At 70.2% G+C, this 56,763-nt stretch carries 49 protein-coding genes and 4 pseudogenes; 30 read left to right on the forward strand and 23 right to left on the reverse strand.

All coding sequences use genetic code 11. From position 1 onward, the window contains the following. The first annotated feature begins 788 nt into the window (after positions 1–788). Together ACFWYS_RS27275 and ACFWYS_RS27280 are read left to right on the forward strand one after the other, a co-directional pair. A complete protein-coding gene (locus tag ACFWYS_RS27275) occupies positions 789–1,388 on the forward strand; it encodes a DUF2637 domain-containing protein (RefSeq protein WP_384774175.1) in 600 nt (199 codons plus the stop codon). An 87-nt stretch (positions 1,389–1,475) separates the two neighbouring features. Continuing rightward, positions 1,476–1,638, forward strand: a pseudogene (locus tag ACFWYS_RS27280) (nitroreductase); the annotation flags it as partial. Positions 1,639–1,814: 176 nt separating this feature from the next. Here ACFWYS_RS27280 and ACFWYS_RS27285 read toward each other — a convergent pair. After that, a complete protein-coding gene (locus tag ACFWYS_RS27285) occupies positions 1,815–2,468 on the reverse strand; it encodes a TetR/AcrR family transcriptional regulator (protein ID WP_384774177.1) in 654 nt (217 codons plus the stop codon). Positions 2,469–2,656: 188 nt separating this feature from the next. On the opposite strand from ACFWYS_RS27285, the gene ACFWYS_RS27290 reads away from it, so the two are divergent. From ACFWYS_RS27290 to ACFWYS_RS27305, 4 genes are all read left to right on the forward strand, one after another. Further along, positions 2,657–3,013: an SDR family NAD(P)-dependent oxidoreductase gene (locus ACFWYS_RS27290; protein WP_384774180.1), complete on the forward strand. Its 357-nt coding sequence runs from the start codon at positions 2,657–2,659 to the stop codon at positions 3,011–3,013. A 63-nt stretch (positions 3,014–3,076) separates the two neighbouring features. Then, complete coding sequence (locus ACFWYS_RS27295; RefSeq protein ID WP_384774183.1) at positions 3,077–3,367, forward strand: SDR family oxidoreductase; 291 nt, start codon at positions 3,077–3,079, stop codon at positions 3,365–3,367. 314 nt (positions 3,368–3,681) lie between these two features. Then, positions 3,682–4,461: an oxidoreductase gene (locus ACFWYS_RS27300; RefSeq protein WP_384774186.1), complete on the forward strand. Its 780-nt coding sequence runs from the start codon at positions 3,682–3,684 to the stop codon at positions 4,459–4,461. Positions 4,462–4,632: 171 nt separating this feature from the next. Then, positions 4,633–4,917: a hypothetical protein gene (locus ACFWYS_RS27305; RefSeq protein WP_384774189.1), complete on the forward strand. Its 285-nt coding sequence runs from the start codon at positions 4,633–4,635 to the stop codon at positions 4,915–4,917. 354 nt (positions 4,918–5,271) lie between these two features. Here the strand turns inward: ACFWYS_RS27305 and ACFWYS_RS27310 are convergent, their stop codons facing one another. From ACFWYS_RS27310 to ACFWYS_RS27330, 5 genes are all read right to left on the reverse strand, one after another. Continuing rightward, positions 5,272–6,627: a cytochrome P450 gene (locus tag ACFWYS_RS27310; protein WP_384774192.1), complete on the reverse strand. Its 1,356-nt coding sequence runs from the start codon at positions 6,625–6,627 to the stop codon at positions 5,272–5,274. 342 nt (positions 6,628–6,969) lie between these two features. After that, positions 6,970–7,992 (reverse strand): LacI family DNA-binding transcriptional regulator, encoded by a 1,023-nt coding sequence (locus ACFWYS_RS27315; protein ID WP_384774194.1) that lies wholly within the window; start codon positions 7,990–7,992, stop codon positions 6,970–6,972. 63 nt (positions 7,993–8,055) lie between these two features. After that, entirely contained in the window at positions 8,056–8,886 is an 831-nt protein-coding gene (locus ACFWYS_RS27320) for an ATP-binding cassette domain-containing protein (protein ID WP_384774197.1), read from the reverse strand. Then, positions 8,883–9,896 carry an ABC transporter permease gene (locus ACFWYS_RS27325; protein ID WP_384774200.1) on the reverse strand — a complete coding sequence of 338 codons (1,014 nt, stop codon included), beginning with the start codon at positions 9,894–9,896 and terminating at the stop codon, positions 8,883–8,885. The genes ACFWYS_RS27320 and ACFWYS_RS27325 overlap by 4 nt, the downstream gene beginning before the upstream one ends. Before the next feature lie 165 nt (positions 9,897–10,061). Further along, on the reverse strand, positions 10,062–11,078 hold the full coding sequence (locus ACFWYS_RS27330; RefSeq protein WP_384774203.1) for a sugar ABC transporter substrate-binding protein: 1,017 nt from the start codon (positions 11,076–11,078) through the stop codon (positions 10,062–10,064). Positions 11,079–11,324: 246 nt separating this feature from the next. On the opposite strand from ACFWYS_RS27330, the gene ACFWYS_RS27335 reads away from it, so the two are divergent. Continuing rightward, a complete protein-coding gene (locus ACFWYS_RS27335; protein WP_384774206.1) occupies positions 11,325–12,287 on the forward strand; it encodes a carbohydrate kinase in 963 nt (320 codons plus the stop codon). A 54-nt stretch (positions 12,288–12,341) separates the two neighbouring features. Then, entirely contained in the window at positions 12,342–12,644 is a 303-nt protein-coding gene (locus tag ACFWYS_RS27340; protein WP_384774209.1) for a putative quinol monooxygenase, read from the forward strand. A gap of 93 nt (positions 12,645–12,737) precedes the next feature. On the opposite strand, the pseudogene ACFWYS_RS27345 reads toward ACFWYS_RS27340, so the two are convergent. The 3 genes and pseudogenes from ACFWYS_RS27345 to ACFWYS_RS27355 form a co-directional block, all read right to left on the reverse strand. Further along, positions 12,738–12,809: pseudogene (locus ACFWYS_RS27345) on the reverse strand (GH32 C-terminal domain-containing protein); the annotation flags it as partial. Positions 12,810–13,143: 334 nt separating this feature from the next. Then, positions 13,144–13,348: pseudogene (locus ACFWYS_RS27350) on the reverse strand (transposase family protein); the annotation flags it as partial. A 482-nt stretch (positions 13,349–13,830) separates the two neighbouring features. Next, positions 13,831–14,736 (reverse strand): oxidoreductase, encoded by a 906-nt coding sequence (locus ACFWYS_RS27355; RefSeq protein WP_384774212.1) that lies wholly within the window; start codon positions 14,734–14,736, stop codon positions 13,831–13,833. Between the two features lie 93 nt (positions 14,737–14,829). Between ACFWYS_RS27355 and ACFWYS_RS27360 the strand changes: the two genes are divergently transcribed. After that, complete coding sequence (locus tag ACFWYS_RS27360) at positions 14,830–15,408, forward strand: TetR/AcrR family transcriptional regulator (protein ID WP_384774215.1); 579 nt, start codon at positions 14,830–14,832, stop codon at positions 15,406–15,408. Here ACFWYS_RS27360 and ACFWYS_RS27365 read toward each other — a convergent pair. Further along, positions 15,401–15,632: pseudogene (locus ACFWYS_RS27365) on the reverse strand (ATP-binding protein); the annotation flags it as partial. The gene ACFWYS_RS27360 and the pseudogene ACFWYS_RS27365 sit on opposite strands and share 8 nt — an antisense overlap. Further along, positions 15,614–15,826, reverse strand: coding sequence for a hypothetical protein (locus tag ACFWYS_RS27370; protein ID WP_384774217.1), 213 nt, complete (start codon positions 15,824–15,826; stop codon positions 15,614–15,616). The pseudogene ACFWYS_RS27365 and the gene ACFWYS_RS27370, both read right to left, overlap by 19 nt. Before the next feature lie 280 nt (positions 15,827–16,106). On the opposite strand from ACFWYS_RS27370, the gene ACFWYS_RS27375 reads away from it, so the two are divergent. Continuing rightward, positions 16,107–17,654 carry a family 43 glycosylhydrolase gene (locus ACFWYS_RS27375; RefSeq protein WP_384774220.1) on the forward strand — a complete coding sequence of 516 codons (1,548 nt, stop codon included), beginning with the start codon at positions 16,107–16,109 and terminating at the stop codon, positions 17,652–17,654. Positions 17,655–17,709: 55 nt separating this feature from the next. Beyond that, complete coding sequence (locus ACFWYS_RS27380) at positions 17,710–19,143, forward strand: glycoside hydrolase family 43 protein (RefSeq protein ID WP_384774222.1); 1,434 nt, start codon at positions 17,710–17,712, stop codon at positions 19,141–19,143. 81 nt (positions 19,144–19,224) lie between these two features. Here ACFWYS_RS27380 and ACFWYS_RS27385 read toward each other — a convergent pair whose 3' ends face one another. Then, positions 19,225–20,169 carry an SDR family NAD(P)-dependent oxidoreductase gene (locus tag ACFWYS_RS27385; protein ID WP_384774225.1) on the reverse strand — a complete coding sequence of 315 codons (945 nt, stop codon included), beginning with the start codon at positions 20,167–20,169 and terminating at the stop codon, positions 19,225–19,227. A 178-nt stretch (positions 20,170–20,347) separates the two neighbouring features. Here ACFWYS_RS27385 and ACFWYS_RS27390 point away from each other — a divergent pair, with 178 nt between their 5' ends. From ACFWYS_RS27390 to ACFWYS_RS27420, 7 genes are all read left to right on the forward strand, one after another. Further along, positions 20,348–21,208: a helix-turn-helix transcriptional regulator gene (locus ACFWYS_RS27390; protein WP_384774227.1), complete on the forward strand. Its 861-nt coding sequence runs from the start codon at positions 20,348–20,350 to the stop codon at positions 21,206–21,208. 115 nt (positions 21,209–21,323) lie between these two features. Beyond that, positions 21,324–21,782, forward strand: a complete 459-nt coding sequence (locus ACFWYS_RS27395) for a hypothetical protein (RefSeq protein WP_384774229.1) — start codon at positions 21,324–21,326, stop codon at positions 21,780–21,782. Positions 21,783–21,932: 150 nt separating this feature from the next. Beyond that, positions 21,933–23,165 carry a cytochrome P450 gene (locus ACFWYS_RS27400; protein ID WP_384774232.1) on the forward strand — a complete coding sequence of 411 codons (1,233 nt, stop codon included), beginning with the start codon at positions 21,933–21,935 and terminating at the stop codon, positions 23,163–23,165. Positions 23,166–23,234: 69 nt separating this feature from the next. After that, on the forward strand, positions 23,235–23,429 hold the full coding sequence (locus ACFWYS_RS27405; protein ID WP_384774234.1) for a ferredoxin: 195 nt from the start codon (positions 23,235–23,237) through the stop codon (positions 23,427–23,429). After that, complete coding sequence (locus ACFWYS_RS27410; protein WP_384774237.1) at positions 23,426–24,610, forward strand: NAD(P)/FAD-dependent oxidoreductase; 1,185 nt, start codon at positions 23,426–23,428, stop codon at positions 24,608–24,610. Before ACFWYS_RS27405 ends, ACFWYS_RS27410 begins: the two co-directional genes overlap by 4 nt. Positions 24,611–24,723: 113 nt before the next feature. Then, positions 24,724–26,229, forward strand: a complete 1,506-nt coding sequence (locus tag ACFWYS_RS27415; RefSeq protein WP_384774240.1) for an aldehyde dehydrogenase family protein — start codon at positions 24,724–24,726, stop codon at positions 26,227–26,229. Between the two features lie 66 nt (positions 26,230–26,295). Further along, positions 26,296–27,156: an SDR family oxidoreductase gene (locus ACFWYS_RS27420; RefSeq protein WP_384774243.1), complete on the forward strand. Its 861-nt coding sequence runs from the start codon at positions 26,296–26,298 to the stop codon at positions 27,154–27,156. Between the two features lie 62 nt (positions 27,157–27,218). On the opposite strand, the gene ACFWYS_RS27425 is transcribed toward ACFWYS_RS27420, so the two are convergent. Then, positions 27,219–27,353 carry a helix-turn-helix domain-containing protein gene (locus ACFWYS_RS27425; protein WP_384774246.1) on the reverse strand — a complete coding sequence of 45 codons (135 nt, stop codon included), beginning with the start codon at positions 27,351–27,353 and terminating at the stop codon, positions 27,219–27,221. 20 nt (positions 27,354–27,373) lie between these two features. Here ACFWYS_RS27425 and ACFWYS_RS27430 point away from each other — a divergent pair, with 20 nt between their 5' ends. Together ACFWYS_RS27430 and ACFWYS_RS27435 are read left to right on the forward strand one after the other, a co-directional pair. Next, positions 27,374–28,954 (forward strand): MFS transporter, encoded by a 1,581-nt coding sequence (locus tag ACFWYS_RS27430; protein WP_384774249.1) that lies wholly within the window; start codon positions 27,374–27,376, stop codon positions 28,952–28,954. Further along, on the forward strand, positions 28,951–30,063 hold the full coding sequence (locus tag ACFWYS_RS27435; protein WP_384774252.1) for an epoxide hydrolase family protein: 1,113 nt from the start codon (positions 28,951–28,953) through the stop codon (positions 30,061–30,063). Before ACFWYS_RS27430 ends, ACFWYS_RS27435 begins: the two co-directional genes overlap by 4 nt. Here ACFWYS_RS27435 and uppS read toward each other — a convergent pair whose 3' ends face one another. Continuing rightward, positions 30,064–31,959 carry a polyprenyl diphosphate synthase gene (uppS, locus tag ACFWYS_RS27440; protein ID WP_384774255.1) on the reverse strand — a complete coding sequence of 632 codons (1,896 nt, stop codon included), beginning with the start codon at positions 31,957–31,959 and terminating at the stop codon, positions 30,064–30,066. It lies immediately after the preceding gene. 251 nt (positions 31,960–32,210) lie between these two features. Continuing rightward, positions 32,211–33,671, reverse strand: a complete 1,461-nt coding sequence (locus tag ACFWYS_RS27445; protein WP_384774258.1) for a cytochrome P450 — start codon at positions 33,669–33,671, stop codon at positions 32,211–32,213. Between the two features lie 103 nt (positions 33,672–33,774). On the opposite strand from ACFWYS_RS27445, the gene ACFWYS_RS27450 reads away from it, so the two are divergent. Together ACFWYS_RS27450 and ACFWYS_RS27455 are read left to right on the forward strand one after the other, a co-directional pair. Continuing rightward, the gene (locus tag ACFWYS_RS27450; protein WP_384774262.1) at positions 33,775–35,280 is read left to right on the forward strand and encodes a GMC family oxidoreductase N-terminal domain-containing protein; all 1,506 of its coding nucleotides are present in this window, start codon (positions 33,775–33,777) and stop codon (positions 35,278–35,280) included. A gap of 127 nt (positions 35,281–35,407) precedes the next feature. Then, positions 35,408–35,818, forward strand: a complete 411-nt coding sequence (locus ACFWYS_RS27455) for a VOC family protein (protein ID WP_384774264.1) — start codon at positions 35,408–35,410, stop codon at positions 35,816–35,818. A 174-nt stretch (positions 35,819–35,992) separates the two neighbouring features. On the opposite strand, the gene ACFWYS_RS27460 is transcribed toward ACFWYS_RS27455, so the two are convergent. From ACFWYS_RS27460 to ACFWYS_RS27485, 6 genes are all read right to left on the reverse strand, one after another. Next, positions 35,993–36,280 carry a hypothetical protein gene (locus tag ACFWYS_RS27460; protein ID WP_384774267.1) on the reverse strand — a complete coding sequence of 96 codons (288 nt, stop codon included), beginning with the start codon at positions 36,278–36,280 and terminating at the stop codon, positions 35,993–35,995. A 165-nt stretch (positions 36,281–36,445) separates the two neighbouring features. Then, the gene (locus tag ACFWYS_RS27465) at positions 36,446–38,479 is read right to left on the reverse strand and encodes an FAD-dependent oxidoreductase (protein WP_384774270.1); all 2,034 of its coding nucleotides are present in this window, start codon (positions 38,477–38,479) and stop codon (positions 36,446–36,448) included. Between the two features lie 41 nt (positions 38,480–38,520). Beyond that, positions 38,521–40,032, reverse strand: a complete 1,512-nt coding sequence (locus tag ACFWYS_RS27470; protein ID WP_384774273.1) for an aminobutyraldehyde dehydrogenase — start codon at positions 40,030–40,032, stop codon at positions 38,521–38,523. A gap of 230 nt (positions 40,033–40,262) precedes the next feature. Further along, a complete protein-coding gene (dapA, locus tag ACFWYS_RS27475; protein WP_384774276.1) occupies positions 40,263–41,147 on the reverse strand; it encodes a 4-hydroxy-tetrahydrodipicolinate synthase in 885 nt (294 codons plus the stop codon). A 49-nt stretch (positions 41,148–41,196) separates the two neighbouring features. Next, entirely contained in the window at positions 41,197–42,585 is a 1,389-nt protein-coding gene (locus ACFWYS_RS27480) for a flavin monoamine oxidase family protein (protein WP_384774279.1), read from the reverse strand. Between the two features lie 161 nt (positions 42,586–42,746). Next, positions 42,747–44,126, reverse strand: a complete 1,380-nt coding sequence (locus tag ACFWYS_RS27485) for an MFS transporter (RefSeq protein ID WP_384774282.1) — start codon at positions 44,124–44,126, stop codon at positions 42,747–42,749. Between the two features lie 275 nt (positions 44,127–44,401). On the opposite strand from ACFWYS_RS27485, the gene ACFWYS_RS27490 reads away from it, so the two are divergent. Next, complete coding sequence (locus ACFWYS_RS27490; RefSeq protein WP_384774285.1) at positions 44,402–46,255, forward strand: helix-turn-helix domain-containing protein; 1,854 nt, start codon at positions 44,402–44,404, stop codon at positions 46,253–46,255. A 1-nt stretch (position 46,256) separates the two neighbouring features. Here ACFWYS_RS27490 and ACFWYS_RS27495 read toward each other — a convergent pair whose 3' ends face one another. Beyond that, positions 46,257–46,967 (reverse strand): GntR family transcriptional regulator, encoded by a 711-nt coding sequence (locus tag ACFWYS_RS27495; protein ID WP_384774288.1) that lies wholly within the window; start codon positions 46,965–46,967, stop codon positions 46,257–46,259. Positions 46,968–47,063: 96 nt separating this feature from the next. Between ACFWYS_RS27495 and glyA the strand changes: the two genes are divergently transcribed. The 6 genes from glyA to purU are packed head-to-tail and all read left to right on the forward strand — an operon-like array spanning position 47,064 to position 54,191. After that, entirely contained in the window at positions 47,064–48,368 is a 1,305-nt protein-coding gene (gene glyA, locus ACFWYS_RS27500) for a serine hydroxymethyltransferase (protein WP_384774290.1), read from the forward strand. Then, positions 48,365–49,585, forward strand: a complete 1,221-nt coding sequence (locus tag ACFWYS_RS27505) for a sarcosine oxidase subunit beta family protein (RefSeq protein WP_384774292.1) — start codon at positions 48,365–48,367, stop codon at positions 49,583–49,585. The genes glyA and ACFWYS_RS27505 overlap by 4 nt, the downstream gene beginning before the upstream one ends. A gap of 35 nt (positions 49,586–49,620) precedes the next feature. Next, positions 49,621–49,902, forward strand: coding sequence for a sarcosine oxidase subunit delta (locus ACFWYS_RS27510; protein ID WP_384774295.1), 282 nt, complete (start codon positions 49,621–49,623; stop codon positions 49,900–49,902). Beyond that, positions 49,899–52,739, forward strand: coding sequence for a sarcosine oxidase subunit alpha family protein (locus ACFWYS_RS27515; RefSeq protein WP_384774298.1), 2,841 nt, complete (start codon positions 49,899–49,901; stop codon positions 52,737–52,739). The genes ACFWYS_RS27510 and ACFWYS_RS27515 overlap by 4 nt, the downstream gene beginning before the upstream one ends. Next, complete coding sequence (locus tag ACFWYS_RS27520; protein WP_384774301.1) at positions 52,732–53,340, forward strand: sarcosine oxidase subunit gamma; 609 nt, start codon at positions 52,732–52,734, stop codon at positions 53,338–53,340. Before ACFWYS_RS27515 ends, ACFWYS_RS27520 begins: the two co-directional genes overlap by 8 nt. Then, entirely contained in the window at positions 53,340–54,191 is an 852-nt protein-coding gene (gene purU / locus ACFWYS_RS27525) for a formyltetrahydrofolate deformylase (RefSeq protein WP_384774303.1), read from the forward strand. The genes ACFWYS_RS27520 and purU overlap by 1 nt, the downstream gene beginning before the upstream one ends. A gap of 395 nt (positions 54,192–54,586) precedes the next feature. On the opposite strand, the gene ACFWYS_RS27530 is transcribed toward purU, so the two are convergent. Then, positions 54,587–55,744 (reverse strand): nuclear transport factor 2 family protein, encoded by a 1,158-nt coding sequence (locus ACFWYS_RS27530; protein ID WP_384774306.1) that lies wholly within the window; start codon positions 55,742–55,744, stop codon positions 54,587–54,589. 93 nt (positions 55,745–55,837) lie between these two features. Here ACFWYS_RS27530 and ACFWYS_RS27535 point away from each other — a divergent pair, with 93 nt between their 5' ends. Further along, positions 55,838–56,731 (forward strand): LysR family transcriptional regulator, encoded by an 894-nt coding sequence (locus ACFWYS_RS27535; RefSeq protein WP_384774309.1) that lies wholly within the window; start codon positions 55,838–55,840, stop codon positions 56,729–56,731. The last annotated feature ends 32 nt before the right edge of the window (positions 56,732–56,763 follow it).

Consider the following 56,763-nt stretch of genomic DNA (forward strand, 5'->3'; position numbering starts at 1 on the left):
TCCCACGGCTTCCGCCGAGCCACCCCACACCTCCGGATCATCGGTCCGGAGTGATCCAACCACCTTGAAGATCATTTCGTTAGGAGTTCTAAGTCCGGGGGTGGCCCCACGCGAGTGCGGCAATGTGGAACGGGACTGGGGTGCTACGGAGGGCCGGTGTGTCCAGACCTCGGGAGCGCGGCGAGCCCACGCTGCTGAGCCGCCTACCGCCGCCGGGCAGAACCCTCGGCTGACCGGCATCGGCGCTGGCCGATGTCTCAAAGAAGCCTGCCAGACCCCCGGCGGGCATGTCACATGGGCAGCCGGGGGCAGCGGGAGGTGAGCCTGGAGCAGAGGCGGGTCCGGGCGGGCAGTTCGGCAGTCCAGAGGGCGCCCCATGTGCGACGCGGGCAGTCGCGGTGCGGCAGCCGCACACGCACTTCGCCAAGGGGAACCGGCCGGTCGCCATCTTCGCTGCCGCCTCCTTTCTCGGACAGAGAAGTGATGTCTCAAGACAACCCGGCAGCCACCAAGAGAACGCCACCTGTCTTTCGCTGTCGCTGGATCAAGTACGGCTCTGGGAGGGGGCTGTCGATTAAGCGATGTGTAGTAGGGGCGTAGTCGTTGTTTGGCTCGGTTGAGCGATGATCCAGGCACGCCTTAACTGCGTTGCAGTGCGGTTTAACAAAGACTTCATCCAGTCATGTCCAAGGCAGCTGGGTTTTCCGGCCTTTCCATACGGAGGGTGAGGCGTGGACGGAGGCGGACTGGCCCGCAAGCAGTGCTGACCGTGAAAGGGGTCGCACGCCGTGGCACTCGACGGGGACGCATGGATCCGGCGCGGGGCAGCGCTGGTCGTGGCCGGTGTAGCTGCTTACGCCTCCTACGTCCACCAGTACACCTTTGCCCGGCAGGGTGGCGCAGATCGGGCGAGCGCGACCCTCTGGCCCCTGTCCGTGGACGGACTGTTGCTCCTGGCGACCGTCAGTGTGCTGAAGGTGTCCAGACGGACTCGTCGCCGGGTGCGCAGCATCGCCTGGCTGGCGTTCTTTCTTGGGATCGCCGTATCGCTTGCTGCGAACATCGCCGCCGCGTCGGCACTCGCATGGGGGCCGGTGCTGGTGGCTGGCTGGCCGCCGGTCGCGTTGCTGCTCGCGGTAGAACTCCTGGTCCACACGGTTGCCGACCCTTCCGAAACTGCGATCGGAAATCGGCTGCCACTCGGTGGCGTCGGTGAGGTCGATCCCTTGCTGAGCCAGGCTTGTCGCGTGGACGCCCGGCATCGCGAGCTGCATGAGCGTCCGATCTCGGCGGCGACACTCCGCAGGGAGCTGCGCATCGGCTCCGAGCGATCGCGGCGACTCGTGCGGTTGATCCGCAGCGGCCGGGACCGCGGACCGACGGATTGATCGTCTAGAGGACCACCTTCATGCTTCTCGCGATGCCACTCGGCTGGGTCGTTCATCGATTCGCCTGGGCTTGCCATCCGGTGTTGTCGCGCGCTTGCGGGAGACCCGGGCGATGAGCGGGAGTATCCGATGTATCTGGCCGAGCTGCCTTCGCCGTTGTCTGGACCGCTTTTCCGCTGCGGCCGCCCACAGGTACGAAGCGCTGGGAGTCGAGCGCGACGACTCCGACAGGCCCATGAAGATGGCCGCTCGTCCGTGAGGCTGCCGGCCTGGTGGACCTCCACCAGGCGGGCGACCCACCGGGCCGCGGTGGCGAACGCGACCCGATGTCCGGCCTGGCGGGCCCGGATCCCGAGCCCGGTGGCCAGGAGGTCTTGCCGGTGCCGGGCGGCCCCGGGCGCCTGGGACGGAACGGGCGAAGGAAGGCTACGGCGTAGGTGGTGCGCCGGTGCCGGCTGTCAGGGCGAGTAGGAGTGGTTTGGTCAGGATGGTCATCTCCACGGGCGTTCGCGGGCATCCGCGCTGCAGCCAGTCGGTGGCCACGCCGATGAGTGCACCGGCGACGAACGCTGCAGGAACGTCGTGCGGGCTGCCAGACGGGTCCGCGGTGTCCGGCGACGCGGTGTCGTCCGTGGCGGGAAGCTGCCCGGAGGAGTGCGCGGCCGCCGCGGTGCGCAGCCGTACGTGCTCGATGACGCGGGCACTGCCCGTCGGCCCCAGCAGGCTGCGGTAGAGGCCCGCGTGCTCGGCGAAGTGCGCGAAGAAGGCCGTCAGCCCCGGGTCGGGGTCCTGCGGAGCATCGGACGGGTTCGCGCGGGCGGGGTCGAGGGCGAGGACGACCCCGATCAGGTCGTCGATCATCGAGGTGCAGGCGGCCTCGGCCAGTTCGTGTACGTCCTGGTAGTGGGCGTAGAACGTCGAGCGGTTCACCTCGGCCCGCTCCACGACGTCGGCGACGCTGATCTGTGAAAGATCCCGCTCCTCGACGAGGTCGATCAGCGCGCGCTGCAGAGCCGTCCGGGTGCGCCGCACGCGTCGATCGCCCGGCGGGGCGCCGCTGCTGCTGTTTGGCGTGGTCATCTCCCTGATCTTACCTTTGCCGCTCCAGATGGACAACAGATGTTGGAGTTCCAACTCATGTTGGAAAACCGACAGCTGTGGGTTATTGTGAACTCGTCGAAACGGTCACCGCTCCGCTCAACGGACCCATCCATGCCGTGTGCCGGACAGGAGGCGGTGCTCAGCACACTCAGGAGAGGAACGAGGACATGCGAGGACTGCAGGGCAAGCGGATCGTGATCGCCGGGGCTACCGCCGGGATCGGCGCGGCGACGGCCGAGCGGCTTTCGCAGGAGGGCGCCTCGGTCGTCATCGGTGGCAGAAACCTCGACGCCGGGCAGGTGTTGGCCAAGCGTCTGAACGAGGCCGGTGGCAAGGCGATCGCGGTGAAGTTCGACCTGGCCGACGAGGACTCGATCAAGGCGCTCATCGACACGGCCGCCACGGAGTTCGACGGGATCGACGGGCTGTTCACGTCGGCGCCGAACTCTCCGCCCAGCACCTGGCCCGGGACAAGAACCTGCTGGAGACGGATGTGGCCGTATGGCGGCGCACCTTCGAGGTGAACCTGTTCGGCTACGCCATCGCCATCCGTGAGGTCGTCCCCCACCTGCTGGCCCAGGGGGGCGGTGCCATCCTCAACAGCCGCCATCAACTCGCCGGCCCGGCACGTCGCCTCCGCCTGGGGCAAGCAGGGGATCCGCGCCAACACCCTCGGGGTCGGCGTGACCATGACCGAAATCGCGCAGGAGCAGATCGGCGACGAGTGGCAGGCCAGGATTCTGGCCACGATGCGCAGTTCGCGGCTGGGCAAGCCCGCGGATGTGGCCGCGGCCGCCGCCTTCCTGCTGTCCGACGACGCGGAGTGGGTCAACGGGCAGGCCTGGGCAGTCGACGGCGGCCTGACCATCCGCGACTGAACGGCCCACCGACCGGGTGGCCGTCGCAGTGGTCGGCAGGCTGGTCGCGACGCCGTCCCGATGATCCGCGTTCCGGTGACGGGCACGGCGGACGGTGCCGGGACCGGCCATCCCTCCGACGCCTCATCGCCACGCCGCCCTCGATCGCCGACCCACGCCAGCGCCGCCGCCCGAGCGCAAAGCACCCGGCGCGGCTTGCCGACCGCAACGCCCGCCGCCGCCGACCCCCGTCGACGCCTGAGCCCGGCCTGGGGCACTGCCCCAACCCACATACCCACCATCCGCATACCTACAGTTCAAGGAATGGGAGTGTCATGAACCTCAACCTCACCAACAAGACTGCCGTCGTCACCGGTGCCAGCCGGGGCATCGGACTGGCCACCGTCCGGACGTTGATCGGCGAGGGTGTCCGTGTCGTGGGCGCCGCCCGCACCGTCACGCCCGAGCTGAAGGAAACCGGCGCACATGCGGTGGCAGCCGACCTGAGCACCGCGGACGGGGTCTCCGCCCTCTTCGACAGGGCTCTCGCCGAACTGGGCGGCATCGACCTGCTGGTGAACAACGTGGGCGGCGGGGACGGGGCAACCGTCAACTTCCTCGATGTCTCCGACACCGAGTGGACCGGCGCCTTCGACATGAACGTGCTCAGCGCCGTCCGTGCCACCCGGGCGGCTCTGCCCAGCCTGATCGAGCGCCGGGGAGCGATCGTCAACATCTCGTCCATCCTCGCCCTGATGCCCGGAGGCTTCCCGCCCGCCATCAGCGCGGCCAAGGCGGCGCTCACCGCGATCGGCAAGGCGCTGTCCGAGGAGTTCGGCCCCCAGGGCGTCCGCCTGAACACTATTTCCCCCGGCCTGGTCAACACCTCCGTCTACTCGGACCCGGACGGCCAGGTCGCCCAGTGGGCCGCCGCCTCCGGCATGACCCTTGCCGAATTCCGCCAGCAGATGGTGAAGGGCCAGAACGTCGCGACCGGCCGGATGGCCGAGCCCGAGGAAGTCGCGGCCCTGATCGCCTTCCTCCTGTCCGACGTCGCCGGAAACATCACCGGTGCCAACTACGTCATCGACGGCGGCACGATCAAGACCGTCTGAATGTCTACGTGGAGATGATGGGAGTGGCGACCACCGGCGTTGAGAAGCACATCGCCGACATGCAGAAGATGATCAAGGAATACCCCGACATGCTGATCCAGCAGCACACCCCGCCGGTCGCGGAGGGGGAATGGACCGCGTCGGTTGTCCACCAGGTCGGCTTCGGCCCCGATGCCACGTCCACGGCGGCTGTCCACCGCCACCGCGGGGGGGCAGATGGTCGAGGAGTACTGGTTCGGTCGGGAACTGACCGAGGGGGAGCCGGACCCGTACGCCGACGAGGAGCCGTTCATCACGATCACCAGCCCCGACAGCCACATGCTCCAGGTGTCGGTCGACGTACGGCCCGGCTGGAGTGTCGTCGTCCGCGGCAGCGAGGTGGGCAGGCGTTCGGCTACCTTCACCCGGCGGGACGACGGCAAGGTCGTCGAACAGTTCCGGTTCCTCGCGACCTGAACGGCACGTGCTTGGAGCGGTTGTCCCTCGGCCGCGCCGGCCGAAGACAGTCGCGAAACCTGTCAGGCTGGGCCGACATCACCGTTTGTCGGCCCAGCAGCCCTGGCAGCGGCGCGGGCGAGGCTCGCCCGTCGGCGAATTGCTCACTCACCCGCTCAAGAACCCGCTCCGCGATGGCAAGTTCGTCCCCCCGCCGGTCCTTCGGTTCCGGGACGGTGTGCACCAGCGCCAAGGCCGTCTTGGACGCGCACCAGTGGCCGGCATCCCCTTCCTTCGCCGCGCTAAGGCTGATGGGCATCGCGCGCGAGGGAGATGGCAACGCCGGCACCGTCCCTGACAGTGGTGCCGGAAGAGCTAGAGGCCGGCCCCGGCTCGGGGGCGGACGGTCATCCGCAGGTTGCGCGGCCGTACGGTGAGCCGGGCGACCTGGCGGATGACCTGGCCCTCGGCGAGTTCCAGCCGTACCGAACGCAGCATCGTCGCGAGCGCCGTGACCATCTCGGTGAGGGAGAAACGGTCCCCCATGCACTTGTGCTTGCCGTCCCCGAAGGGCACGAACGCGCCCGGCGGAGGCTCCTGAGCGGCGTCGGTCCACCGGTCCGGGTCGAAGGTGTGCGGGTCGGGGAAGCGCTCGGGGTCGCGGTGCAGGGCGTGCTGGCAGTAGGCCAGTTCGGTGCCGGCGGGCAGCGTCCACTCGCCGAGCCGGGTCTCCTCGGTGGTACGGCGGGTGACCAGCCAGCCGGGGTGGTGCAGCCGCAGGGTCTCGGTGATCACCCGGTCCAGGTACGGCAGCCGCATCATGTCGTCGAAGGTGACCGGCCGTTCGCCGAGGACCTCGTCCAGCTCGGCCAGGATCCGGGCCTCGATGTCGGGGTTGCGGGCGAGCTCGTACAGGGTCCAGGCCAGCAAGGACGCGGTCGTCTCGGTGCCCGCCACGGCCAGGAGGAAGATCTCGGAGCAGATCTGATGCCCGGTCAGCGGCTCGCCGGTCTCCTCGTCGATGGCGCGCAGCAGCATGGAGAGCATGTCCCCGGAGTCGTGCCCGGAGGCGTGCAGTTCGTCGACCGCGGTGCTGATGGTGGCGCGGACCTCGGCCCGGGCCCGGTCGAAGCGGCGGTTGAAGGGCAGCGGCAGGCGCTCGGCCCAGTCGGGCAGCATGATGCGCAGACCGACGCCGCTCATCACCACCGACACGTTGCTGCGCAGCCGGCGGAAGACGGCGTCATCGAGGCTGCCGGCGAACACCGTCTTGGCCAGCATGTCGAGACTGAGCCCGACCATTGCCTCGTGTACGTCGAGGGGCCGTCCGCGCTCCCAGGCGGCGACGGTGGCCGTCACCTCGCCGCGCATGAGGTCGACGTACCGGCTGATCTCGGTGTGGGCGAACGCGGGTTGAAGCTGGCGGCGTCTGCGTACGTGGTCGCGGCCGGTGGCGGTGACGACGCTGTCGCCCAGCAGCTGGCCCAGCTTGTCGTAGAGCCGGCCCTTGTCGAGGCTGGGGCCCAGGCCCTTGAGCATCTGGTGGATCAGGGCCGGGTCCTGGACCACGATCGTGCGCGTCCCGGGTTGCAGGATGATCTCTACGAGTGGTTCCCGTGTCTCGCGGAGCGAGTCGATGAAACCGAGGTTGTCGCGCATCTTCAGAGCGTGACCGATGAACGGAAACGATCCCGGCGCTCGGGGTATGGGGGGAGGCGCAGTGGACGTCACGGGTGATCCCTTCAGGCAGTCATGGGCGCCCCTATGACTTCCCTGAACCTTCGCCAGTGCAATCCTGTCATGAACGTGTCCTGCGCCACGTGGGACAAGACCCTGCGCACCGGCCCCAGTGATCGGGTGACGACATCGGCGTCCGCAACGCATGAGGCTCGTAAATGGGCTGGTCGGCAAGGGCATTGGCATGGCGGAGCCCCACGTTGTCGGCGTGGTGATCTCACTCATCACGCCTACGGCAAGGCCGCGGTCTCCCGGACGCGACAGACCCCGCAGTCCGGCAAACTGATCGGCCGCTGCCCGTGAACAGGTTGGTCCGAATGCGAGGCTGCAAGCCGTCTACGGCTTGGGCGCGGCTTGTTCGCCGGATCCGCGGACGATCAGCCGGGTGGGAACGGTGATGGTGCGGGCCCGGGAGCGGTCTCCGTCGAGGCGGGCCAGGGCGGTGGCCGCGGCGCTTCGGCCGATCTCCTCGGGGTCCTGGGCGACGACCGTCAGGGCCGGTTCCAGTGCCTCGGCGAGTGACACGTCGTCGAAGGCGACGACGGCGACGTCCTTGCGCTTGCTGCGGGCGAGTTCGGCGACGATGCCGAGCGCCATGATGTTGTTGCCGGCGAACAGGGCGGTGGGGGGATCGGCCAGTTCGAGGAGCTGGGCGGTGGCGGCCTCGGCGCCCGGCTGGTCGTGGGCGTTGGCGACGAGCGAGCGGTCGTAGGGGATGTCGGCTTCCTGCAGGGCGGCGCGGTATCCGGCGAGGCGTTCGCGGCGGGTGTAGAGCTTGGTGGGCAGGTCGCCGATGAAGCCGATGCGGCGGTGGCCGTGGGCGATCAGGTGGGCGACGCCCTCGTGGGAGCCGTCCCGGTTGGAGCTGACGACGCTGTCCGTGGCCAGGCCCGCGCCGGGGCGGTCGATGAAGACCACGGGCAGTCCCGCGGTGCGGTGGGCCTTGAGGTGGGAGTGCTCGGCGCCGACGGACGGCACGACCATGAGGATGCTGACGCGGCGGGCGAGGAACTTGTCCGTCAGCGCGCGTTCGCGGTCGGGGTCGTCCGCGGAGGAGCCCATGAGCAAGGTCAGTCCGCGTTCGCGGACGGTGTCCTCTATGGCGCGGGCCACGGCTCCGAAGAAGGGGTTGGCGAGGTCGGGGATGACCAGCCCGATGGTGGTGTCCGGGCCGCCGACGCGGATGTTGCGGGCCATGAGGTTCGGCTGGAAGCCGAGTTTGGCCACGGCGGCGAGAACCTGTTTCCTGGTCTGTTCCGAGGCGTATCCGTCCTCGTTGAGGACCCGGGAGACGGTCTTGGCGCTGACGCCCACTTCTCGGGCGACGTCTGCCAGGGTCGGGCGGCGGTTCGCTGCCATGGAGGAAACGGTCTCCTGTCTCGTCGGTTCCGACCGCGGCCTCGGCCGGAACCTGTGAGTGCTTCAGTTGGCCTGGACTCCCGCGGCCTTCGCCGCCTCGGAATCCGCTACGACAGTACCTCCGGCCTCGTCGACGCTGAGCGCGCCGGTCATGATCGCGACGACCTCGGCCATGGAGTAGTCCGAGGGCTTGATCACGGCAGCACGCCGGCCGAGGCGGTGGACGTGGATCCGGTCGGCGATCTCGAAGACATGCGGCATGTTGTGGCTGATCAGAACGACCGGCATGCCCTTGTCGCGGACGCGGCGGATGAGGTCGAGGACCTGTCCGGACTCCTTGACGCCCAGGGCGGCGGTGGGTTCGTCCATGACGACGACACTGCGGGCCCAGGCGACGGCGCGGGCGACCGCGACGGCCTGCCGCTGTCCGCCGGAGAGGGTCTCGACCGACTGGGTCAGCGAGCGCAGGCCGATCTTCAGGTCGGCCATGTGCTCGGCGGCCTCCTGACGCATGCGCTTCTTGTCGAGCATGCGGAAGGCGCTGCCGAGGACGCCGGGGCGGCGCAGTTCGCGGCCGAGGAACATGTTCGACGCGATGTCCATCGAGGCCGCCACCGCGAGGTCCTGGTAGACCGTCTCGATGCCGTGGGCACGGGCACTTTGCGGGCCGGAGAAGGTGATGGGCTTCCCGTTGAGGCGGATTTCGCCCGCGTCGGGGACCACCGCGCCGGTGAGCGCCTTGATGAGGCTGGTCTTGCCGGCGCCGTTGTCGCCGATGACGGCGAGGACCTCGCCGGGCAGCAGGTCGAAGTCGGCGCCGTCGATGGCGGTGACGTGGCCGTAGCGCTTGAACAGCCCGCGGGCCTGCAGCACGGGGGTGGGAGAGCTGGTCATCGGGCCTTCTTCCGGGAGATCTGGTCGACGGTCACCGCGAGGATCACCAGGACTCCGGTGATCAGGGTCTGGTAGATGGAGGCGACGCCCATCAGCTGCAGGCCGTTGCGGAAGACGCCGACGATCAGGACGCCGATGAAGGTGCCCAGCACCGAGCCGCGCCCGCCGAAGAGGCTGGTGCCGCCGAGGACCACGGCGGTGATGCTGTCGAGGTTGTCGGTCTGGCCGGCCTGCGGGTCGCCGACTCCGGTGCGGGAGATGAGCAGCAGGGCGGCGATGCCGTACAGGAGGCCGGCCACGGTGTAGACGCCGATGGTCAGGCGGGAGGTGCGGATGCCGTTGAGGCGCGCCGCTTCCGGGCTGTTGCCCAGGGCGTATACGTGTCGGCCCCAGCTGGTGCTGCTCAGGGCGTAGGCGAGGAGGAGGAACAGGCCGATCGTGACCAGCGAGCCGTAGGTGATGTCGGTCCTGCCGAGCGGGAAGGTCTGGCCGAGGGCCGTCAGCGGGCCCGGCAGGTTGGAGACCGTCTGCTCCTCGGAGTAGATGTGGGTCAGTGCGAACGCCACGTTGAGCATGCCGAGGGTGACGATGAACGGCGGCAGCGGGATCTTCTGCACCAGCGCCCCGTTGAGCAGGCCGAAGCCGCCGCAGACGGCGATGCCCAGGGCGATGGCGGCGAGCGGTGGCAGGGAGCCCTCGGCGGCCATCTTGGCGATCATGATGCTGCCGAACGCCATCACGGCTCCGCAGGACAGGTCGATGCCCGCGGTGAGGATGATCAGCGTCTGGCCGATGGCCAGTGTGCCGACGACCATGACCTGCTGCACGATCAGCGAGAAGTTCCCGCCGGTGAGGAACTGGTCGGTCGAGACGGAGAAGAAGACACAGGCCAGCAGGAGGGCGGCCAGCGGACCGGTGGTCGGCTGCGTGAGCAGTCTGCGGACCGTGGTCGGTGCTTTGAGCTCGGCGTAAGGCGTGGACGTGGAGGGTGGCGTGGACGTGGCGGTCATGCGAGGTCCTTGTCGGAAGACTCAGAGTCCTTGCCGGTCCTTCTCGGACGGCAAGAGGACGAGGGGGCGGCCGTTCCCGGTCGGGGAGGAGGGACCGGCCGCCCCGCTGAGGGGTGTCGAACAGCGGCAGCTGCGGGGTTCAGAGCGGCGGCCGGGGGCGGCGGCTCAGCCCCAGCAGTTCTCCAGGCCGTAGGCGGTGTCCTTGGACGTGACACCGTCCTGCGCCTTGTCGGTGATGAGGGTGACGCCGGTGTCGGTGTAGCCGGACGCCTTCTTGCCGTCCTTGGCGTATGTCGCGACGGCCTTCACGCCCTCGGCGGCCATCTTCAGCGGGTACTGCTGCGAAGTCGCGGCGATCTTGCCGTCCTTGACGGCCTGGGTGCCGGTGCAGCCGCCGTCCACGGAGACGATCAGCACGTCCTTCTCCCGGCCCTTGGCCTTCAGCGCGGTGTACGCGCCGAGCGCGGCCGGCTCGTTGATGGTGTAGACGACGTTGATGTCGGGCGACTTCTGCAGGCAGTTCTCCATCGCGGTCTGGCCCTTGGACTGGTCGCCGCCGGTGTCCTGGGCGCAGACGACGTCCTTGTCGGTGGCGCCGAAGCCCTTCAGGAAGCCGCTGTGCCGCTGGATGCCGACGGAGACACCCGGCGCGAGATCCAGGGCGGCTATCTTCGCCGACTTGCCCTTCATGGCGGCCTTGGCGTACTCACCGATCAGCTCGCCGGCCTTGACGTTGTCGGTGGCGAAGAGGGCGTCGACCGCGCTCTCCGGCTCGGTCGGGGTGTCCAGGGCGATGACCAGAACGCCCTTGGCCTTCGCCTTCTCGATCGCCGGCACGATCGCCTTGGAGTCGCTCGGCGTGATCAGGATGCCCTTCACCCCGGCGGCGACCATGTTCTCGATGGCGGTGACCTGACCGGCGTTGTCCCCGTCGAACTTGCCCGCCGCGGTGGACAGTTCGACACCGTTCTCCTTGGCGGCCTTCTCCGCGCCCTCCTTCATCTTCACGAAGAACGGGTTGGTGTCGGTCTTGGTGATCAGACCGACCTTGACGCTGCCCGATCCGCCGCTCGCGGTGCCCGATCCGGATCCGGATCCACAGGCGGTCAGAGTGAGGGCCGCGACGCCGGTGCAAGCGGCGACTCTGAGCAAGGAGGAGGGCAGACGAGAGATGCGTGACATGAACGACTCCTGCGGGATTGCGGGCGAGCGGCCGGCATCGAGGCATGCCGTCCCGAGGTGTCATCGTTGACTTATGTCATCGTTGACACTTCTTGGCGAGGATGATGGACTCCGCCTCCAGGCAACGTCAATGCCTTGCACCCGTCACAAATCGGCAACGCCCGTGGCCGCCGCCCGCCCGAAGCCGCTCAGCGGCTGCCCGCTCCGTGCCCGTTTCGCCCGCGCGTTCTCAGAGAAGAGCAGCCCATGAACCCGCATCAGATCACCGTCCTGGGGGAGTGCGTCGCGGACGCGTTCACCGAACCCGCAAGTGCCGGGAACGAACTCGCCCTGCAGGTACTGCCGGGCGGCGGACCTGCGAACACGGCCGTGTCCCTGGCCAGGCTGGGCACGCCGGCCCGCTTTCTTGCGCGTCTGTCCGGCGACGTGTTCGGCCGCTTGTTCCGGACTCACCTGGAGGCGTCGGGCGTGGACCTGTCCTATGCCGTGGCGGCTGCCGAGCCCAGCACGCTGGCCGTGGCCGAGCTGGACGCCCAGGGGCAGGCCGCGTTCTCCTTCCACGCGCAGAACACGGCCGACTGGCAGTGGGCCTCCGGGGAACTGGCAGGGGTGGACCTGTCCGAAACGGCCTGTGTGCACACCGGGTCGCTGGCCCTGGTCCGTGAGCCCGGTGCGGTGGTGGTGGAGGAGTTCTTGGCCGCGGCCTCTCGCCAGGCCACCGTCAGCATCGATCCCAACGTCCGGCCGCTGCTGGTGCACCCCGACGTGTACCGCGCCAGGCTGACGCACTGGTGTGCCCTCGCCGACATCCTGCGGCTGAGCGAGGACGACCTGGAACTGCTCCTGCCGGGCACCCCGCCGGAGCAGGCATGCGACACCTGGCACGCCGCAGGGGTACGGCTCGTCGTGATCACGCTCGGCGCCGACGGCGCCTTGGCCTCACTCGACGGTGAACGGCTGCGAGTGCCCGCGGTGCCGACACAGGTGGTCGACACGGTGGGGGCCGGGGACTCCTTCACCGCCGGGCTGCTGCACCATCTCGCGGCCCGCGGAAGCCTCGGCGGCCGGCTGGCCGGTCTCGGTCTCGACGAAGTCGCGGAAGCCTGCCGGTTCGCCACCCGGGTCGCCGCCCTGACGTGCTCGGTCGCCGGCCCCAATCCGCCCTGGCGCGACCAGCCGGCACTGCTCGCGACCGCCGGCGACTCCTGACGGACGTACGTCGTCCACCACCCCGACTCCACCCACCGAGAAGGAGACGAAACCATGACGAAAACCCTGCTCGCCGAGTTCACCGCCCGAGAGGGAGCGGAGGACGAGGTCGCCCGTCTGATCCGGGACTACGCCCTGAAGGTGCGCGAAGAGGAGGGCAACCTGACCTTCGACGTCTACACCAAGGCGGCCAACCCGCGCGCCTGCTGGATCTTCGAGGTCTACCGGGACGAGGACGCCTTCAAGACACACCTGAATGCCGCGTACGGCCCCCCGTTCAACGCCGCCCTCACCCCGCTGATCGAGGAGGACGCCTCCGTTCTGACCTTCCTCGATCCGCTGGCCACGCATCCGTAGCGAGCGTTGAACCGAGCAGCTGTGGCGGAACGGCACGCCGCGCACTGCTTCGCCGGTCGGCCCTGTGCTGTCCGTGAGGGTGGCGGTGCCGTTCTCGGCGAAGACCTCGACGGACGACCAGTCGAGGCGGATACGCAGCTCGACCTTGCCGTTCTTGGCCTTCAGGGTGAGGTCCGGACGCCGGGGAAGGTGCTGTTGAAGTCCCCGGCGCCGGAGCGGGTGCGGTCGACGTACGGCTCCTGCGTCGAGGTGTCGTAGCCGATGACGGTCTACTCGCCATTGGCGCCGGTGCGGACCTTCAGGCCGAAGCGGTCGGCGTCCTTCAGGGAGAAGTTCGCCTCGATGTCGAGCGCCCTGCCCTTGGCCGCGGGGCTGATCAGGGGCTTGGAGGTGGTCCTGACGGTGACGCCGGACGCGGTCGCCGCCGGGCGTTTCTGGCGGAGCGACTCCAGGCTGTCCACCAGCTTGCTGGCCAGCCGGATCTGGCCGTCGACAGTGCGCAGGGGATAGTTCTTCGACTGCTCGGCCACCGTGTGGTCACGCGTGGGCACCAAGGTGCCGTCCACGATGAGCACGGTGCCCTCGCGGAACCGTCGGCTTGGCCGCAGCGCGAGCATTGGACCGAGGCGGTTGATGATGCGGTCGGCCGCAGACTTCGAGATTCCGAACAGCGGCGCGAGCTGGCGCAGCGTCAAGTTGGTTCGCCTCTCGTCACCAGCCGGTACGGTGCCACGCACGCAGAACCAAGGGGGATGAGCTGGTGCGCCCAGTGTTGCTGGTAGATGTGGACGGACCGTTGAACCCATATGCCGCGAAGCCGCACCGGCGGCCCGAGGGCTATCAGACGCACCGCCTGCTGACCCCTCGCTGGGAGGCCGCCGAGCGGCGCCGGCTGACTGAATGGGGTCTGCCGAACAAACCCGTGAAGCCGACCCACGACGCGGCCTTGCCATCGACGACTTCGCCACGCTAACGGCATGGGCGACCGGCCTCGACTGACTCTGCAGCGCGGTCGCCAACCGGCTGCGACGCCCTCCTCCGTGATCGTTTACGGGACAAGTCTTGGCGAGGCGGGCAGGACACACGGCGGTCTCAAGAGGCCCTCGCGATCGAACACTGCGGTTACCCGCCGCGACCGCTCCCCAAGATCTGTGCCAGAACCGGGTTTCAGCAACACCCTGGAGCGTCATTGAAGCGCGAGAGCCGGGGCGAGAGTGCCGCTCCCGGCTCTCGGTCGAGGTTTGCCGTCGGTCTTGGGTGCGGCGTCGTCAGCGCGGGAGGCCGACCGCTCGGGAGATGACCGCGTCGAAGGCGCGGTCGGGCAGGATCCGGCGCAGGGCGATGAGCGGGCGGGCGCCGAAGCCTTTGGCGTCTTGGGGCGGCGGGCGGTGACGGCCTTGCCGATGGTGTCGGCGATGACGGAGGGCGGGGAGTTGCGCTTGGCGTTGGCCTCGGAGCGCAGGGACGAGGCGACGGCACTGGCCTGGGCGGCGTAGGCGCCGTCGGCGGAGGACTTCTCCAGCATGTCGGCGGCGATGGCGCCCCATTCGGTGGCGATGCCGCCGGGTTCGATGACGACGACGTCGATGCCGAAGGGCTTGGCCTCCAGGCGCAGGCAGTCACTGAGGGCTTCGAGGGCGAACTTGGTGCCGTGGTACCAGCCGCCGAGCGGGGTGTAGATCTTGCCGCCCATGGAGGTGATGTTGACGACGGTGCCGGAGCGCTGGGCGCGCATGTGGGGCAGGGCGAGCTGGGTCAGGCGGATCGCGCCGAAGACGTTGACCTCGAACTGGTAGCGGGCCTCGTCCAGGGAGACGTCTTCGAGGGCGCCGTAGGAGCCGTAGCCGGCGATGTTGACGAGCGCGTCGATGCGGCCGGTCTCGGCGGTGATCTGGTCGATGCCGGCCTGCATGGAGGCGTCGTCGGTGACGTCCATGGCCAGCGGGCGGATGCCGCGCTCGGCGAGCTTGTGCAGCCGGTCGGTGCGGCGGGCGGCTCCGTAGACGGTGTAGCCGAGTTCCTGGAGCTTGAGGGCGGTGGCTTCGCCGATGCCGGAGGAGGCACCGGTGACGAGGGCGGTCTTGACGGGCATCTCGGGTTCCTCTGCGAGTAAGATGAACTTCGGTTCACCATTTACCATGAACCATGGTTCATGTTGTTGCAAGTCGAGAGGGAGGCGAGCCCCGTGCCCCAGGCCAGGGCGCCGCGCGCCGACGCGGTCCGCAACCGGAAGAAAATCCTTGCTGCGGCCGGTGAGCTGATCACCGCCCGCGGGCCCGAGGCCGGGATGGACGAGATCGCCGCTGCGGCGGGTGTGGCGGTCGGCACCCTGTACCGGCACTTCCCCACCAAGACGGACCTGGTCGCCGCCGCCGTCGCCGAATACGTCACGCAGGTGGCCGACGACGCGGAAGCCACCCGTGCGCGAGTGGTCGCCGGTGCCTGCGCGCTGGACGAGCTGACCGCATTCCTGGGCCGCGTCATCGAGGCGTCCGTGAGTGACCGTGCCGTTAAGGCCGCCGCGCAGACCCTGGGGGCGCAGCCCGGCGACCGTACCGACGAAGAGCGTGCCGGGGCAGCCGTCACGGCCCTCATCCGCGCCGGTCAGGCCGACGGCGACATCCATTCCGACGTCACCGTCGACGACATTTATCTGCTGTTCTCCACCGCCCCCACCGACCAGCCGCCCGCGGCCCGAGCCCGCTGGCTCACTCTCGTCGCCACGGGCCTGACCACCGCCCGGGAAGCCGCGGCGGTCAGGTAGCGGCCGCCTGCCCGGCTTTGCCGCGGGTGTGGGCGAGCCGGTAGGGGTCGGTGCCGGTCTCGATGATCGTGCCGTTGAAGGTGAGCCGGTCGACGATCGCGGTGCGGAGCCGGGGGTCGGAATGTCTTTGTCCAGCCGCCGAAGGACTCGTGGGAGGCGATGGCGATGGCCTTGTTCTCCTCGCGTTCCGTCAGCACCTGGAACATCAACTCTGCGCCGTGCCGAGCCGGTCGAAGACCCGCTTCGCGGTGTGCTGCTGCTTGCGCGGCGCTTCCAGGTCCGCCCGCAGCATCTCATCCACCAGCCACTTGAACGGGTCCAGCCGGGTCGGGCGGGGCGGGAGCTTCTTCCGCGGCTGCGGCCACGCGGACTTCAGTGCCTGCTGCACCGTGGGATGACCGACCCCGTACTTGCGCATCGGGGCACGCTTGCCCAATCCGGCACGGTGATCACGACGGATCGCCGCGTACAGACCAGGCCTCGACTCGGCGCTGAGGGGAGTCAACAGGCGCTCCCCGCCTAATGGTTTCGCCCAGTGCCTCAGTTCTTCGACCTCCCTCTTGACACCCCCTCGGGGGCCCCTCTAGCGTCTGGCCGAATTTACGAACAGTGTTCTAAATATCGAACATATGGCTCCCTGGATTCCGCCGACCCGTCTTCCAACGCCGCTCCACGACACGAACGAGGATGTCCCTGTCATGAGCATCAGTTCAGAATCCGACGGCGTGGAGTCGCCGAGACGCCGCGTCCGGCAGCGCGTGGGGAGGGGTTCCGCTGCCGTCCGTCGGCTGGGTGCCATGGCGATGGCTCTCGCCGTCGTCGGCGGTGCGATGGGCGGGGCGGTGGTGACCGCGCCAGACGCGCAGGCGGCCACGACGACGTTCACGAACCCGCTCAACAGCTCCGGCGCCGACCCGTACATGACGTACTACGACGGCAGCTACTACTTGATGACGACGCCTTACAGCGGGCCGTTGACGATGCGGAAGGCGCCCACGGTCGAGGCGCTCAAGTCGGCTTCGCCGGTGCCGGTGTTCGGTGCTCATGCCGTGGGCCGTGACCACTATGTGTGGGCCCCGGAAATGCACCTGCTCGACGGCCCCAACGGTAAGCGCTGGTACGTCTACTACTCCGCCGGCACAGGCGACATCGAGGACCAGCGTGTGCATGTGCTGGAGAGTTCCGGAACCGACCCGCTCGGGCCGTACACGTACAAGGGCATGATCTTCGGCGCGAACGACTGGTGGGGGATCGACGGCAGCGTCGTCACCATCAACGGCCGGCTGTACTTCGTCTGGTCGGGGGTGGCGACACCGCAGTGGGCCGGGTCCGATCCGAGCATCTACGTCGTCGCGTTGAGCAATCCGTGGACCGTGACCGGACCCCGTACGCGGATCTCCGCCCCGGCCCACGCCTGGGAGAAGCAGGGCACCCCGATGAACGAGGGCCCGGTCGCCTTGCAGCACGACGGGAAGACGTTCATCTCCTACTCGGCGAGTGCCTGCCAGGGCCCGGACTACAAGCTGGGCCTGCTCACGCTCACCGGCGGCGACCCGCTGAACGCGAGTTCCTGGAGCAAGAGCACACAGCCGGCCTTCCAGCGCGATGACGCGGGCAGCGTGTTCGGTCCGGGCCACAACGGGTTCTTCAAGTCACCGGACGGCACCGAGGACTGGATCGTCTACCACGCCAACTCGTCGTCCTCCCAGGGCTGCGGCACCACCCGTACCACCCGCATCCAGAAGATCACCTGGAACGCGGACGGGTCACCCAACCTCGGCGTGCCGACGGCCACGGGCACCGCGCTGACCGTGCCCTCCGGCGAACCGGCCGTGACGTACCACCGGCTGACCAACCGCAACAGCGGCAAGGTCATCGACGTCCAGGCGCCCAACACCGACGACTTCGTGAAGGTCGGTCAGTACGCCTGGAACGGCAGGCCGTGGCAGCAATGGCGCTTCGTCGACGTGGGCGGGGGCTACTTCCAGGTCGAGAGCCTCAACAGCGGCAAGTGCCTGGACGTGAACGGCGCTTCGACCGCCGACGGCGCCGGGCTCATCCAGTTCCCCTGCCATTCCGGCGCGAACCAGCAATTCCAGCGGGTCCCCGTCGACGGCCATCACCAGCTCAGGGCCCGCCACAGCGGCAAGTGCGTCAACGTCGTCGGCGCCTCGACCGCGGACGCCGCCCTGCTCGAACAGCGCACCTGCGGCACAGCCGCCAGCTTCCAGTGGTCGCGTCTTTGACCAACCCGCCTTCACCCAGCGGGCACCCCCTACACAGACAAGACAGGAAACGCACATGCTCAGGGTTTTCACCCGGCTCGCGGCGATATTGGTCGCCGCCTGCCTGCTCTTCACTGCCCAGACCTTGACCACACCCCAGCGGGCCGCCGCCGCCGAACCGGGCTACCTGATGGTGCACTTCACCGGGGAGGGGGCGACCAACCAGCAGATGTACCTCTCGCACAGCCCGGACGGCGTGCACTGGAACGACCTCAACGGCGGCGGCATGGTCCTGCGCTCCACCGTCGGCACACGCGGGGTGCGTGACCCCGCTCTGGTCCGCGCCCCGGGCGGCGGCAAGTACTGGATCATCGCGACCGATCTGTGCATCGGCTGCGGACAGTCGTGGGGCGACGCCCAGAACAACGGCAGCCGCAGCCTCGTGGTCTGGGAGTCGAGCGACTTGGTCACCTGGTCGCAGCCGTGGCTGCTGAACGTCGCGGGCGCGATCCCGGACGGCCGCAACGCGTGGGCGCCCGAGGCGATCTGGGACCCGCAGACCAACGACTACGTCCTGTACTGGGCGACGAACGCGACCCTGGGCGGCGTGCTGAAGCACCGCATCTACTACGCCCGCACCAAGGACTTCCGCACGATCACCACCCCGCAGCTGTACATCGACCGTCCCGGCACCCAGGGCATCATCGACACCCAGATCATCGAGACGCCGGCCGGCGTCGGCAACTACCGCTACGTGCGGGCCTCCGGCGACGGGCAGATCACGCTCGAAGGCAGCAACTCGATCCTCGGGACGTGGACCCGCCTCGGCGACCTCTCCGGCATCGGCCTCACCGGCTCCCAGGTCGAAGGCCCGATGTGGATGAAGTTCAACGGCCGTAACGAGTGGGCCCTCTACCTCGACCAGTACGCCTCCAGCGGTGGCTACATGCCGGTCCTGACCACCGACCCGGCCGACCCCGCCGCCTACCGGAAGCAGGCTTCGGGCAGCTACCACATGGGCGGCACGAAGAAGCGCCACGGCTGGATCCTGAACCTGACGGCCGCCGAGGAGAGCCGCGTGCTCGCGCGCTGGCCCAACACCGCGGCCAACCGGCTCCAGTCGTACAACTTCCAGGACCGGTACGTCCGGCACACCGACTTCGACGTGCGCATCGACCCGAACGTCAGCCCTGCCGAGGACGCCCGGTTCCGGGTCAGGCCCGGTCTGGCGGGCTCCGGCACCGTCTCCTTCGAGTCGGTGAACTTCCCCGGGTACTACCTGCGGCACTCCGCCTTCGACTTCCAGCTCGCCCACAACGACGGCACCGGCCAGTTCGCCCAGGACGCGACCTTCCGCCAGGTCGCCGGGCTCGCCGACTCCACAGCGGCGTCCTATCAGTCGTACAACCACCCCGACCGGTACATCCGGCACTACGGATTCCAGCTGCGGCTCGACCCGATCACCACGGCGACGGGGCGCGGCGACGCCACCTTCCGGGTGACGAACTGACCCGACCAGGACGCCGGGTCGCGGCCGTCCGCGCCGCGACCGCCACGGCGACGAGCAGCGGGTGCGCGCAGCAGCGCAGCGTCATCCGAGAACGCTTCCGCCCTGGCAGCGTATGTCGCGCGTGAACCGTTCGGCGGCCTCCCAGAGTTCGCCCTCGCGCCGTGCGTCGTAGGACTCCTCCGAGGAGCGGGCCGAACGGTCGCGGTCGACGTAGGAGCCGGTCTGCGCCCGGACTGTGCCGAGGGCGACGTCGGCGAGGCAGCGGCCCGCGAAGTCGCGGCTGGTGGCGAACGGGGTGAGGGTCAGCAGCGGCAGGACGCGCCGCATGGCGAACCGGGAGACGGCGTCCGCGTTGCGGGCGAGCCCGGTGCCGGGGACGAAGCCAGGGTTGTAGGCGATGGCGTCCACCCCGGCGGGCAGCCGGCGCGCGTACTCGTGAACCAGGTAGATCGCCGCCAGCTTGCTCGTCGAGTACGCGGTGCGCCCGGCGGCCGTGGACTGCGGCTTGGGGAAAGCGCCCGTGCGGGCGAGGACATCCGGGGACTTCCAGACCGGGCCTGGCACCATGCCCAAGTTGTGCTTGAAGTCGCCGAAATGGGTGTCGCTGGCGGTGATCACGATCCGGGAGGGGGCGATGAAGCGGTCCTGGAGCAGGCGGACGAACAGGTGATGGGCGAGCACGTTGACGGCGAAGGTGGACTCGAACCCGTCGGGTGACTCGGTGAGCGCGTTCGTGTACTGCACACCCGCGTTGCCCACGAAGCCGCGCAGCGGCGGGAGTTCACCCGCTTCGAGCCGGTTGCGGATCTCGGCGGCGGCCGAGCAGACGCTCTGCAGTGAGCCGAGGTCCGCCGGGACGTACGAGACCGCGTGCCCGCCCGCACCGAGCTCCACGGCAAGCCGTGCTCCTGACGATCCGCGGGCAACGACGACGAGGTGCACGTCCGGCGACCGGCGCAGGATGTACTCCGCGGCGACGCGGCCGATCCCGCGGGTCGCGCCCGTCATCACTATGGTCCGCCGCATGGAGGACTCCTCTCCTCAACTTCTCAACTGGTCAGCCGATGCCATCTGGTGCCATCCGAGGCGTTCGGCCTGGACGCATCCACGTTCGCCGGATGCGCCGACGCGAGCCAGTGCCGTCCCCGTCACTGGGACTGGCAGTACCCACGCTCATCCGGCGCCGCGCGGCGAGAATGAACCCATGGCCTCCTCCCGCTCCGGTTTCGCCGTACTCCTGCGTGCCTGGCGTGACCGTCTCTCCCCGGTCGACGCCGGCCTTCCCATGACGGACAGGCGTCGTGCCCCGGGACTGCGCCGCGAGGAACTCGCACAGCTGGCCGGGCTTTCCGTGGAGTACGTCCTGCGCCTGGAACAGGGACGCGCGAAGAACCCCTCTGCCCAGGTCGTCGGCTCCCTTGCCCGGGCTCTTCAGCTCTCCCGCGACGAGCGCGACCAGCTGTATCGAAGCGCGGGCCTCTTGCCGCCCCGGGACGGGACGGTCAGCACCCATGTGCCCCCGGGGATCCAACGGCTCGCCGCGCGCCTGGGCGATGTTCCGATCGCGGTGTTCGCCGCCGACTGGACGCTGCTGTGGTGGAACACCGCGTGGAGCGCCCTGCTCGGAGACCCGTCCGTCCTCCCCATCGCCGAACGGAATCTCGCCCGTGCGCTCTTCGGCGATGGCGTGGCTCGTGCCGCGATGCTTTCCGTCCGGTCGGAGCGTGGACAGGACGCCTTCGAAGCGTCGATCGTCGCCGACCTCAAGGACGCGGTGTCCCGTTATCCCACGGACGCCCAGCTCGATCGTCTCGTGCAGGATCTACGAGCGATGTCCGACGATTTCGCGCATCGCTGGGTCATGGAGACGGCCGCCGCCCAGCACACGACGGACCGAAAGACGATCCGGCACCCGGAGATCGGTGACATCCTGCTCGACTGCGACGTCCTCGTCGTCCCCGGAGCAGACCTACGCATGGTCACCTACACAGCGGCGGCCGGCAGCAGCGACGCGGGGAAACTGGACCTCCTTCGCGTCACAGGCGCCCGGCACGCGGTGGTGTAGCCCGCTACACCAACGGCTCGGGAGTCCGCTCCCTCGTGGAGCCGTACGGGAGACGGAATCGTGATCAGCAGAGATTCCGAGAGCACCGAGCTCCCCGTCCCGAAGGAAGTCCCCGATGAGGTCCACGTCGTTTCTGGCCCGCGTGAAGTCGTTCGCCGCCGATCTGCTCCTCTGGTCGTTCTTCGTCGCCGGCCTGGCCACCAGCATGGGAGGGGCGGGTGCGTTCCTGGACGGCACGGAGAAGACGGTCGCGACGTTCGCCGGTATCGCCGTCGCGCTGGTGACGGGTTCGCGCATCACGAAGAAGCCGAAGATCAAGGCGTTCCTGTCGTCGCGGCCGGTGCTGTGGTTCCTGTTCCTGTTCAACGGCGGTGTGGCCGCGATCTCCTACGTCGCGATGGACGGCGCGAAGGGCATCGCGACCGCCGCCGGTATGGGCCTGGTCTCGCTGGGAGCGCTCGGCGGTCTCGTCTCGAACTACCGACAGGGGGCCAGGGCCGCCCGCGAAACGACGCACGAGGCCCCCTACCAGCAGCAGCCGACAGTCGATGGGTTCCCTCCGAATCGCCGCTGACAGACGGCTGGTTGAGAGCCGACATGTGATCTGCGCCATGTCAGGTGACGGTCAGGAAGCTGACCGGATTACGTCAGCCCCCTCTGTTTGCATGTGCCCACCCAGGCTGATCCCGCTGATCCCCCCCCCACGACCGAGGAGAGCCAAGCCATGGCCGACACCGTGACCGGTACCGCGCCCGCAGCGCGGGACGCCGTCCCCGAGTTCCCGATGCCCCGGCAGTCCCGCTGCCCCTTCGACCCGCCGCCCGAGCTCAAGGAACTGCAGGAGGAGGGGCCGCTGACCAGGGTCCGCCTGTGGGACGGCAGCGAGCCCTGGCTGGTGACCCGGTACGCCGAGCAGCGCGCCATCCTGGGGGACCCGCGCGTCAGCGCGGACACCGACACCCCCGGCTACCCGACCAAGGCCAGTCCTGAGGCGGGCGAGGGCAAGCTCAGCTTCATCATGATGGACGACCCCGAGCACGCCCGGCTGCGCCGGATGGTGACGGCGCCGTTCGCCGTCAAGAAGATCGAGGCCATGCGCCCCGCCGTACAGCGCATCGTGGACGGCCTGATCGACGACATGCTGGCCCGTTCCGGCCCGGTGGACCTGGTGGACGTGTTCGCCCTGCCGATCCCCTCGCTGGTGATCTGCGAACTGCTCGGCGTGCCCTACGAGGAGCACGAGTTCTTCCAGGAGAACACCAAGACCATGGTCCGTACGACCGCCACACCCGAGGAGCGGGGCGCGGCGAGCCGGGAGGTCGCGGGCTACCTCGCCGGACTCCTCGGCAAGCGGCTCGCCGAACCCAAGGACGACCTGCTCTCCAGCATCGCCGCCCGCATCACGGCCGGCGAACTCACCCACCAGCAGGCCACGGAGATGGCGCTGCTCCTGCTGATCGCGGGCCACGAGACCACCGCGAACATGATCGCGCTCGGCACCCTGGCCCTGCTGCAGCACCCCGACCAGCTCGCGCTGCTGCGTGAGAGCGACGACCCGAAGTTCGTCGCCGGTGCCGTCGAGGAGCTCCTGCGCTACCTGCACATCACCCACCTGGGCCGGCGCCGGGCGGTGACCGAGGACATCGAGATCGGCGGCCAGGTCATCAAGGCCGGCGAGGGCGTCATCATGGTCAACGAGATCGGCAACCGCGACCCCGAGGTGTTCGCCGACCCCGACCGCCTCGACCTCACCCGCGACGCCCGCCGCCACGTCGCCTTCGGCTTCGGCAACCACCAGTGCCTCGGCCAGCCGCTGGCCCGCATGGAACTCCAGGTCGTCTACGGCACCCTCTACAAGCGCATCCCCACGCTGAGGCTGGCCTGCGCGCTGGAGGACGTGAAGTTCAAGCATGACGCCTTCATCTACGGCGTCCACGAACTGCCCGTCGCCTGGTGACAGCTCCGAAACCACCGCCAACCAACCACACCCGCGCGTGAAGACGTGCGTGACGAAGGGAACCCGATCATGAAGGTGGAGCTGGAAGCCGACAAGTGCGTCGCGTCCGGACAGTGCGTGCTCGCCGCGATGGAGGTCTTCGACCAGGACGACGACGGCATCGCGATCCTGCTGGAGGAACAGGTCGGCGAGGACCAACTCGACGACGTGAAGGAAGCCATCGCGGTCTGCCCGGCCGCCGCGATCCGGCTGGTCGACCAGTGAGGCGCATCGTCGTCGTGGGTGCCTCGGCCGCCGGACTCGCGGCGGCCGAGACCCTGCGCCGCGAGGGCTACGACGGCACCCTCACCCTCGTCGGCGACGAACCCCTCGCCCCGTACGACCGCCCGCCGCTGTCCAAGCAGCTGCTGGCGGCCGAGTGGGAGCCCGGGCGGCTGGCCCTGCGCACCCCCGGCGACCTGGCCGGACTCGACCTCGACCTGCGCCTCGGGGCGGCCGCCACCAGCCTCGAACTCGCCGAGCGCACGGTGGAGTTGGCCGACGGGACAACGGTGCCGTACGACGCGCTGATCGTGGCCACCGGGGTGCGGCCGCGGCGGCTGCCGGGGGAGGGCGCGCACGTGCTGCGCACCCTGGACGACGCCCTGGCCCTGCGGGACCGGCTGGCGCCGGGACGGCGGCTGGTCGTGGTCGGTGCCGGGTTCCTCGGGGCCGAGGCCGCCGCCGTCGCCTGGCGCCTGGGCTGCGAGGTCACCCTCCTCGAACCCGCCCCCGTCCCGCTGGCCCACGCCGTCGGCACGGAGGTCGGTCAGGTGCTCACGGCCGCCCATCTGGAGCGGGGGGTGAACCTGCGGTGCGGGGTGAGCGTGGCAGAGGTGACCGGGGACGGCGTACGGCTGGCCGGCGGTGAACTGGTCGAGGCCGACGAGGTGCTGGTCGCCATCGGCTCGCTGCCCAACACCGAGTGGCTGGCCGGCAGCGGGCTCGCGGTGGGGGACGGCGTGGTGTGTGACGAGTACTGCCAGGCCGCGCGGGACGTGTACGCGGCCGGTGACGTGGCCCGCTGGTACAACCCGCTGTTCGGGCAGTCGATGCGGATCGAGCATCGCACCAACGCCGCCGAGCAGGGCATGGCGGCCGCCCGCAACCTGCTCAACCCCCAGGCGCGCAAGCCGTTCGCGCCGGTGCCGTACTTCTGGTCCGACCAGTACGACATGAAGATCCAGGCGTACGGGTACCTGCGCGGCCACGACGAGGTAGCCGTGGTCGAGGGCGACCCGGCCGAGCGGAAATTCGTGGCCGCCTACCGCACCGGCGACCGCATCAGCGGCGCCCTCGCGGTGGGCATGCCGCCCAAGGCGATCCGGCAGTGGCGCCAGGCCATCGCCACCGGAGCGAGCTGGGCCGAGGCCGTGCGCCCGACCGTCCCCGCGGCGGATTCCTGACCTCCGATCAGGCCGCCCCTCTCTGGTCCTCCCGGGCCAGCCGCGCCGCGCCTCACGCCCTTCCTTCGTTCCTCCCTCTCTCTCCCTCCCCCCACCCAATCCAGGAGACAATGATGTCCATCACCCCGTCCGGCCCGCCTTCCCCGGCATCGCGCCACGAGGAACGCCTGCTGATCGACGGAAAGCTGCGCGCGGCCGCGGACAGCCGCACGATCGAGGTGCTCAACCCGGCAGACGGCACGGTTCTGGGCAAGGTGGCCGACGCCGGCCGGGACGACATGCTCGATGCGATCGGTGCGGCACGGCGGGCGTTCGAGGAGACGGACTGGGCCGTCGACCGGCAGTTGCGCAAGCGTGCCCTGACCCAGCTCCTCGATGCGCTGGTCGAGGAGAAGGAGGAACTGCGCGAGGAACTCATCGCGGAGGTCGGGGCCCCGCGCATGCTCACCCACGGCGCTCAACTGGAGGAGCCTCTGCAGAAGTTCCGGTGGCACATCGACCACATCGACGAGTTCGAGTGGGTGCGCCGCCTCGACGATGCCGTCAACCGGTTCACCAACGAGCCCAGCCAGCGATGGGTCGTCAAGGAGCCCGTCGGCGTCGTCGCCGCCATCACCCCCTGGAACTTCCCCTTCGGGTTGCTGCTCGTCAAGCTCGCCGGCGCTCTCGCCACCGGCAACACGGTCGTCGCCAAGCCCGCGCCCGAGACACCGTGGAACGCCACCCGCCTCGGTCGGCTCATCGCCGAGCGCACCGACATCCCGGTCGGCGTGGTCAACGTGGTGACGACCAGCCACCGTGACACGGCCGAACTCCTCCTGACCGACCCGCGCGTCGACATGATCACGTTCACCGGCTCCACGGCCACGGGGCAGCGCATCCTCGAACTCGCCGCGCCGACGTTCAAGCGCACGACGCTGGAACTCGGTGGCAAAAGCGCCTCGATCATCCTCGATGACGCGGACCTCCGCCAGGCCATACCGCAGGCGCTCGGCGCGCTCGCCCACTCGGGCCAGGGCTGCGCGCTACCGACCCGGCTGCTGGTGCACCGCGATGTCTACGAGCAGGTCGTCGCCGGCCTGACGCAGGCATTCCAGCAGGTGCCCTGGGGTGACCCGCAGGACCAGAAGACGCTGGCCGGCCCGATCGTCTCGGCCCGGCAGCGCGACCGCATCGCCGACTACATCCGCATCGGTCAGGAGGAGGGCGCGAAGCTCGCCACCGGTGGCGGCATCCCCGACCGCCCGGGTTTCTGGGTCGAGCCGACACTCTTCGTGGACGTCGACAACGCCTCCACCATCGCGCAGGAGGAGATCTTCGGCCCGGTGCTCACCGTGACACCGTTCGACACCGATGACGAGGCGATCCAACTGGCCAACGCCAGCCGGTACGGCCTCTCCGGGTATGTCTCGTCGGCGTCGACGGAGCGTGCTCTGCGCATCGCACGTGCCATCCGCACCGGAACCTTCATGATCAACGGCGGCTCGTACTCCGGCGGCGACGCCCCGTTCGGCGGCTACAAGGCCAGCGGCTTCGGCCGCGAGGGAGGCCGCGAGGGCTTCGAGGTCTTCACCGAGACCAAGACCATCGGGTCCGCGCTCCCGCTCCCGCTTTCCTGACGCGACGCGATCCCCTCCCGCACACAGCAGCCCCGCGTCTCGGCGCGGGGGAGAGGAACTGGGCACATGAACGACTACCTGCAGTACGCCGGCAAGACCGCGGTCGTGACCGGCGCGGCCTCCGGCATCGGCAAGGCGACGGCACAGCGGCTCGTCGAGCTGGGCGCCGAGGTCCACGTCATCGACTACGCGCCGACCGAGTTGTCGGGTCTCGCCTCCGCGATCCAGGCGAACCTGGGAGTACGGGAGGACATCGACCGGGCCTTCGCGTCGCTCCCCGAGCACATCGACACGTTCTTCGGGGTGGCCGGGGTCTCCGGGCTCCAGCACGACTACAACACGACCCTGTTCATCAACTACGGCTCCTACAAGTACATCTCGAAGACGTACCTGGAGGCCCGCATGGGCGAGGGCGGTGCCATCGCCTACGTGTCCTCCCTGGGCGGTATCAACTGGGAGCGCTACCAGGAGGAACTCCAAGGGCTGATCCGGGCCGAGGGGTGGGACGCCATCGTCGAGGCGATCGAAGGACTCGGCCTCCAGAGCCAGCCCGGACCGGCCGCCTACGCGCTCTCCAAGCGGGTGCTCAACCTGTTCATGGCCCACAGCGCCACCGCACTCGCGAGCCGCGGAATCCGGGTGAACGCCCTGCTCCCCACGAACACCGAGACCGGTCTGACGCCGGACTTCGCCGTGATGCGCGGCGGACGCGACCAGCTGGAGGCGAACGCCGGCCTGCACAAGGGCCTGGCCACACCGGAGGAGATGGCGGACCCGCTCGTGTTCCTCAACTCGCATGCGGCGCGGTACATCTCCGGGCAGCCGCTCCTGGTCGACTTCGGCGCCCGCAACCTCCAGCTCCTCGGCCGCAAGGAGGACAGGCTGGACCGCCCGCTGACCGGGGATGCGCAGGCCGTGCGCCCCTGATCCCCGGCCGCCGCCGCGAGGGTGCGCGAAGACCGCCGTCCGTACCGGCCTTCGCGCGCCCCTTACACGTGCTCCACGAGCGCGTCGACGATCTCGGCCTCGCCGGGGAAGTGAGCGTAGACCGTTGCCCGTGTCACCCCTGCGGCCTGGGCGATGTCCTCCATCCACGCCGTGTACAGCCAACTGGTTGCCTGCAACCCGTCCGACGAGGAGCGCAGTGAGCGCAGTGAACGAGTCAGAACCCGAGGAGCCGTCCCCCGCGTCCCGCCGACAGGTGCTGAAGGTGCTCAGCGGCCTGCTGCTCGCCCTGTTCGTGTCGACCCTCAGCAGTACGGTCGTCTCCAGCGCGCTGCCGAAGATCATCGGATCGGTGCACGGGACGCAGACCCAATACACGTGGGTCGTCACCGCGACCCTCCTCACCACCACCGCGACGACCCCGATCTGGGGCAAGCTCGCCGACCTGTTCAGCAAGAAGGCCCTCCTCCAGGCCGCCATCGCCGTCTTCGTGCTCGGCACCCTGGCGTCCGGGATCAGCCAGACGGGCGGTGAGCTGATAGCCGCGCGGGCCGTCCAGGGCGTCGGCGTGGGAGGTGTGCAGGCGCTCGTCCAGATCGCCATCGCCGCCCTCATCCCGCCTCGCGAGCGCGGCCGTTACAGCGCTTACCTGAGCGGCACCACATCGACCTCGACCATCGGTGGGCCGCTCCTCGGCGGCGTCATCGTCGACACCTCGTGGCTGGGCTGGCGGTGGTGCTTCTTCATTGCAATTCCGCTCGCCGCCGTCGCGTTCCTCCTGCTCCAGCGGACGCTGAACCTTCCTGTCCTGCGCCGCGAGAACGTGAAGATCGACTATCTGGGGGCGACGCTGATCGCCGCCGGTGTCAGTGTTCTGCTCATCTGGGCGTCGTTCGTCGACGGCTCCTTCGCCTGGGCCTCGTGGCAGACCGCCGCCATGGTGTGCGGCGGGCTGGCCCTGCTCGCCGCGGCCATGTGGGTGGAGACACGCGCTGCCGAACCGATCGTTCCGCTCGCCATCGTCAGGAAGCGCACCACGGCCCTGGCCATCCTCGGCAGCCTGGCGGTCGGTACGGCCATGTTCGGCACCGCGGTGTTCCTCAGCCAGTACTTCCAGCTGAGCCGCGGCCGCACCCCCACCGAAGCCGGCCTGCTGACGATTCCGATGATGGCGGGCATCCTGATCGCCTCCATCGTCTGCGGCCGGCTGATCAGCCGAACCGGGAAGATCAAGCCGTTCCTCATCACCGGCGCCGTGCTCCTCACCGCCGGATCCGCCGGACTCGGCATCATCGATCACGAGACGCCCATGGTCTTCCTGGGGGTGTCGATGCTGTGCGTCGGGATGGGCGTCGGCATGACGCTGCAGAACTTCGTGCTCGCCGTGCAGAACACCGTGCAGTTGAAGGATGTCGGGGCGGCGAGCTCCACGGTGTCGTTCTTCCGGTCCCTCGGTGGCACGGTGGGCGTCGCCGTCCTCGGCGCCGTCCTGGCCCGCCAGGTCGACGACAAGGTGGCGAGCGGGTTTGCCTCCGCCGGGATGTCCGCCGGCCACGGGATGTCCGGAGGCCAGTTCTCACCGGCCGTCGCGCAGTCCCCCGCGGCACAGGAGATCATCCGGGTCGCGTACGGCGACGCGACGGCGCACATCTTCCTCCTCTCGGCCGGCGCCGCCGTTCTCGCCGTGATCGCCGCCGTCCTCCTCGAACCGATCAACCTGCGCAGCACCCTCGACCTGCCGGAGAAGAAGGCCGACGAAACGGCGGTCGCGGCTTCATGACCGACATCACCCCCTTCCGCATCGACATCCCCCAGTCCCAGCTCGACGATCTGCACGCCCGGCTCGACCGGATCCGCTGGCCCGACGAGCTTCCCGGCGTCGGCTGGGAGTACGGCATCCCGCTCGGCTATGTCCAGGAGCTGGTGGAGTACTGGCGGCACACCTACGACTGGCGGGAACAGGAGAAGCGGCTCAACTCCATCCCGCAGTTCACCACCGAGATCGACGGACAGAACGTCCATTTCCTGCACCTCCGCTCGGCCAATCCCGACGCGCTGCCGCTGATCGCCACCCACGGCTGGCCCGGCTCGGTCATCGAACTCCTCAATGTCATCGAGCCCTTGAGCGAGGACTTCCACGTCGTCGTCCCCTCGATCCCCGGCTACGGCTTCTCCGGCCCCACCCGCGAGACAGGATGGAATGTCGAGCGCGTGGCCCGCGCCTGGGCGCAGCTGATGAACCGCCTCGGATACACCCGCTACGGCGCACACGGCAGCGACTGGGGCTCGTCCATCACCCGCGAGCTCGGCCGGATCGATGCCGAGCACGTCGTGGGCATCCACGTGACCATGATCGGCACTCCGCCGCCCCCGGACGCCGCGCCCTTCACCGACGAGGAGCAGCAGCGACTCAAGCACGGGGAGCGCTACCAGCGGGAGCTGTTCGGATACGCGGCCGTGCAGTCCACCCGCCCGCAGACTCTCGCCTTCGCACTGCACGACTCCCCGGTCGGCCAACTCGCCTGGATCGTCGAGAAGTTCAAGGACTGGACCGACTCCGCGGACACGCCCGAGGACGCGGTGGACCGCGACCAGATGCTCACCGACGTCATGCTGTACTGGCTCACCGGCACGGCGGCCTCCTCGGCCCGTCTGTACCGCGAGTCCGCCGGCTCCTGGGGCCGGCAGCCGGAGCCCTCGACCACGCCGACCGGCGTGGCGGTCTTCCCCAAGGATCTCAGCCTGACGATCCGCCGATTCGCCGAGGCCACCAACCACATAACGCACTGGTCCGAGTTCGACCGGGGCGGTCACTTCCCGGCCATGGAGGAGCCGGATCTGCTCATCGGCGACATCCGACGGTTCTTCCGAGGACTCTCCGCCGCGTGATCACGGTGTCGGTGCTCCGTGTCCGCTCGGCAAGGCGGGCTGGGCGGGGATGCGGGGGACGGAGCCGTAGCGGCGGGTGCGGCGGGCGTACTGTTCGATCGCCTGCCACAGGGTTCGGCGGTCGGCCTCGGGCCACGGTGTGTCCAGGAAGAGCAGTTCGGCGTAGGTGGCCTGCCAGGGAAGGAAGTTGGAGGTGCGCTGGTCGCCGCCGGTGCGCAGCAGCAGGTCCACGTCGGGCAGTTCGGGGACGTGGAGGTAGCGGGCGAAGACGTGCTCGGAGACCGCGGTGGGGTCGATCCTTCCGGCGGCTGCTTCCTGGGCGAGTTTCGCCGCGGCCGCCGTGATCTCGGCGCGGCCTCCGTAGTTCACGCACATGGTCAGCATCAGTCCGGTGCGGTCGCGGGTGGTCCGCTCGTCCTGGAGGAGCCGCTCGACGACGTCGGCCGGCAGGCGGGAGCGGACCCCGGCCCAGCGCAGGCGGACGTCAAGTTCCTCGTCCACCATGCCGCGCATGCTCTGGGGGATCTCGTACATCAGTGCCTGCAGTTCGTCGGCGGGGCGTTTCCAGTTCTCGGTGGAGAACGCGTACACCGTCAGGTGCTTCAGCCCGATCTCCAGGGCGCCGTGCACGACGTCGATCAGTGCCTCGGTGCCCGCGCGGTGGCCGTCGGTGCGGGGCAGGCCTCGGGCGGTCGCCCAGCGGCCGTTGCCGTCCATGACGATCGCGACGTGACGCGGCATGGCTTCGGGCGGGAGTTGGGGCGGGCGGGCTCCGGACGGGTGGGGAGGCGGAGGTGTGGTCGCACGCCGCTGAACAGCGCGTGCGCAAGTCTGCTCGGCCCGGCCGGGCGCTTCGGGCGCTTCGGATGCGTCGGATGCGTCGGTCGGTGAGCGGTGTGGTGGCGGGCTGGGCTGGATGGGGAAGGGGAACAGGGCCCAGGCCGCCGCGGCCTTCGTCCGGGCGGGCAGCAGCAGGCGCAGCCGGGCGGTTCGCGGCAGAGCGGGGCGGCGATGCAGCAGTGCGGTGGGGGAGTCGGCGGCAGCCTTGAGGCGGAGCCGGTACAGGTCGGTGTAGGCACCGAGGGCGACAGTCACCGCGGGGTGCAGCACGGGTGGCAGTGGGCTGTGGTCCAGCCAGGTACGGGCGCGGTCGGCCAGACGGCGGACCAGTTCCCCGAACGCCGGGGTGGCACGCCGGGTCAGCAGGTCCGCCCGATGCACACCGCCCTCGTCCAGGGCTTCCTGCGGCAGGGGGACGTGGCCGCGGTCCAGGTCGTCGCAGAGGTCGACGAGGGCGTCGGTGAGGTAGATCGCGTCGACGGCGGTCTGCCATGCGACGGCCATGTCCGGCACGCTCGCGGCGATCGTCTCCGGTTCGGCGGACAGACCCGCGGCCCGCGTCAGCAGTGAGCCCGCGCGGAGCACGAGCGGGGTATTGATCAGGCTGTTGTAGCGCCGCCACTCATGCCAGGTCGCGAACTGACGTCCATTGACGTCCTGGCGGAGCTCCTCGAACAGCGTGTGCAGGAACCCCGGCGGCAGGTTCCAGGTCAGCATGGTGTGGATCAGCGCCTGCCGTACCGGGTCGCTGCCGCGGCCCTCGCGCAGGTCCGCGTCGAAGGCCGAGATCCACTCCTCCAGCCGTCCGGCTCGCCCGGGATCCGTTCCCTCTGCGGCCCCGGGCGCGTCGGCCAGGTCGTCCACGGCCCGTACGGCGCCGTACAGCGCCCAGGTGGCGGTCCGCAGCGGTGGCGGCAGCAGCAGTGAGACGGCGTACTCGATCTCGCCCGTCGCACGGGTGGCACGGCGGCACGCCTCGTAGCCGCGGCGCAGGGCCGGGTCGTGAATCCCGCTGCGCCGGTAGACACCGGCGAGTGGCACTACGGGAGAACCCACCTCACACGTCCTCTCGGTTCGAAGGATCTGCCGCGTCCGTACCGTCCAGGCCGGCGACCTGCGTGCCAATGTCCACGCCCGCGCAAACGCCGCCCGCCGCATCCCTGTTACGGCCGGGATGTGAATACAACCGTGAAGGATGATCAATCGCCGTCAGGTTGTCTGCGAGGTCGTCCGCCAGGTGGTCCGTGCGGCCGACGCACTGCCGCATGGACCCTCTTCCGAACGCTGCATCTGTCACGGAACGGGACTCAGTTCGCATGCCGCCGCCATCCCTGGACATCTGCCGGAGCCGCACCGTGCTCCGGGGCGGCTACGGGGCTCGCGCTCGCACGGCCCCGGCGGAGGTGGCAGGTCATGGGCATCGGGCCGGGGGAGATGACGATGCGGCCGTGCGGCCGGTAGCGGTGTCCTGGCGTGGTGCGCAGCTGCCAGTGGGCCGCGATGGTGGCCACGGCGGTCAGGAGCTGGTTCATCGTCAGGGCGTCACCGATGCACTTGCGTACCCCCGCGCCGAACGGGACGTCGGCGCAGCGTGCCAGGGTCTTCGCGGGGCCGGGCAGCCAGCGGTCGGGGTCGAAACGCAGCGGGTCGGGGTGGACCGCGGGATTGCGGTGCAACGCGTAAGTGCAGTAGGCGAGTTCGGTGCCCGCGGGGAGTTCGGCGGTACCCAGGCGTACGGGGACGAGAGTGCGCCGGCCCAGCATCCAGGGGGCGGGGTGCAGCCGAAGTGTCTCCTTGACGACGCGGCGCGTGTATTCGAGCGAGGTGAGGTCCTGGGCCTGCACGGGGCGGCCGTCGAGGACGGAGTCGACTTCCTGGTGCACTCGCTGTTCGATGTCGGGGTGGCGCGCCAGCTCGTAGAAGAGGTGGGGGAGCACCTCCTTGAGGCCGTGCGTCGAGGCCCAGATGAGGAACAGCGTGTCGGCGGTGATCTGCTGGTCGCCGAGTGGTTCGTCCGGGGCGGCGTAACGGGCCCGCAGAAGCTCGGAGAGGACACTGCCGTCGGCCGCACCCTGACCGCGCTGGTGGGTGAGCGCCGCCAGGATTCCGGTCCGCAGATCGGACAGGGCCCGCCGGAAGCTGCCAGTGCCCGGCACGTGTTTGAGGTGGGCGAGCTGTGGGACGGCGAGGCGCCAGTACAGGCCTCGCGTGGTCTGGGAGCTCATGGCCGCCAGAGCGGCCGTCACCCGGTCGAGGGCCGGAGTGTCCCCGCACACTGCGCGCGCGTTGACCCGGTAGGCGAGGGAGGCCATCTCCCGGTCCACCCGGATCGTCCTGCCCGGGCACCACTGGGCCGCGGCCTCCTGGACGGCCCGCCGCAGTGCCGGTGTTCCGGCGGTGATGCGGTGGGGGTGGAAGGCCGGCTGCACGGCGCGCCGGTGCCTGCGGTGTGATCCGAACAGCGTCAACCCGTCGAAGTCCATGTCCATCACCAGGCTGACGCCGAACTGGGAGCCGATCCCTGCCGTGATCCTCGCCTGGCCGTAGTCGCGGGCATCGGTCACCAGCAACTGGTGGAGGAGTTCGGGTGAGTTGACGAGGTAGACGTCGGGTGTGAAGGCCGGGCCTCGCATCCGTACCAGAGGGCCCAGCTCGTTGAGCGACGCCATGAAGTCGAGTGGGTCGAGCAGGAGTTTCAGGCTGTGCCCGAGCAGGGGCAGCGAACCCGGAGCGGTCGGGACGGTGGGGGCAGGCACGGAATCAGCCACGGACCCTCTCTCTGACTGATCGGATGATGAGCGCACTGCGACCGATAACGTACTGACCGTGACGAGGGATGCGGTTGGATCACGCTCGCGTGAGGTGCTTGTCGTGGGCTCGGGGTTCGGCGGGAGCGTCGCGGCACTGCGTCTGGCGGAGAAGGGCTACCGCGTCACGGTCGTCGAGACCGGACGCAGCTGGCGGCCGGAGGACTTCGCCACGTCCGCATGGCAGGCACAGCACCTGCTGTGGGCGCCCTGGCTCGGCTGGCGCGGCATCGCACGCCTGCGGGTACGACGCCGTCTGGTCGCGCTGATGGGTGTCGGGGTGGGCGGCGGATCCCTCGTCTACGCGGGCGTCCACTACCGGCCCGACGCGGCCGTCTTCCGTGAGGCCTGCTGGGATCCGACCCTCGACTGGGAGAGCGAACTCGCCCCGTGCTACGCACTGGCGGAACGGATACTGGGCACCACGCGCGTGCCCCGGCAGGCGGCAGGGGACGACATGCTGCGCCGAACGGCCGCCGCACTCGGGGTGCCCGGCGGCGTCCATGCCACCCGGGTCGGCATCCACTTCGGCCCAGCCGGGCGTACGGTGCCGGACCCCTTCTTCGACGGCCGGGGCCCGGCACGGGCCGGCTGCACGGAGTGCGGCCGCTGCACACTGGGCTGCCGCGTCGGCGCGAAGAACTCCCTGGACCACAACTACCTGTACCTCGCCCAGCGAGCCGGAGCCGAGATCCGGCCCCTGACCGAGGCCCGGAAACTGATCCCGCAACCGGACGGCACCTGGCACGTGCACACACGCCACGGCACCGGTATCACCCGGACCCACACCGTACTGTCGGCGCATCAAGTCGTTCTCGCTGCCGGGGCCTGGGGCACCGCGGAGCTCCTGCACCGCTCCCAGCCGTACCTGCCGCACCTTTCCCCCGCGCTGGGCACCCGCACCCGCACCAACCGGGAGGTGTTCGCCGCCGTGTCCGCCGACGGCTTCGACGTCGGACCCGGTGTCGCCATCAGCTGCGTGCTGCGACCACGACCAGACCTCCTGGTCCAGCTGTGCCGACTCGGGCCCGGAACCCATCCGGCCGCACTGCTCGTCCGGCCGGGCGGCTCTTCGTGGCGGGACTTCGGCCGGCGTACCGCCGTACTCTTCGCCATCGAGCAGGGCGACTCCCACCTGACCAGCCACTTCCGCCGCGGGAGCCTGACCTTTCGTCCGGGAAGCCCCCGCCCCGAACCCGTGCGGCTGGCCGCCGCCGAGGCCGTCGCCCACCACTACGCCCGGCGCATCGGCGGCCGGGCCGCACTTCTGTGGAACACCGTCCTACGGCTGCCGGTCACCGCCCACCTGCTGGGCGGCTGCCCGATCGGCAGCCGTCCGGCGACGAGTGTCGCCGACCTCTATCACCGTGTCCACGGCTACCCGAGCCTGCATGTCATCGACGCCTCCGCCGTCCCCGGCAACCTCGGCGTGAACCCCGCACTCACCGTGACCGCGCTGGCCGAGCGCGCCTGTGCCACCTGGCCCGCCGCGGGCCGGCCGGACCAACGCCCCGCCCAGGGCGAGCCGTACCGGCGCGTACCGAACCCGACAACCGAGGCCGCCCCGTGAACCGCACTCTCTCCACCCACCTGGCCACCAACCGCGCCGTTCTCCGCATCGCCCCCTATGGGCGGCGGCAGGAGCCCCACTAGGGCCACTCTCGATGTCGGGTGTGAGCTTGTGGCAAGATCGCGGGATGCTGCGACTCACCGATTTCATTGTCGACTGCCCGGACACGATGAAGCTGGCGGCCTTCTACTCCGAGGTGACGGGCCGTCCGATCAAGGAAGGCAGCTCCGAGGACTGGGCCGGCATCCAGTTCGGCGAGATCGAGCTGGCATTCATCAGGGTGGACGACTACCGCGCTCCGCAGTGGCCCGACAGCGAGCACCCCAAGCAGTTCCACCTCGACTTCGAAGTGGACGAGATCGAGTCCGAGCAGCGCCGCGTCCTCGACCTCGGCGCGACGCTGAGGCAGGACTTCATCGGCCCCAACGGCTACGGCTGGCAGGTCTACACCGACCCGATCGGCCACCCCTTCTGCCTGTGCCGCAACAAGGGCGTCATCTGGACCGACCAGGGCCCGATCTGGCCCAAGCACGATTGATTAGGCGCTGCCATGCGTCTTTGTACGGCGCCGGTCCAGTAGCGGGGGCGGCGCGAGCAGTGGGGGCGGGTCCAATAGCGGCGGAACGTGCCGCAAGTTGTCGTGACGCACCCGCGCCCCGCACCGACAGCATCTCGATGCGGGGGAGCAGGGAATGACAGCGCGGGCCAGCTGTCAGTTGGTCGGGTCGAAGACGGAGCCGACCGCGCCGAAGCTGGGCGCGACCGGGCCGGAACCGGGCGCACTCTGGTTGGAACCGGGCGCATGCTGGTCGAAGCTGGACACGCTCGGGTCGGAATCGGACGTGCCCTCGCCGAAGTTGGGCTTGGCCGGAGCGTTGTTCCCGAAGTCGGATCCGGCCTTACCCATCTCGTCGCTGTCGTCGGCAAAGGCCTGGCCCGGGCCTCCGAGCAGGGCTGTCCCGGCGAGGGCGAGGGCGGCCAGGGCGATAGGTGCACGCATGAGCGTCTCCTTCGGTAGGTGTGTGGTCGCCAGAGGTATGCCGCCCACCCATGGGCGAGAAGCGGTGACGTGCAGACAAGCACTCGAATAGACGGCGCACATGGAGCCGCCCGCACCGAGTCCTCAGCGGTTGGGGGAAAAGTCGTACAACTTCTCGCCCCAGTCTCAGATCGTCCGGCCGAGCCGGGCCGCGTCCAGCATCGCCGCATGGACGTTCCGACTGGTCACCGCGTCCCCGATGCGGAACAGCCGGAAGGCACCGTCCTCGTTGCGCACCACCGACTGGGGCTCGCCCGCCAGCAGTTCCGCCCAGTCGACGGCGCCCAGGTTTGTGGAGGAGCCGAGCAGCTCGTCGTAGAGCTCCTGGACCGGATCGGTGCCCATCTCCGCCACCACGGCGTCGAAGGCGCGGTGCTGGCGGAAGTCGAAGCCGTCCATGCCGAGTTCGACCGTCAGGCCGTCCGCGGCCCTCGTGACCCCGTGCAGGCGTCGAAGGACCGTGACCGCCACACCGCTCTGCGCCAGTGAGTTGAAGTATCCGGCCGCCGTGAGCGAGCCGACGTCGGGGGAGAGGGTGCGTTCCGGCGTGACGATCTCCACGGTGGCGCCGCCTCGGACGAGGGCCTCCACCGCGTCGAGCGCCTGGTTGCCGCCGTGGTCGTCGTAGACCATCACACGGCCCCGCAGCCGTCGCGCTCCCGACAGCACGTCCCAGGTGTCGTGGACCAGGCCGGCCCCGGGCACGCGCGGCGCCGCCGGGGTGCCGCCCGTCGCGACGATCACGACGTCCCAGCGTTCGGCGAGCAGCGTCGGGGCGTCCACGTACGTGTTCAACGCGACTGGTACGCCCAGTCGGGCGAGTTCGTCGGTCCGCCAGTCGATGATGCCGCGGAGGTCGCGACGGCGCGGGACGAGCGAGGCCAGCAGCAGCTGGCCGCCCACCTTGTCCGCGGCCTCGAAGAGGCGGACGTCGTGGCCGCGCTCGGCGAGGACGCGGGCGGCCTCCAGACCGGCGGGGCCCGCTCCCACCACCGCCACACGCCGCGCCGTGGAGGCGGCGTCGATGCGCTGGGGTATCTCCAACTCGCGGCCCGTGGACGGGTTGTGCACGCAGAACGCCGCGCCGGAGCTGTAGATGCCGTCGATGCACATGTTGGCGCCCACACAGGGACGGATACGGTCCGTGCGGCCGTCGCGGACCTTGTTCGGGAGTTCGGGGTCGGCCATCAGTGCCCTGGTCATGCCGACCAGGTCGAGCAGGCCCTCCGCGATGGCGTACCGCGCGGTGGCGACGTCGCTGATGCGGGCGGCGTGCATGACGGGGACCGAGAGTTTGCGCTTGACGCGGCCGGCGAACTCCAGGTGCGGAGAGGCCGGTGTGGACATCGGCGGGATGGTGCGGGCCAGGTCGGCGTCGGTGCCGATCGAGCCCTTGATCAGGCTGATGAAGTCGATCCCGGCCGCCGAGATGTCCTCGGCGATCCGCAGCGCCTCGTCCGTCTCCAGGCCGCCCTCGCGCTCCTCGTCGAACGTCATGCGCGCGCCGATGACGAAATCCGGGCCGACCGCTTCGCGTACGGCCCGGATGACCTGGAGCGGATAGCGCATCCGGTTCTCGTAGGAGCCGCCGTACTCGTCGTCGCGACGGTTCCAGAACGGGGTCCAGAACGAGTCGAGGAGGTGGCCCCACGCCATGAGCTCGATGCCGTCCAGTCCCGCGGACCGGCAGCGCTGCGCGACGTCCACGAAGTCCTGCAGCACCCGGTCGAGGTCCCACTGCTCGGCGGCCTTGGCGAACGCCCGGTGCGCCGGTTCGCGGACATTGCTCGCCGAGATCGCCGGGAGCCAGTTGTCGGTGTAGCTGCTGGTGCGGTGACCGAGGTGCGTCAGCTGGGTCATCACCGCCGCCCCCTGGTCGTGGACCTCGTCGGCGAGGCGGCGCAGCCAGGGCTCCGCCTCGTCCTTCCACAACTGCAGGTTGCCGAAGGCGGGTGCACTGTCGCGGCTGACCAGCGCGCTGCCGCCGATCATGGTCAGCCCGACACCGCCCCGGGCCTTCTCGACGTGGTAGGCGCGGTAGCGGTCCTTGGGCAGGCCGCCCTCGCTGTAGGCCGGCTCGTGGGACGTGCTGACGATGCGGTTGCGCAGCGTCAGGTTCTTGAGCACGAACGGCGTCATCAGGGGGTCGCCGACGTCCACTCCGCACCTCCATGGCGGTCGAACAGGTGGGCAGGGCGGGATCAGCGCCCGTGGTTGTGCATCACGTGCTTGGTGCGCGAGTAGTCGTCCAGCGCGTAGATCGACAGGTCCCGTCCGTAACCGGAGCCCTTGAAACCGCCCCAGGGGACTTCGCTCGCCAGCACGAGATGGGAGTTGACCCAGACCGTCCCGAAGTCGAGGCGCGCGGCGATGTCGTGGCTGCGGCGCGCGTTCTCGGTCCACACCGATGCCGACAGGCCGAGAGGTACGTCATTGGCTCGCCGTACGGCCTCCTCCTCGTCGGCGAAGGTCTCGACCGTGACGACCGGGCCGAAGATCTCCTCGCGGGCGACCTCGGCCCCTTCGGGCACGTCGACCAGCACCGTCGGGGCCACGAAATACCCGGGCCCGTCGAGAGCCCCACCTCCCACCGCCACCCGGACGCCTTCGCTCTTCGCCCGCTCCAGGTACCCCGTGACCCGCTCGAAGTGGGCCTTGGAGACCATGGGCCCGACCTCGACGTCCTCCCCGGCGCGCGGCTCACCGACGGCCAACTCCCGTACCTCGCCCACGAGGTGCGCCACGAACTCCTCGGCGACCGACTCGTGGACCAGCACACGGCAGGCGGCCCCGCACTCCTGACCCGAGTTCCAGAAGCCGGCCACGCGCAATGCCGCCGCGGCCGCCGCGAGGTCGGCGTCCGGGAAGACCACGACCGGGGCCTTGCCGCCGAGTTCGAGGTGCACCCGCTTGAGGGTGTCGGCGGCGGCCCGGGCGACGGCGCGACCGCTGGCGACCGAACCGGTCAGGGCGATCATGTGCACGTCCGGGTGCTCGGCCAGCCGGGCGCCGGCCACCGCGCCGTACCCGTTCACCACGTTCAGCACGCCGGGCGGCAGCAGGTCGGCGACGAGTTCGGCGAACTTCAGGGTGGTCAGCGGTGTCTGCTCTGACGGCTTGAGGACCAGAGTGTTGCCGGCGGCGAGGATCGGGGCGATCTTCCAGGCCGCCATGAGCAGGGGGTAGTTCCAAGGTGTGATCACTCCGATCACACCGAGCGGTTCCCGCACGATGACCGACAGATGGTTCTCGGCGTAGTCGCCCGCGGCCAGGGAGGTGGTCGCGCGCACCGCACCGGCCATGAAGCGGAAGGTGTCGACGGTCATGCCGATGTCGTCCCGCGACACGGCGAGCGGCTTGCCCGTGTTCGCCGACTCCAGCCTGGCGAGGAGCTCGGCCTTCTCGGCCACACGGTCGGCGATGGCGTGCAGCACCTCCGAACGCTCCTTGGGGACCAGCCGTGCCCAGGGGGCCCTGGCCGCCACCGCGGCCGCGACCGCACGGTCGATGTCCTCGGCGGTGCCCTCGGGGATCCGGGCGATGACGCTCTCCGTGCTCGGGTCGACCACGTCGATGACGCGCTCGGGCGCCCCGTCCGGGAACTTCCCGTCGATGAAGTGCCGGGCCGCGGGAAGGTCGGCCTCGGTGATCAGAGGCGGTGCATCGGCTGCGCGGCGAACGGTGGCCGTCGTGAGGCCGGCGGCAGTGGTCATGATCAGTGACTCCTTGAGTGGTCGGGGGAGGCGGCCGGCCGGTCGGCACGGCGGCCGATGCCGTGCGCCGACGACAGGTGACTGGCGTGGCCGACGTCGCCGCCGCCGGTCTCGCGGCGGTGCCGTGCGAGGGATCCGACGGCGACGATGGTCGTACCGGGTCAACTCGCCTACTGAAAACGGTGGTTGGGTGCCCGTGTGGCGCACACGACGACGTCCGCCCTGTTGCCCTACGGGTGCAGGGCGCGGACCAGGTCGGCGATCCTGGCCGTCGTGGCGGCGTCGAGGCCGAGCAGCGGCTCACGAGGGCCGCCGACGGGGAATCCGGCCGCGTCCAGGGCGGCCTTCACCGCCGGAATGAACGGCGCGGACATGATCGCGTCCATCAGCGGATAGATCCGCGCCCATTCGGCCTGCGCACGGGCGAGGTCGCCGGCGCGCAACGCGCGGTGGATGGAGACCAGTTCGGCCGGCATCACGTTCGCGGTCCCGGCCATGACACCGGCGGCGCCCTCGGAGATCGCCTGGAGGAGCAGGCTGTCCCAGCCGATGAAGGTGGAGATGACGTCGCCGTGACGGTGGATCAGCTGCCCGGCCTGCGCCATGTCGGCGCTGGTGTCCTTGATGTACTGGATGTTCTCCACCTCGCTGGCGAGCTGCCCGACGGTGTCCGCGGAGAGGCTGACGCCGGTGGCCCCGGGCAGGTTGTACAGCATGATCGGGAGGTCCACCGCGTCGGCGACCGTACGCAGATAGCGCAGCGTCTCGTCGAGCGTGAGCGGCTCGTAGTACGGGGCGACCACCATCAGCACCGAGGCTCCGGCGGCCTGCGCGTGCCGGGACAGCTCGACGGCTTCCCTGGTGCTGAGCGCACCGGTCTGTGCGACGACCGGGACTCGTCCGGCCGTCTGGTCGATGACGGTCTCGATCAGATGGCGCCGTTCCGCTGCGCTCATCGCCGCGAACTCACCCGTGGATCCACAGGCGACGACTCCGTCCACACCGCCGTCGATGCTGCGGTCGACCAGGCGGCGCAGTGTCTTCTCGTCGATCTCCCCGTCCGAGGCGAACGGGGTGGCGAGGGCGGTCAGGACGCCGCTCAGCTGTGCCGGCATTGTTGAATCTCCTCAGGTGAAACTGCCAAATGCGAACGGGAACGTGGATTTACGGGGCGACGGGCGCCGTTGTCAGGCCGCACCGCGCGGTCTGCCGGTCGGTGGCCAGCAGACTCCGCGCCTCGTGCGCGGCGGACAGACCGGTCTGGATCGCGGTCTCGGTGTAGAGGGTGCCGAGAAAGTCACCGGCCAGGAGGACCCGGCCGCTGCGACGGGTCAGGGTCTGCTGGAGCATGCCCCGGCCGGGGAAGCAGTACGGCGCGCCCGTGGGCCAGCGCTGCACCTCGGCCTCCACGACATGGTCGGAGAAGCCGGGCAGGACCTGGTCCAGGTCGTCCAGGTAGATCCGGCGGATCTTGTCGTCGTCGTGCTCCAGCAGGTCGCGCGCCAGACTGCCCGGCGAGAAGGTCATGATGCTGCTGCCGGGCCGCCGCTCCCGCTCGTAGCCGTGCACGACGTTCGACATGTTCAGCGCGACGTTGAAGGACCGCTTCGGCGTGGCGATGCCGTAGGCGTCGTCCCAGACCTGGCGCCCGGTCTCGTCGCTGAGGAACGCCGCGCTCACATAGGGGCCGTAGACGATCTTCGACAGGGCCTCGCGTACGTCACGGTCGAGGTCGACGGCGATGCGGTGGCTGACGGTGGCCGGCGTGGCCAGGACGACGTAGCGCGCCTCGATCTCCTGCTCGACCCCGTCCTGCCGGTAACGGACGACGACCGAGCTCTTCTTCTGGACGATCTCGTCCACGGTCGCGTGGAGCCGCACCCGGTCCGACAGGGCCGCGGCGATGGACTCGGTGAGGGTGGAGGGGCCGCCGAGGATGCTCTGCGAGAGTCCGGCGCCGATGTTCCACACCAGGCTGAAGTAGCCGACGCCGGCGCCCGCGGAGAGCTGGTCGATGTCGGCGGCGGAGCGGGTCACCGTGGGCTTGAACAGCGCCTCGGAGTCCTCGGGCAGATCGCCGATGAAGTCCTTGAAGGAGCGGTCGTTCATGAACTCGTAGACCCGCAGCTGGCGTTGCGCCTCGGTCTCGCCCTTGCGCCGCCGCACGATCCGGGCGTACCGGGCCACCTGCACCGCCACCTTCGCACCGGCCTTGACCATGCCGACGCGCGCCGACATCGGCATCGGGATGCGGAACGGGTAGGTCTCCACGCGTCCCTTGAGCAGCAGCTTGCCGTTCATCGACAGCCCGGCCAGCGAGCCGGGCACCGGCACCGAGTCGACACCGGTGCTGTTCAGCAGCCACGACGTCGCCGAGTTCCCGCCCGCGTAGACGTGCCCGCCCCAGTTGAGCCAGTACGGGCCCCGGCGCTCCGACCGGATGCGGCCGCCGACCCGTCCCTCGGACTCCAGCAGGAGCGTGTCCCAGTGCCGCAGTCGCCAGCCCGCGGACAGTCCCGCGATACCGCCTCCCACGATCACTACGTCTTTCATCGGTACCCTCCTGCGGATTCACGGGTGAAGTGCTCGGTCGCGCAGAGCCGCGCCGAGCGGTGTGCTGTGCGTTCCCGCCGGTCCGGCCGCCATGGCCGCCGATACGGCGGTCGCCGCCGCGGCCCGGGCCCCCGCCGGGGTGGCGGGGGCCCCGGCGGCGGTCAGACGCCCGCGGTGCGGCCGGTCGGCGTGCCCCGGGCGGCCCGGGGATTGAGCGCGGCGGCCTCGTGCAGGGCCATGCCGCGGGTCTCGGGCGCCCAGAAGACGGAGACGACGGCGCCCACGAGGCTGATCGCCGCGGCGGCGAGCATGGTGCCGCCGACGCCCCAGCCGGTCAGGGCCATCGGGACGAGGTAGGTGCCGACGGCGGCGCCGATCCGGCTGGCCGAGGAGGCCAGGCCCACGGCGGAGCCGCGTACCTCGGTCGGGAACAGTTCGTTCGGGTAGATCCACTGGAGGATCTGGGTGCCGCCGATGATGACCGCGTACAGGGCGAACAGGGTCATGATCACGCCCGAGGGGGCGTCCGGGAAGATGCCGAGCAGCAGCAGGGCGAGGCCCGACCAGAGGAAGCTGTGGATGACCAGCGGGCGTCGGCCCATCTTGTTCACGCCGAACAGGGCGACCACACAGCCGATGAGGAACATGACCGTGATCATGGCCTCGCCGATGTTGGCCAGGCCGCCCTCCAGTTTCAGCGCGTCCAGGATCTTCGGGCCGAAGGCGTAGATGGCGAAGAGCGGCACGATCGAACAGGTCCAGAAGACGGTGATGTAGAGCATCCGGCCGCCGTAGCCGGACCGCAGGATCGCCTTGATGTCGACGTTCTCCCGCTCCTCCGCCTCGTCCGGCAGATCGGCCACCGTCACATCGGGGCCGTAGACCTTCTGGAGGACGGCGTCGGCCTCTTCGGTGCGGCCCTTGTTGGCCAGCCAGCGCGGGGACTCGGGTGTGCCGTGGCGCAGCAGCACGATGATCGTGGCGGGCAGCGTGGCGCTCGCGAGCATCCAGCGCCACGCGTCGTCACCGAGCGAGGACAGCATGATCTCGCCGACGATGTACGCCGCGGCGGCGCCCACGAACCACATGACGACCAGACCGCCCAGCAGCGGCCCCCGGTAGCGGCGCGGAGTGAACTCGGCCAGCAGCGAGGTGGCGATGGGATAGTCCGCGCCGACCGCCGCCCCGATCAGCAGACGCAGGACGAACAGCCACACCGGGTCGGTGGCCCAGAACTGGGCGACCGAGCAGACGATGATGGCGATCAGGTCGATGGTGTAGAGGAGCTGCCGACCGAACTTGTCGGTCAGCCAGCCGCCCACGAACGCGCCGAGGAAGATGCCGATGAGCGCGGACGCGCCGATCAGGCCCTCGGCGGAGTCGGACAGATTCAGCTGCGGAGAGATCTGCACCATGGCGACGCCGATGATGCTCAGCACGTAGCCATCGAGGAACGGGCCACCGGAGGAGTACAGCGCCAGTTTCTTGTGGAAGCGCGACAGGGGCGCGTCATCCAGTCTGTTTCCTGCGTTTACGGTCATCACAGCCTCCGGGAGCGGATCCCGGACTTGCCCCTGTGAGGGTAGGTCCAGGCCAGTCGGGGTTGAGGTGCGGATTCGATGTCGCGAGTGCTCCCCGGTGGGGGGCGGCCCGGGCTCGCTGATCGAGGCGAACTCGCGGTTTCTCGGGGACGCCGGCAACGTGGCCGCCGGATGGCAACGAAGTATGTGAAGGCCGGGAGCGGCCAACAATGCCTCGGCCGTCCCACCGGCCGCCGGGGTACTTCTGAGTCAGAAGTTCGGCTACGGTTGCCGCCATGGCCGGCCGACCCCGCGACACCGTCGTCCTCACCGAGGACGAGCGGGCCACGCTGCTTTCGTGGACCCGCAGCCGCACCTGCTCACAGGGCCGGGCCCGGCGCGCGCAGATCGTGCTGGCCTGCGAGAAGGAGCTCACCAACACCGCCGTGGCCAAGCGGCTCGGCATCTCCCGGGACATGGTCGCCAAATGGCGTGCCCGCTTCCTCGCCGAACGGCTGGACGGCCTGGACGAGCAGTCCCGTCCCGGCCGGCCTCCCACGGCCGACGACGACACCGTCGCGCACGTCCTGGTCCGCACCCTGACCCCGCCGCCGCGCGGCGCCAGGCAGGCCTGGTCGACCCGTTCGATGGCCGCCGAGACCGGTCTGAGCCAGAGCACGGTGAGCCGGATCTGGCGCATCTACGGCGTCCAGCCGGGCGCGCGTGCCCTGGACGGGCAGCGCCGGGCGTGGTCCCTGCCGGACCAGGTCGAGGAGGTCGTCGGTCTTTTCATCGCCCCACCGGTGTGCGTGCTCGCCGTGACGGCCCGGTCGGGGCGTCGCACGGCCGTACGCCCCGCCGCGCCGGCCGTCACCGAGCGGCTCTTCGGTCAGGACCGGGAGGTGCCGCACGTACTGGCCGTGGCCTGCGCCTTCGCGGCGCTCCGGGGCGAGCGGCCCCCGGAGGACGCGCTCGGGGCGAACCACCCCGCCCTGCACACGTTCCTCGATCGGTCCAGGTCGGCGGCGGGCCCGGGGGAGACCGTGCACCTGCTCGCGCACGGCCTGCCGCCGGAGGCGTACGGCGCCCTCGACCAGCACGACCCGGCCGTATCCCCGCGTCTGCGCTGGCACCGAGCCCCCGGCCCCGAGGCATGGACCGACGAGACCCGGCGTCTGCTCACGCCCCAGCCGCAGCCGAGTCAGGAGATCGCGCCCGACCCGCACCGGCTCCGCGACGGGCTGCTGACCTGGTCCACCACCTGGACGCCCGCCACGCCCCCCTTCACCCGGGTCGCCCCGCCCCGTCCGTCGTACGACGCACCCGCCATCTGCGGCCCCGTCAACGACTCGAACGTCCGGGACGTGCACGCACTCGGCCACCCCGCCGTCGGCACGGTGCCCCAGATCGCATCCGACGACGAGGCGCCCGGCGCCCCCGTCACCACCGACCCCGTGGTCGGCCTGCTGCGGGAAACCGTCCTCGCCGACGGCCACCGGCCGGGTGACCGGGTCCGGGAGGCGCCACTCGCGGCGCGGCTCGGTCTCTCCCGCAGGGTCGTGCGGGCAGGGCTGCGGGCGCTGGCCGAGGAGGGCATGCTCGAACCGCTTCCGGGCGGCGCCACCGCCGTCCCCACCGTCACGGCGAAGGACGTCCTCGACCTCTACGCCCTGCGCGCCAGCCTCGGCGCACTGCTCATCCGCCGCATCGCCATGCTCGGCCCGGAGCAACTCGCCCCGGCCGCGGCGGCGTTGGCGGAGGTCCGCGCCGCGGCCCGGGACAAGGACCACGTCCGGATCCGGGAGGTCGACCTCAGGTTCCAGGACGCGCTCGCCCGCACCGCGGACCTTCCGCAGGCCGCGGGCACCTTCGAACGCCTCACGGCCCGGCTGCGGATGTTCGTCGCCGTGCTGGACATGGACTACAGCCAGGCGTTCGACACGATCCTCAACGAGGACACCGTCGTCTTCGACGCCCTGCGCGGCGCCGACGGAAACGAGGCCGCCCGCCTGTGGCGGGTCAAGATCGAGCGCTGCGTCCGCTACATGATCGCCCGGCTCCCCGAGGACGACGTCGCCCCACACCTGTGGACCAGCCTGGCGGGCAGGCCGCGACTGCGCCCGGAGGAGCCGCGGGGCGCCCTGCACTGACTCAGATGGCCCCGCGAATGGCCCGCTCGAAACCCTCGACATGCCCGCGGGCGAGCTGTGCCGCCTTCTCCGGTTCACCGGCGACGATCGCCTCGATCAACGGTCCGTGCTGCTCGACATGGCCGGCCATGTCGGACAGCCGGTCGATGAACAGGCACCAGATCCGGGTGGCCAGGTTGTCGTGGCGGACGAGGGTGTCCTCCAGATACGGGTTGTGCGCCGCGGCGTAGACGGCGCGGTGCACCTGTAGGTCCAGGTGCATGAGCTCGGCGGCGGCGTGCCGACCGGAATGCGCGCGCTCCAGCTCCCGCCGCAGGGCGGTCAGGGTCGCCCGGTCCGCGACCGTGGCGCGCCGCGCGGCCTGGGCGGCGGCCAGCGGCTCCAGTTCCTGCCGCACCTCGGAGATGTGGGCCAGGTCCGTGATGTTGACCTCGGTGGCGAACGTGCCGCGCCGGGGATAGGTCGTGATCAGCCGCTCGTACTGGAGCCGCTTGAGCGCCTCGCGCACCGGTGTGCGTCCGACGCCGAGGGACTGGGCCAGCTGTTCCTCGTTGATCGGGGCGCCCGGGCGGATTTCCAGCATGACGAGCCGGTCGCGGATGGCGCGGTAGGCCCGCTCGGCGAGCGTCAGCTCCCCGGCCCCGGACTTCTCGTCCCCGGGCTCCGCGCCCCTGGGCGCCCCGCCCGCGGGCTCGGTCGCGACCTGCTCCATGGATGCCCCCTTGACCTGTGCGGCGAGCTCCCATACCGTACCGCAGCAGTCTGATATATCAGTTGCTCATTAGTTGGCTCTCAGGATGGTGCACAGATGGCAACCAACCCGTCGACCAGCACACTCGCCTCCCCTCTCACCCTCCCGCTCAGCCGGATCGACCCGGACGTCGCCGCCGCCGTGGACGCCGAGCTGCACCGCCAGCAGTCCACGCTGGAGATGATCGCCTCGGAGAACTTCGCCCCGGCCGCCGTCATGGAGGCCCAGGGCTCGGTCCTGACCAACAAGTACGCCGAGGGCTACCCGGGCCGCCGCTACTACGGCGGCTGCGAACACGTCGACGTCGTCGAGCAGTTGGCCATCTCCCGGGTGAAGGAACTGTTCGGCGCCGAGGCCGCGAACGTACAGCCGCACTCGGGCGCCCAGGCCAACGCGGCCGCCATGTTCGCGCTGCTCCAGCCCGGCGACACGATCCTCGGCCTCGACCTGGCGCACGGCGGTCATCTGACCCACGGCATGCGCATCAACTTCTCCGGCAAGCTGTACAACGTCGTGCCGTACCACGTACGCGAGTCCGACATGCGCATCGACATGGACGAGGTCGAGCAGCTCGCCCTCGCGCACCGGCCGAAGATGATCGTCGCAGGCTGGTCGGCCTACCCCCGCCGGCTGGACTTCGCCGCGTTCCGGCGGATCGCCGACCAGGTGGACGCCTACCTGATGGTGGACATGGCGCACTTCGCCGGCCTGGTGGCCGCGGGCCTGCACCCGAGCCCGGTGCCGTACGCCGACGTCGTCACGACCACCACCCACAAGACCCTCGGCGGCCCGCGCGGCGGCGTCATCCTCAGCCGCGCCGACCTCGCGAAGAAGATCAACTCCGCGGTGTTCCCGGGGCAGCAGGGCGGCCCGCTGGAGCATGTCATCGCGGCCAAGGCGGTGGCCTTCAAGGTGGCGGCGGGCGAGGAGTTCAGGGAGCGCCAGCAGCGCACCCTGTACGGTGCCCGCATCCTCGCCGGACGGCTCCTCGCCGACGACGTGGCGGAGGCCGGGGTCACGGTGCTGACCGGCGGTACGGAAGTGCACCTGGTCCTGGTCGACCTGCGCAGGTCCGCGCTCGACGGGCAGCAGGCCGAGGACCGGCTGCACCGCATCGGCATCACCGTCAACCGCAACGCGGTGCCGTTCGACCCGCGCCCGCCGATGGTGTCGTCGGGGCTGCGGATCGGCACCCCCGCCCTGGCCACCCGCGGCTTCGGCGAGGCGGAGTTCCGCGAGGTCGCCGACATCATCGCCGAGGCCCTCAAGGGCGAACGGCCCGACGACGAACTGCGCGCCCGCGTCGAGAAGCTGGCCTCCGCCTTCCCGCTCTACCCCCACCTGAACGGAGACGCGGCATGAGCACCGAGCCGCTGCCGGAGCACCCGGACTTCCTCTGGCGCAATCCCGAGCCGCGCTCCTCGTACGACGTCGTCATCGTCGGCGCGGGCGGCCACGGCCTGGCCACCGCCTACTACCTCGCCAAGAACCACGGCATCACCAAGGTCGCCGTCCTGGAGAAGGGCTGGCTGGCCGGCGGCAACATGGCCCGCAACACCACGATCATCCGCTCCAACTACCTCTGGGACGAGAGCGCGGCGATCTACGAGCACGCCCTCAAACTGTGGGAGCGGCTCCCGGAGGAGCTGGACTACGACTTCCTGTTCAGCCAGCGCGGCGTCCTCAACCTCGCCCACACCCTCCAGGACGTCCGCGAGGGCGTACGCCGCGTCCACGCCAACCGCCTCAACGGGGTCGACGCCGAGTGGCTGGAGCCGGACGAGGTCGCCAAGGTCTGCCCCATCATCAACGTCTCGCCGCGCACCCGCTATCCGGTTCTCGGCGCCACCTTCCAGCCGCGGGCCGGCATCGCCAAGCACGACCACGTCGCCTGGGCGCTGGCCCGCCGCGCCGACGAACTGGGCGTCGACCTGATCCAGGGCTGCGAGGTCACCGGCTTCCTCAAGGACGGCGACCGCGTCGTGGGCGTCGAGACCAACCGGGGCCGGATCCACGCCGGCCGGGTCGCTCTGGCCGCCGCCGGGCACAGCAGCGTGCTGGCCGAGCGGGCGGGCGTACGGCTGCCGGTGCAGTCGCACCCCCTGCAGGCCCTGGTCTCCGAACTGCACGAACCGGTGCACCCCACCGTCGTCATGTCGAACCACGTACACGTCTACGTCTCCCAGGCCCACAAGGGCGAACTGGTGATGGGCGCGGGCGTCGACGCCTACAACGGCTACGGGCAGCGCGGCTCCTTCCACGTCATCGAGCAGCAGATGGCCGCCGCCGTCGAGCTGTTCCCGGTCTTCGCGCGGGCGCACGTACTGCGGACCTGGGGCGGCATCGTCGACGTGAGCCCGGACGCCTCCCCGATCATCGGCGCCACCCCGGTGGAGAACCTCTACGTCAACTGCGGATGGGGCACCGGCGGTTTCAAGGCCACCCCGGCCGCCGGCTGGACCTTCGCGCACACCATCGCCACCGGCGAACCGCATCCGCTGAACGCCCCCTTCGCCCTCGACCGCTTCAGGACGGGCGCGCTGATCGACGAACACGGCGCAGCAGCCGTGGCCCACTGAAAGCCCGCCGAGAGCCTGCCTGAGAGAAGGACACCGTGCTGCTGATCACCTGCCCATGGTGCGGTCCTCGCGACGAGACCGAATACCACTACGGCGGACAGGCCCACGTCCCCTACCCCGAGACCCCCGCCGACCTCACCGACGAGCAGTGGGCCGAGTACGTCTTCTACCGCGACAACCCCAAGGGCCCCTTCGCCGAGCGGTGGATGCACGGCACCGGCTGCCGCCGCTGGTTCAACGTCCTGCGCGACACCGCCACCCATGAGGTGCTCGCCTCCTACCGGCTCGACGAGCAGCGCCCCGGAGGGCACCGATGACCGACCAGCACTTCCGGCTCCCGCAGGGCGGCCGAATCGACCGCGGCACCGTGCTGCGGTTCACCGTCGACGGACGGGAGTTGACCGGGCACCCCGGCGACACCGTCGCCTCGGCGATGCTCGCGAACGGCCTCGTCGAGGTCGCCCCCTCGCTCTACCGCGGCCGCCCGCGCGGCATCGTCGCCGCCGGGGCCGAGGAGCCCAACGCCCTGCTGCAGCTGGGCGGTTCATGCTCGGAGGGCATGCTCCCGGCGACCACCGTGGAGCTCTACGACGGCCTGTCCGCCACCACGCTGTCCGGGATGGGCCGGCTCGACCCGACCCCCGACCCCGCCGTCTACGACAAGAAGTACGCGCACGCCGACGTCCTGGTCGTCGGCGCCGGACCCGCCGGCCTCGCGGCCGCCGCCGCTGCCGCCGGTTCCGGCGCCCGCGTGATCCTCGTCGACGACCGGCCGGAGCCCGGCGGTTCGCTGCCCTCCGACGCGCAGTGGACCGCGGAGATCCGCGCCGCGCTCGACGCCGCCCCCGAGGCGGTCGTACTGCACCGCACCACCGCCTTCGGGTCGTACGACGACAACTACGTGCTGGCCCTCCAGCGGCGCACCGACCACCTCGGAGCCGCCGCCCCCGAGGGTGTCTCACGCCAGCGGCTGTGGCACATCCGGGCCCGGCAGGTGGTCCTGGCGACCGGCGCGCACGAGCGCCCGCTGGTCTTCGCGGGCAACGACCGGCCCGGGGTGATGCTCGCCGGTGCCGTGCGGACGTACCTCAACCGCTATGCCGTGGCGCCGGGTTCGCGGGCCGTCGTGAGCACGACCAACGACAGCGCGTACGACACCGTCACCGACCTGAATGCCGCCGGGATCGACATCGCCGCCGTCGTGGACGCGCGCCCCGAGCTGTCCCGGCGGGCGGCCGACGTCGCCGCGGCCACCGGGGTACGGGTGCTGACCGGCAGCGCGGTGGTCGACACCACGGGCGAGGGCCGGCTCACCGGCGTCACCGTCCAGGCCCTCGACGCGGAGGGCCGGCTGATCGGTTCCCCCCAGTCGTTCGACTGCGACCTGCTCGCCGTCTCCGGTGGCTGGAGCCCGGTGGTGCACCTGCACAGCCAGCGCCAGGGGCGGCTGCGCTGGGACGAGGACCTGGTCGCCTTCGTCCCCGACGGGACCGTACGCAACCAGCAGGTCGTCGGCGCCGCGCGCGGGACGTACGACCTCGACGGCTGTCTGGCCGAGGGGGCGCGGGCGGGAGCGCTGGCCGCGACGGAGGCCGGGTTCCCGGTCGCCGTACCGTCCGAGGCCGCGCGGCTCACGGCCGGCCCGACGCGAGCCCTGTGGCTGGTCCCCGGCGCCGACGGCGAACCCGACACCTGGGACACCCACTTCGTCGACCACCAGCGCGACGTCACCGTCGCCGACGTCTGGCGCTCGACCGGCGCCGGTATGCGCGGCGTCGAGCACGTCAAGCGCTACACCTCGCTCGGCACCGCCAACGACCAGGGCAAGACGTCCGGCGTCAACGCCATCGGTGTCATCGCCGAGGCTCTCGGCGGCTCCCTGGGCGAGATCGGCACCACGGCCTACCGGGCGCCCTACACGCCCATCGCCTTCGCCGCCCTGGCCGGGCGGGAGCGCGGCGAGCTGTTCGACCCGGAGCGCACCACCTCCCTCCACAGCTGGCACGTGGCGCACGGCGCGGAGTTCGAGGACGTCGGGCAGTGGAAGCGCCCCTGGTACTACCCCCGGCCCGGTGAGGACATGGACACCGCCGTGGCCCGTGAGTGCCGTGCGGCCCGCGAGGGCGTGGCCTTCATGGACGCCTCCACCCTCGGCAAGATCGAGATCTGGGGCGCGGACGCGGGGGAGTTCCTCAACCGCGTCTACACGAACGCCTTCAAGAAGCTCAAGCCCGGCATGGCCCGGTACGGCGTCATGTGCAAGCCCGACGGCATGATCTTCGACGACGGAGTGACCCTCCGGCTCGACGACAACCGCTACTTCATGACCACCACGACCGGTGGTGCCGCCAACGTCCTGGACTGGCTGGAGGAGTGGCTGCAGACCGAGTGGCCCGAACTCGACGTCCACTGCACCTCGGTGACCGAACAATGGACGACGATCGCCGTCGTCGGCCCGCGGTCGCGCGAGGTCGTCGCCCGACTCGCGCCCGACGTCGACCTGTCCGCCGAGGCCTTCCCCTTCATGGCCTTCCGCGAGACCACCCTGGCCTCCGGCATCCCCGCCCGGATCTGCCGGATCTCCTTCTCCGGCGAACTCGCCTACGAGATCAACGTCTCCGCCTGGTACGGCCTGTCCGTCTGGGAGCAGGTCTACGAAGCGGGGCAGCCGTACGGCATCACCCCGTACGGCACCGAGACCATGCACGTCCTGCGGGCCGAGAAGGGCTACATCATCGTCGGCCAGGACACCGACGGCACCGTCACCCCGCAGGACGCGGGCATGTCCTGGGTGGTCTCCAAGCAGAAGGACTTCATCGGCAAGCGGTCCTACTCCCGTGCCGACACCGCCCGCACCGACCGCAAGCAACTGGTCGGCCTGTTGCCGAGCGACGGCACGACCCGGCTGCCCGAGGGCGCCCAACTCGTCGCGCCGGACGCCACCTTGGAGACGGTGCCCGTGCCGATGCTCGGACACGTCACCTCCAGCTACCACAGCCCGGCCCTCGGCCGCCCGTTCGCCCTCGCCCTCGTCGCCGACGGACGGGCCAGGATCGGGCAGACCCTGCTCGCCCCGCTGGACGACGGCCCGGTGCCCGTCGAGGTGACCGACTTCGTCCTCTACGACCCCGAAGGGACCAAGCGCGATGGCTGAGCCGACGATCGACGCACGGGTGAGCCCGCTGGCACATCTCGAAGAGCGGATGCGCGCCGCCACGGTCACCGGCGCCCGTGGCGTCACCCTCACCGAGTGGCCGTTCCTCACCATGGCCGACCTGCGGGCCGCCCCCGGGTCCGAGGCGGCCGACCGTATCGCGAAGACCCTGGGCGCACCGCTTCCGCTCCGGTGCGGCGACACCACGACGTCCGGCCCGCACACGATCCTCTGGCTCGGCCCCGACGAATGGCTCGTGGTGTCCCAGGCCGAAGGGACCTCCGTGGTCGCCGAGTTGCGGGAGGCCCTCGACGCAGACCCCGGCTCGGTCGTGGACGTCTCGGCCAACCGCACCACGCTGGAGCTGAGCGGCCCGGCCGCCCGGCAGGTGCTGGAGAAGGGCTGCCCGCTGGACCTGCACCCCCGGGTCTTCGGCCCCGGCCGGGCCGTGTCCACCACGGTGGGCCCCGTCGCCGTACTGCTCTGGCAGACCGACGACACACCGACGTACCGGCTCTTCCCGCGTTCCTCTTTCGCGGACTACCTGGCCCGCTGGCTCATCGACGCGATGAGCGAGTACCGCGGCCCGGAGGTGGCGTGATGGGGGCGCCGGCCGAGCACGTACTCACCCTCGACTGCCCCGAGGCGCCCGGCATCGTCCACGCCGTCTCACGGTTCCTCGTCGAGCACGGCAGCGACATCATCGACAACCAGCAGTTCGGCGACCGCCGGTTCTACATGCGGGTGCGGTTCGCAACCTCAGGCGGCGAGAACACCACCGAGGTGCTGCGCCGCGACTTCGCCGCCGTGGCCGAGCCGTTCGCCATGCGCTGGCACCTCGAACCGGCCGGCACCCGACCCCGCGTGCTGATCATGGTGTCCCGCTACGGCCACTGCCTCAACGACCTGCTGTACCGGACCCGCAGCGGCGACCTGCCCATCGACGTGGTCGCGGTCGTCGCCAACCACCGAGACCACGAGGAACTCGTCACCTGGCACGGCATCCCGTTCTTCCATGTGCCGGTGACCGCCGCCACCAAGCCCGAGGCCGAGGCCCGGCTCCTGGAGCTGGTCGACTCGTTCGACGCCGACCTGGTCGTGCTGGCCCGCTATATGCAGGTGCTCTCCGACGACCTGTGCACCCGGCTGGCCGGCCGGGTGATCAACATCCACCACTCGTTCCTGCCGAGCTTCAAGGGGGCCAAGCCCTACCACCAGGCACACGACCGCGGCGTCAAGCTCGTCGGCGCGACCGCCCACTACGTCACCGCCGACCTCGACGAGGGCCCGATCATCGCCCAGGAGGTCATCGACGTCGACCACAGCCACACCGCCGAGGACCTCGCCGCCATCGGCCGCGACGCGGAGTCGGCGGCCCTCGCCCGAGCGGTCCGCTGGCACTGCGAGGGCCGGGTGTTCGTCCAGGGAAGACGCACGGTGGTCCTGCGCTGAGGATGCGAAGTGCGGTTCGCGCCCAGACCGTGCCGGGGCGGCGGGGCAGGGTGGTGGCGGTGGTCCTGGGATTCCTGGGACACCCCTACCTGCAGGAGACCGACGACGCCGACCTCGGCTCCCAGGACCTGGCCGCCGTGCGCAGCACCTTTCGATCCGGCAGAAGCATTCGGCCCGGGTGTACCGCTCCTCGCTCCGGCGGGACGGCAGTCTTGGTCCAGGTCGACACCGACACCGCAGCCGATGAGCCCATGCTGACGGCGCTCTTGGCTGCCACCGACACGAGTATGGGGTGTTCACGAGTGCAGGTGACGTGCGGCGACGGGAGGCTCTGAAGATCGTTCTTCGTACGCGTAGTGATCATTCCCCGCGGACAAGGATCGCTTCCCGCTCCCTCAGGAGTGGCGGTGATACGCCTTGTTGGCGATGCGCCAACTGCCGGCGACGCGGGCCAGCAGGAAGATGTCGGTGAACGTGTCTGAGCCGTGCGAGAGCGTCATGGTGGCGGTCGCGACGGTGCCGTGGACGTCGATGGCGTCGATGCGGCGGGTGCGGGTCGGTTCGTCCGGTGCCGGCCGGCCCTGGAAGAGGCTGCAGTACTCGTCCAGGCGCCATGAGACGAATGCGCCGTCTCGGATCCCTTCGATGTGGGCGGTGGGCAGGAACGCATCGTGGAAGTGGGTGGGGTCGCCGGTCGCGTGTCCGCGGATGTAGGCGTGGAGCGGTTCGAGTACGGCGTCCTCGACGGCGGGGACCGTGGCGGCGACGGCGATGTCGGCCTCGCGGGCGGCAGGGGTGTCGGCCAGGCCGGCCGCGCTGCGCAATGGGGTGTCCGACGCGGCGGTCAGCAAAGCCATGTCCTTGGCCAGCGCACCGATCGTGAATTCGGCCGTGGCAGCGGGAGGCTCGCCGAGGAGGAAGCGTCGTTTGCGGGCCACGAGGCTGCCGAGCTGGCCGAGTTCGAGGACGTCCAGCGTCTGGGTACGGGGCAGGCCGAGGGCGTTGGCTTGCCGCAGTGAGTCGCGCAGCGCGAGGACGGCTCCGGCGAGGCTGTTGTTGGCGATCAGCTTGAGCGCGGCGGCGGTGGAGGCGTCGTCCACGCGCCGGACGGTGCCCAGCGTTTCCAGAACCGGTCGGACCCGGTCGAGTGTGTGCTGGTCGGTGGCGGCGAGGATCTGCAGGGTGCCGGCGGCAGCAGCCGGCACCGAGCCGAGCACGGGCGCGTGGATGTAGGAGGGGCCGAAGTGCCGGGCCAGCTCCGACGCTTCGCTGGGGGCGATGGTGCTGGTGTTCAGCACGATCGTGTCCGTTCGCAGCGAGTCACGGACGTCGTCGAGGACCTGCCGGCAGGCCGGACCGTCGAACAACGCCAGGAGCACGAGGTCGGCCTTCGCCGCCGCGTCGTTCGCGTCGGCGGTCGTCTTGACGGCGCCCGATGTGCGCCCGGAGCGTGTCCAGCCGACGACGTCCCAGTTCTGGGCGGCGAGTCGTGCCGCGATCGCGTTGCCCATGCGCCCCAGGCCGAGGACGGCAATCGTGTGTGGTGCGGTCATACGGGCCACAGTGGTGCACAGCGATGACTGCGACAAGCGCAGATCTCGCAGGGCACCCCTGCGGGGACCGCATGTCAGCTGGATACTGGCGCCATGGAACTGACGGTGTGGCGGACCTTCGTGACCGTGTGCCGGCTCGGGTCGCTGTCGGCGGCGGCCGCCGAGCTCAATCACACGCAGTCGGCCGTCTCCCGGCAGATCGCCGGACTGGAGAGACAACTCGGTGTGCCGCTGATGGAGCGCCATGCGCGCGGCGTGCGCCCGACGCCGGCCGGCGAGGTGTTCCGGCGCCACGCCCTGGCCACGCTCAGCGAGGCCGACCGCGCCGTTCGCGCCGTACGGGACATGCGTGACGGGGCGTTCGATCGGCCGCTGGCCGTCGGGGCAACACCCTCTCTGGCCGCAGGGATCGTCCCTGAGGCCATCCGGGCCCTGCTGAAAAAAGCCGGATCCCTGCGGTGGAGCCTGCTCCCCGGCCTGAGCGCACAACTGCACGACCGCGTGATCGTCGGCGATCTCGACATCGCCGTCGTCACCGATGCACCGCCAGGGCTCCCCAATGACCCGCGGGTCGACAGGCGCTTCGTCGGGCTGGATGACATGGTCGTCGTCCTGCCCGTCGGCCATCCACAGGCCGGGGGCGGCCCGGTGCACATGCAGACGCTGGCCGACCAGACCTGGGTCGAGGACAACGACGGCTCGGCGGTACTCCTGCGCCAGCACGCCGCCCGCGCCGGAGTCAGCGCCCGCATCGACCTCACGGCGGCCGATCTGCTCGGCAAGCTGGCCCTGGTCGCAACCGGCCATGCCATCGCGTTGATCCCCGGAGTGCTGACGTGCGCGCTGCGGGCCGATGTCACCACCGTGCCCCTCGTCGATCCCCCGACCCGCGGCATCTACACGATCACACCACGCCGCGACCCTCACCCCTGCGCAGCACCCCTGCTGGACCAGCTCGCCACGGCCTTCGCGGTGCCTCGGCACTGAACGGCCGCTTGCGGTGGTTCTGCGACGGGCCC

This window comes from Streptomyces sp. NPDC059010, from assembly GCF_042740355.1.
GTDB lineage: Bacteria > Actinomycetota > Actinomycetes > Streptomycetales > Streptomycetaceae > Streptomyces.

What these genes read in the sequence shown, in the direction of transcription:
- ACFWYS_RS27285 (WP_384774177.1), bottom strand. Translation starts at nt 2,468, where the DNA reads ATGACCACGCCAAACAGCAGCAGCGGCGCCCCGCCGGGCGATCGACGC.
- ACFWYS_RS27290 (WP_384774180.1), top strand. Translation starts at nt 2,657, where the DNA reads ATGCGAGGACTGCAGGGCAAGCGGATCGTGATCGCCGGGGCTACCGCC.
- ACFWYS_RS27300 (WP_384774186.1), top strand. Translation starts at nt 3,682, where the DNA reads ATGAACCTCAACCTCACCAACAAGACTGCCGTCGTCACCGGTGCCAGC.
- ACFWYS_RS27305 (WP_384774189.1), top strand. Translation starts at nt 4,633, where the DNA reads ATGCCACGTCCACGGCGGCTGTCCACCGCCACCGCGGGGGGGCAGATG.
- ACFWYS_RS27315 (WP_384774194.1), bottom strand. Translation starts at nt 7,992, where the DNA reads ATGGCAGCGAACCGCCGCCCGACCCTGGCAGACGTCGCCCGAGAAGTG.
- ACFWYS_RS27320 (WP_384774197.1), bottom strand. Translation starts at nt 8,886, where the DNA reads ATGACCAGCTCTCCCACCCCCGTGCTGCAGGCCCGCGGGCTGTTCAAG.
- ACFWYS_RS27325 (WP_384774200.1), bottom strand. Translation starts at nt 9,896, where the DNA reads ATGACCGCCACGTCCACGCCACCCTCCACGTCCACGCCTTACGCCGAG.
- ACFWYS_RS27330 (WP_384774203.1), bottom strand. Translation starts at nt 11,078, where the DNA reads ATGTCACGCATCTCTCGTCTGCCCTCCTCCTTGCTCAGAGTCGCCGCT.
- ACFWYS_RS27335 (WP_384774206.1), top strand. Translation starts at nt 11,325, where the DNA reads ATGAACCCGCATCAGATCACCGTCCTGGGGGAGTGCGTCGCGGACGCG.
- ACFWYS_RS27340 (WP_384774209.1), top strand. Translation starts at nt 12,342, where the DNA reads ATGACGAAAACCCTGCTCGCCGAGTTCACCGCCCGAGAGGGAGCGGAG.
- ACFWYS_RS27355 (WP_384774212.1), bottom strand. Translation starts at nt 14,736, where the DNA reads ATGCCCGTCAAGACCGCCCTCGTCACCGGTGCCTCCTCCGGCATCGGC.
- ACFWYS_RS27370 (WP_384774217.1), bottom strand. Translation starts at nt 15,826, where the DNA reads ATGCGCAAGTACGGGGTCGGTCATCCCACGGTGCAGCAGGCACTGAAG.
- ACFWYS_RS27375 (WP_384774220.1), top strand. Translation starts at nt 16,107, where the DNA reads ATGAGCATCAGTTCAGAATCCGACGGCGTGGAGTCGCCGAGACGCCGC.
- ACFWYS_RS27380 (WP_384774222.1), top strand. Translation starts at nt 17,710, where the DNA reads ATGCTCAGGGTTTTCACCCGGCTCGCGGCGATATTGGTCGCCGCCTGC.
- ACFWYS_RS27385 (WP_384774225.1), bottom strand. Translation starts at nt 20,169, where the DNA reads ATGCGGCGGACCATAGTGATGACGGGCGCGACCCGCGGGATCGGCCGC.
- ACFWYS_RS27390 (WP_384774227.1), top strand. Translation starts at nt 20,348, where the DNA reads ATGGCCTCCTCCCGCTCCGGTTTCGCCGTACTCCTGCGTGCCTGGCGT.
- ACFWYS_RS27395 (WP_384774229.1), top strand. Translation starts at nt 21,324, where the DNA reads ATGAGGTCCACGTCGTTTCTGGCCCGCGTGAAGTCGTTCGCCGCCGAT.
- ACFWYS_RS27400 (WP_384774232.1), top strand. Translation starts at nt 21,933, where the DNA reads ATGGCCGACACCGTGACCGGTACCGCGCCCGCAGCGCGGGACGCCGTC.
- ACFWYS_RS27405 (WP_384774234.1), top strand. Translation starts at nt 23,235, where the DNA reads ATGAAGGTGGAGCTGGAAGCCGACAAGTGCGTCGCGTCCGGACAGTGC.
- ACFWYS_RS27415 (WP_384774240.1), top strand. Translation starts at nt 24,724, where the DNA reads ATGTCCATCACCCCGTCCGGCCCGCCTTCCCCGGCATCGCGCCACGAG.
- ACFWYS_RS27420 (WP_384774243.1), top strand. Translation starts at nt 26,296, where the DNA reads ATGAACGACTACCTGCAGTACGCCGGCAAGACCGCGGTCGTGACCGGC.
- ACFWYS_RS27435 (WP_384774252.1), top strand. Translation starts at nt 28,951, where the DNA reads ATGACCGACATCACCCCCTTCCGCATCGACATCCCCCAGTCCCAGCTC.
- ACFWYS_RS27455 (WP_384774264.1), top strand. Translation starts at nt 35,408, where the DNA reads ATGCTGCGACTCACCGATTTCATTGTCGACTGCCCGGACACGATGAAG.
- ACFWYS_RS27460 (WP_384774267.1), bottom strand. Translation starts at nt 36,280, where the DNA reads ATGCGTGCACCTATCGCCCTGGCCGCCCTCGCCCTCGCCGGGACAGCC.
- ACFWYS_RS27470 (WP_384774273.1), bottom strand. Translation starts at nt 40,032, where the DNA reads ATGACCACTGCCGCCGGCCTCACGACGGCCACCGTTCGCCGCGCAGCC.
- dapA (WP_384774276.1), bottom strand. Translation starts at nt 41,147, where the DNA reads ATGCCGGCACAGCTGAGCGGCGTCCTGACCGCCCTCGCCACCCCGTTC.
- ACFWYS_RS27480 (WP_384774279.1), bottom strand. Translation starts at nt 42,585, where the DNA reads ATGAAAGACGTAGTGATCGTGGGAGGCGGTATCGCGGGACTGTCCGCG.
- ACFWYS_RS27485 (WP_384774282.1), bottom strand. Translation starts at nt 44,126, where the DNA reads ATGACCGTAAACGCAGGAAACAGACTGGATGACGCGCCCCTGTCGCGC.
- ACFWYS_RS27490 (WP_384774285.1), top strand. Translation starts at nt 44,402, where the DNA reads ATGGCCGGCCGACCCCGCGACACCGTCGTCCTCACCGAGGACGAGCGG.
- ACFWYS_RS27495 (WP_384774288.1), bottom strand. Translation starts at nt 46,967, where the DNA reads ATGGAGCAGGTCGCGACCGAGCCCGCGGGCGGGGCGCCCAGGGGCGCG.
- glyA (WP_384774290.1), top strand. Translation starts at nt 47,064, where the DNA reads ATGGCAACCAACCCGTCGACCAGCACACTCGCCTCCCCTCTCACCCTC.
- ACFWYS_RS27505 (WP_384774292.1), top strand. Translation starts at nt 48,365, where the DNA reads ATGAGCACCGAGCCGCTGCCGGAGCACCCGGACTTCCTCTGGCGCAAT.
- ACFWYS_RS27515 (WP_384774298.1), top strand. Translation starts at nt 49,899, where the DNA reads ATGACCGACCAGCACTTCCGGCTCCCGCAGGGCGGCCGAATCGACCGC.
- ACFWYS_RS27520 (WP_384774301.1), top strand. Translation starts at nt 52,732, where the DNA reads ATGGCTGAGCCGACGATCGACGCACGGGTGAGCCCGCTGGCACATCTC.
- purU (WP_384774303.1), top strand. Translation starts at nt 53,340, where the DNA reads ATGGGGGCGCCGGCCGAGCACGTACTCACCCTCGACTGCCCCGAGGCG.
- ACFWYS_RS27530 (WP_384774306.1), bottom strand. Translation starts at nt 55,744, where the DNA reads ATGACCGCACCACACACGATTGCCGTCCTCGGCCTGGGGCGCATGGGC.
- ACFWYS_RS27535 (WP_384774309.1), top strand. Translation starts at nt 55,838, where the DNA reads ATGGAACTGACGGTGTGGCGGACCTTCGTGACCGTGTGCCGGCTCGGG.